The organism is Pelagibacterium flavum, assembly GCF_025854335.1.
Taxonomy (GTDB): Bacteria; Pseudomonadota; Alphaproteobacteria; order Rhizobiales; family Devosiaceae; genus Pelagibacterium; species Pelagibacterium flavum.
On record NZ_CP107716.1, the window covers coordinates 2162434 to 2220104 of the forward strand.

Annotated in this window: 56 protein-coding genes (2 of these 56 only partly in view); 20 read left to right on the forward strand and 36 right to left on the reverse strand. The window is 61.2% G+C overall.

The genetic code is table 11. The annotated features are described in order from the left end of the window. Both OF122_RS10785 and OF122_RS10790 read left to right on the forward strand, forming a co-directional pair. Positions 1-339, forward strand: partial view of a bifunctional 2-C-methyl-D-erythritol 4-phosphate cytidylyltransferase/2-C-methyl-D-erythritol 2,4-cyclodiphosphate synthase gene (locus OF122_RS10785; protein ID WP_264224257.1) — the final stretch only. It extends 846 nt beyond the left edge of the window; 339 of the gene's 1185 nt are visible here — the last part of the coding sequence; the start codon falls outside the window, past its left edge; its stop codon occupies positions 337-339. Then, positions 340-834, forward strand: coding sequence for a CinA family protein (locus OF122_RS10790; RefSeq protein ID WP_264224258.1), 495 nt, complete (start codon positions 340-342; stop codon positions 832-834). Here OF122_RS10790 and OF122_RS10795 read toward each other — a convergent pair. From OF122_RS10795 to tpiA, 15 genes are all read right to left on the reverse strand, one after another. Then, positions 822-1262, reverse strand: a complete 441-nt coding sequence (locus tag OF122_RS10795; protein WP_264224259.1) for a type II toxin-antitoxin system RatA family toxin — start codon at positions 1260-1262, stop codon at positions 822-824. The two genes, OF122_RS10790 and OF122_RS10795, sit on opposite strands and share 13 nt — an antisense overlap. Next, positions 1262-2221, reverse strand: coding sequence for a lipoyl synthase (gene lipA / locus OF122_RS10800; protein ID WP_264224260.1), 960 nt, complete (start codon positions 2219-2221; stop codon positions 1262-1264). The genes OF122_RS10795 and lipA overlap by 1 nt, the downstream gene beginning before the upstream one ends. A gap of 20 nt (positions 2222-2241) precedes the next feature. Continuing rightward, complete coding sequence (locus tag OF122_RS10805; RefSeq protein ID WP_264224261.1) at positions 2242-2499, reverse strand: hypothetical protein; 258 nt, start codon at positions 2497-2499, stop codon at positions 2242-2244. Between the two features lie 154 nt (positions 2500-2653). Next, positions 2654-4093: a dihydrolipoyl dehydrogenase gene (lpdA, locus tag OF122_RS10810; protein WP_264224262.1), complete on the reverse strand. Its 1440-nt coding sequence runs from the start codon at positions 4091-4093 to the stop codon at positions 2654-2656. 22 nt (positions 4094-4115) lie between these two features. Beyond that, on the reverse strand, positions 4116-4757 hold the full coding sequence (locus tag OF122_RS10815) for an SGNH/GDSL hydrolase family protein (RefSeq protein WP_264224263.1): 642 nt from the start codon (positions 4755-4757) through the stop codon (positions 4116-4118). A 13-nt stretch (positions 4758-4770) separates the two neighbouring features. Beyond that, positions 4771-6120, reverse strand: coding sequence for a pyruvate dehydrogenase complex dihydrolipoamide acetyltransferase (locus tag OF122_RS10820; protein WP_264224264.1), 1350 nt, complete (start codon positions 6118-6120; stop codon positions 4771-4773). Positions 6121-6134: 14 nt separating this feature from the next. Continuing rightward, on the reverse strand, positions 6135-7541 hold the full coding sequence (locus tag OF122_RS10825) for a pyruvate dehydrogenase complex E1 component subunit beta (protein ID WP_264224265.1): 1407 nt from the start codon (positions 7539-7541) through the stop codon (positions 6135-6137). A gap of 24 nt (positions 7542-7565) precedes the next feature. Further along, positions 7566-8642, reverse strand: a complete 1077-nt coding sequence (pdhA, locus tag OF122_RS10830; protein ID WP_408636223.1) for a pyruvate dehydrogenase (acetyl-transferring) E1 component subunit alpha — start codon at positions 8640-8642, stop codon at positions 7566-7568. Positions 8643-8778: 136 nt separating this feature from the next. Then, positions 8779-9099, reverse strand: coding sequence for an FtsB family cell division protein (locus tag OF122_RS10835; RefSeq protein ID WP_264224267.1), 321 nt, complete (start codon positions 9097-9099; stop codon positions 8779-8781). A gap of 125 nt (positions 9100-9224) precedes the next feature. Beyond that, a complete protein-coding gene (eno, locus tag OF122_RS10840; protein WP_264224268.1) occupies positions 9225-10502 on the reverse strand; it encodes a phosphopyruvate hydratase in 1278 nt (425 codons plus the stop codon). Between the two features lie 143 nt (positions 10503-10645). Beyond that, entirely contained in the window at positions 10646-11011 is a 366-nt protein-coding gene (locus tag OF122_RS10845) for a PRC-barrel domain-containing protein (RefSeq protein WP_264224269.1), read from the reverse strand. A gap of 66 nt (positions 11012-11077) precedes the next feature. Further along, positions 11078-11266: a DUF4169 family protein gene (locus OF122_RS10850; RefSeq protein WP_264224270.1), complete on the reverse strand. Its 189-nt coding sequence runs from the start codon at positions 11264-11266 to the stop codon at positions 11078-11080. Positions 11267-11282: 16 nt separating this feature from the next. Further along, entirely contained in the window at positions 11283-12908 is a 1626-nt protein-coding gene (locus OF122_RS10855) for a CTP synthase (protein ID WP_264224271.1), read from the reverse strand. A gap of 113 nt (positions 12909-13021) precedes the next feature. Next, a complete protein-coding gene (secG, locus tag OF122_RS10860; protein WP_264224272.1) occupies positions 13022-13552 on the reverse strand; it encodes a preprotein translocase subunit SecG in 531 nt (176 codons plus the stop codon). A 246-nt stretch (positions 13553-13798) separates the two neighbouring features. Then, positions 13799-14554, reverse strand: coding sequence for a triose-phosphate isomerase (gene tpiA / locus OF122_RS10865; RefSeq protein ID WP_264224273.1), 756 nt, complete (start codon positions 14552-14554; stop codon positions 13799-13801). Positions 14555-14721: 167 nt separating this feature from the next. Between tpiA and OF122_RS10870 the strand changes: the two genes are divergently transcribed. From OF122_RS10870 to OF122_RS10905, 8 genes are all read left to right on the forward strand, one after another. Further along, the gene (locus OF122_RS10870; RefSeq protein WP_264224274.1) at positions 14722-16590 is read left to right on the forward strand and encodes a SurA N-terminal domain-containing protein; all 1869 of its coding nucleotides are present in this window, start codon (positions 14722-14724) and stop codon (positions 16588-16590) included. Positions 16591-16597: 7 nt separating this feature from the next. Then, entirely contained in the window at positions 16598-18109 is a 1512-nt protein-coding gene (trpE, locus tag OF122_RS10875; RefSeq protein ID WP_264224275.1) for an anthranilate synthase component I, read from the forward strand. Then, positions 18110-18706 carry an anthranilate synthase component II gene (locus tag OF122_RS10880; protein ID WP_264224276.1) on the forward strand — a complete coding sequence of 199 codons (597 nt, stop codon included), beginning with the start codon at positions 18110-18112 and terminating at the stop codon, positions 18704-18706. 161 nt (positions 18707-18867) lie between these two features. Further along, positions 18868-19563 carry a DUF4386 domain-containing protein gene (locus OF122_RS10885; RefSeq protein WP_264224277.1) on the forward strand — a complete coding sequence of 232 codons (696 nt, stop codon included), beginning with the start codon at positions 18868-18870 and terminating at the stop codon, positions 19561-19563. Positions 19564-19672: 109 nt separating this feature from the next. Continuing rightward, positions 19673-20689: an anthranilate phosphoribosyltransferase gene (gene trpD / locus OF122_RS10890; protein WP_264227648.1), complete on the forward strand. Its 1017-nt coding sequence runs from the start codon at positions 19673-19675 to the stop codon at positions 20687-20689. Next, a complete protein-coding gene (trpC, locus tag OF122_RS10895; RefSeq protein WP_264224278.1) occupies positions 20686-21483 on the forward strand; it encodes an indole-3-glycerol phosphate synthase TrpC in 798 nt (265 codons plus the stop codon). The genes trpD and trpC overlap by 4 nt, the downstream gene beginning before the upstream one ends. 1 nt (position 21484) lies before the next feature. Then, the gene (gene moaC, locus OF122_RS10900) at positions 21485-21970 is read left to right on the forward strand and encodes a cyclic pyranopterin monophosphate synthase MoaC (RefSeq protein WP_264224279.1); all 486 of its coding nucleotides are present in this window, start codon (positions 21485-21487) and stop codon (positions 21968-21970) included. Then, positions 21967-23157: a molybdopterin molybdotransferase MoeA gene (locus OF122_RS10905; protein WP_264224280.1), complete on the forward strand. Its 1191-nt coding sequence runs from the start codon at positions 21967-21969 to the stop codon at positions 23155-23157. Before moaC ends, OF122_RS10905 begins: the two co-directional genes overlap by 4 nt. Here the strand turns inward: OF122_RS10905 and tcuB are convergent. From tcuB to OF122_RS10920, 3 genes are read right to left on the reverse strand one after another with little or no spacing between them, the layout of a single operon-like run. Continuing rightward, on the reverse strand, positions 23145-24302 hold the full coding sequence (tcuB, locus tag OF122_RS10910; RefSeq protein WP_264224281.1) for a tricarballylate utilization 4Fe-4S protein TcuB: 1158 nt from the start codon (positions 24300-24302) through the stop codon (positions 23145-23147). The two genes, OF122_RS10905 and tcuB, sit on opposite strands and share 13 nt — an antisense overlap. Continuing rightward, positions 24292-25704, reverse strand: a complete 1413-nt coding sequence (tcuA, locus tag OF122_RS10915; protein ID WP_264224282.1) for an FAD-dependent tricarballylate dehydrogenase TcuA — start codon at positions 25702-25704, stop codon at positions 24292-24294. Before tcuA ends, tcuB begins: the two co-directional genes overlap by 11 nt. Positions 25705-25707: 3 nt before the next feature. Beyond that, the gene (locus tag OF122_RS10920) at positions 25708-26385 is read right to left on the reverse strand and encodes a GntR family transcriptional regulator (protein ID WP_264224283.1); all 678 of its coding nucleotides are present in this window, start codon (positions 26383-26385) and stop codon (positions 25708-25710) included. A gap of 580 nt (positions 26386-26965) precedes the next feature. Between OF122_RS10920 and OF122_RS10925 the strand changes: the two genes are divergently transcribed. The 6 genes from OF122_RS10925 to rraA all read left to right on the forward strand — a co-directional run bounded on the left by OF122_RS10925 (position 26966) and on the right by rraA (position 31957). Further along, the gene (locus tag OF122_RS10925) at positions 26966-28063 is read left to right on the forward strand and encodes an AbrB family transcriptional regulator (protein WP_264224284.1); all 1098 of its coding nucleotides are present in this window, start codon (positions 26966-26968) and stop codon (positions 28061-28063) included. A 133-nt stretch (positions 28064-28196) separates the two neighbouring features. Next, positions 28197-28343, forward strand: coding sequence for a hypothetical protein (locus OF122_RS10930; protein ID WP_264224285.1), 147 nt, complete (start codon positions 28197-28199; stop codon positions 28341-28343). A 52-nt stretch (positions 28344-28395) separates the two neighbouring features. Beyond that, entirely contained in the window at positions 28396-29337 is a 942-nt protein-coding gene (locus tag OF122_RS10935) for a LysR family transcriptional regulator (protein WP_264224286.1), read from the forward strand. An 80-nt stretch (positions 29338-29417) separates the two neighbouring features. After that, positions 29418-30476 (forward strand): Ldh family oxidoreductase, encoded by a 1059-nt coding sequence (locus OF122_RS10940; RefSeq protein ID WP_264224287.1) that lies wholly within the window; start codon positions 29418-29420, stop codon positions 30474-30476. Between the two features lie 11 nt (positions 30477-30487). Then, positions 30488-31456, forward strand: coding sequence for a D-2-hydroxyacid dehydrogenase family protein (locus OF122_RS10945; RefSeq protein WP_264224288.1), 969 nt, complete (start codon positions 30488-30490; stop codon positions 31454-31456). Positions 31457-31474: 18 nt separating this feature from the next. After that, positions 31475-31957: a ribonuclease E activity regulator RraA gene (gene rraA, locus OF122_RS10950; RefSeq protein WP_264224289.1), complete on the forward strand. Its 483-nt coding sequence runs from the start codon at positions 31475-31477 to the stop codon at positions 31955-31957. A 62-nt stretch (positions 31958-32019) separates the two neighbouring features. Here the strand turns inward: rraA and OF122_RS10955 are convergent, their stop codons facing one another. The 6 genes from OF122_RS10955 to OF122_RS10980 all read right to left on the reverse strand — a co-directional run bounded on the left by OF122_RS10955 (position 32020) and on the right by OF122_RS10980 (position 39917). Then, the gene (locus OF122_RS10955; RefSeq protein ID WP_264224290.1) at positions 32020-33075 is read right to left on the reverse strand and encodes an isocitrate/isopropylmalate dehydrogenase family protein; all 1056 of its coding nucleotides are present in this window, start codon (positions 33073-33075) and stop codon (positions 32020-32022) included. A 10-nt stretch (positions 33076-33085) separates the two neighbouring features. Beyond that, positions 33086-34174: a 4-oxalomesaconate tautomerase gene (locus tag OF122_RS10960; RefSeq protein WP_408636224.1), complete on the reverse strand. Its 1089-nt coding sequence runs from the start codon at positions 34172-34174 to the stop codon at positions 33086-33088. Between the two features lie 201 nt (positions 34175-34375). Beyond that, a complete protein-coding gene (locus tag OF122_RS10965; RefSeq protein WP_264224292.1) occupies positions 34376-36364 on the reverse strand; it encodes a tripartite tricarboxylate transporter permease in 1989 nt (662 codons plus the stop codon). Between the two features lie 130 nt (positions 36365-36494). After that, on the reverse strand, positions 36495-37601 hold the full coding sequence (locus OF122_RS10970; RefSeq protein WP_264224293.1) for a Bug family tripartite tricarboxylate transporter substrate binding protein: 1107 nt from the start codon (positions 37599-37601) through the stop codon (positions 36495-36497). Between the two features lie 211 nt (positions 37602-37812). Continuing rightward, positions 37813-39246 (reverse strand): sensor histidine kinase, encoded by a 1434-nt coding sequence (locus tag OF122_RS10975; RefSeq protein ID WP_264224294.1) that lies wholly within the window; start codon positions 39244-39246, stop codon positions 37813-37815. After that, a complete protein-coding gene (locus OF122_RS10980) occupies positions 39243-39917 on the reverse strand; it encodes a response regulator transcription factor (protein ID WP_264224295.1) in 675 nt (224 codons plus the stop codon). Before OF122_RS10980 ends, OF122_RS10975 begins: the two co-directional genes overlap by 4 nt. Before the next feature lie 214 nt (positions 39918-40131). On the opposite strand from OF122_RS10980, the gene OF122_RS10985 reads away from it, so the two are divergent. Further along, the gene (locus OF122_RS10985) at positions 40132-41226 is read left to right on the forward strand and encodes a Bug family tripartite tricarboxylate transporter substrate binding protein (RefSeq protein WP_264224296.1); all 1095 of its coding nucleotides are present in this window, start codon (positions 40132-40134) and stop codon (positions 41224-41226) included. A 132-nt stretch (positions 41227-41358) separates the two neighbouring features. Further along, on the forward strand, positions 41359-42066 hold the full coding sequence (gene lexA / locus OF122_RS10990; RefSeq protein ID WP_014130523.1) for a transcriptional repressor LexA: 708 nt from the start codon (positions 41359-41361) through the stop codon (positions 42064-42066). Here lexA and OF122_RS10995 read toward each other — a convergent pair. Beyond that, positions 42060-44231: a ComEC/Rec2 family competence protein gene (locus OF122_RS10995; RefSeq protein ID WP_264224297.1), complete on the reverse strand. Its 2172-nt coding sequence runs from the start codon at positions 44229-44231 to the stop codon at positions 42060-42062. The two genes, lexA and OF122_RS10995, sit on opposite strands and share 7 nt — an antisense overlap. A gap of 31 nt (positions 44232-44262) precedes the next feature. Between OF122_RS10995 and gltX the strand changes: the two genes are divergently transcribed. Both gltX and gltA read left to right on the forward strand, forming a co-directional pair. Continuing rightward, on the forward strand, positions 44263-45699 hold the full coding sequence (gltX, locus tag OF122_RS11000) for a glutamate--tRNA ligase (protein ID WP_264224298.1): 1437 nt from the start codon (positions 44263-44265) through the stop codon (positions 45697-45699). A 189-nt stretch (positions 45700-45888) separates the two neighbouring features. Then, positions 45889-47178: a citrate synthase gene (gene gltA / locus OF122_RS11005; RefSeq protein WP_264224299.1), complete on the forward strand. Its 1290-nt coding sequence runs from the start codon at positions 45889-45891 to the stop codon at positions 47176-47178. On the opposite strand, the gene OF122_RS11010 is transcribed toward gltA, so the two are convergent. The 11 genes from OF122_RS11010 to pyrH all read right to left on the reverse strand — a co-directional run. Then, entirely contained in the window at positions 47175-48293 is a 1119-nt protein-coding gene (locus OF122_RS11010; RefSeq protein ID WP_264224300.1) for a lipid-A-disaccharide synthase, read from the reverse strand. The two genes, gltA and OF122_RS11010, sit on opposite strands and share 4 nt — an antisense overlap. Beyond that, entirely contained in the window at positions 48286-49113 is an 828-nt protein-coding gene (gene lpxI, locus OF122_RS11015; protein ID WP_264224301.1) for a UDP-2,3-diacylglucosamine diphosphatase LpxI domain-containing protein, read from the reverse strand. Before lpxI ends, OF122_RS11010 begins: the two co-directional genes overlap by 8 nt. Then, positions 49110-49919, reverse strand: a complete 810-nt coding sequence (gene lpxA, locus OF122_RS11020; RefSeq protein WP_264224302.1) for an acyl-ACP--UDP-N-acetylglucosamine O-acyltransferase — start codon at positions 49917-49919, stop codon at positions 49110-49112. Before lpxA ends, lpxI begins: the two co-directional genes overlap by 4 nt. After that, a complete protein-coding gene (gene fabZ, locus OF122_RS11025; RefSeq protein WP_264227649.1) occupies positions 49916-50353 on the reverse strand; it encodes a 3-hydroxyacyl-ACP dehydratase FabZ in 438 nt (145 codons plus the stop codon). Before fabZ ends, lpxA begins: the two co-directional genes overlap by 4 nt. A gap of 47 nt (positions 50354-50400) precedes the next feature. Next, the gene (gene lpxD / locus OF122_RS11030) at positions 50401-51423 is read right to left on the reverse strand and encodes a UDP-3-O-(3-hydroxymyristoyl)glucosamine N-acyltransferase (RefSeq protein WP_264224303.1); all 1023 of its coding nucleotides are present in this window, start codon (positions 51421-51423) and stop codon (positions 50401-50403) included. A 71-nt stretch (positions 51424-51494) separates the two neighbouring features. Further along, entirely contained in the window at positions 51495-53615 is a 2121-nt protein-coding gene (gene bamA, locus OF122_RS11035; RefSeq protein WP_264224304.1) for an outer membrane protein assembly factor BamA, read from the reverse strand. Between the two features lie 207 nt (positions 53616-53822). Then, positions 53823-54932: an RIP metalloprotease RseP gene (gene rseP / locus OF122_RS11040; RefSeq protein WP_264224305.1), complete on the reverse strand. Its 1110-nt coding sequence runs from the start codon at positions 54930-54932 to the stop codon at positions 53823-53825. Between the two features lie 72 nt (positions 54933-55004). Next, entirely contained in the window at positions 55005-55880 is an 876-nt protein-coding gene (locus OF122_RS11045; RefSeq protein ID WP_264224306.1) for a phosphatidate cytidylyltransferase, read from the reverse strand. Next, entirely contained in the window at positions 55877-56626 is a 750-nt protein-coding gene (locus OF122_RS11050; RefSeq protein ID WP_264224307.1) for an isoprenyl transferase, read from the reverse strand. The genes OF122_RS11045 and OF122_RS11050 overlap by 4 nt, the downstream gene beginning before the upstream one ends. A gap of 35 nt (positions 56627-56661) precedes the next feature. Then, positions 56662-57222: a ribosome recycling factor gene (gene frr, locus OF122_RS11055; RefSeq protein ID WP_264224308.1), complete on the reverse strand. Its 561-nt coding sequence runs from the start codon at positions 57220-57222 to the stop codon at positions 56662-56664. 98 nt (positions 57223-57320) lie between these two features. Continuing rightward, positions 57321-57671, reverse strand: the end of a protein-coding gene (gene pyrH / locus OF122_RS11060) for a UMP kinase (protein WP_264224309.1). It continues 363 nt past the right edge of the window; 351 of the gene's 714 nt are visible here — the last part of the coding sequence; its start codon lies beyond the right edge, outside the window — the gene reads right to left on this strand; it ends in the stop codon at positions 57321-57323.

Consider the following 57671-nt stretch of genomic DNA (forward strand, 5'->3'; position numbering starts at 1 on the left):
ATTTACGGCGCGCTGGCCGATGGAGATATCGGCAAGCACTTCCCGCCCAGCGAAATGGAATGGAAGGACGCAGACTCTTCGATTTTCCTCGAACATGCGGCAGGACTGGTGCGCCAGCGTGGCGGGCGACTGGTGCATATGGATGCGACCATCATCTGCGAATATCCCAAGATCAGGCCGCATGTGGAGGCCATGCGGGCGCGGATCGGGGAAATCGCGGGGGTCAGCGTGGATCGGGTTGCGGTCAAGGCAACGACCTCGGAACGGCTGGGCTTTACCGGCCGTGGAGAAGGCATTGCGGCGCAGGCCGTTGCCACAATCGAGCTGCCGCGGAGCTAGATGATGCTCGACAACGAGACATTGGCGCTGGCGAAAAAAGTCAATGACCGGCTGATCCTGGCCGGTCATATGATGGTGACCGCGGAGAGCTGCACGGGCGGGCTGATCGCAGGCGCGATCACCTCAGTATCGGGTTCCTCCGCCATGCTCTATGGCGGGTTTGTCACCTATTCCAACAAAGCCAAGACCGCGATGATCGATGTGCCTGAACCGTTGATCGACAAGCACGGTGCCGTTTCCGAGCCGGTGGCGCAAGCCATGGCCAAAGGAGCGTTGCACAGAGCCGGAGTGGATTTGGCGATTTCGGTGACCGGAATTGCCGGACCGGGCGGCGGGTCGGATGAAAAGCCGATCGGGCTGGTGCATTTCGGGCTGGCGACGCGGGAAAGGGCGATTCATCGCGAAGAGCGGTTCGGCGATCTTGGCCGCGACATGGTGCGACAGGCGACGGTACGCGTGGCGCTGGAGATGATCCTTGAGGCTTACGCGCCGTAGCGGCGGCGCGCCTCTGCCACAAACGCATCCATGATCTCTTCCTGCTTGGCAGCGAAGGCCGGTTCGGCGACAGAGCGGATCAGCGGGTTGGCGATCTTGAAGTCGATGTCGAAGGCAATGGCAGTCCCCTCCCCGTCCTCGGTAAAGCGCCAGGTGCTGTCGAGATGGCTGAACAGCCCATCGACCGCTTTGGCCCGCAATGTCATGGCGCTTCGATCAACCACGATCCGGCTGGTATAGGACTGGCTGATCGGGCCGAAGCGGATGTGCATGCGGGCGTCGAACTTGTCATTCGGATTCGCCACATCACGGCGAACGTCCATGCGCTCGCAGTGGGGGATGAACTGGGGATAAGTATCGACGTCCGCCACCAGCGCAAGCATTTGCGCGGCCGAATGCGGCACATGCCGCTCGAAATGCCTTTGCATCACGCCAGTCCGAGTTTTTCCTGCCGCGCCTTGCGCAGGGCCGCGAAATCCTCGCCCGCGTGGTGCGAGGAGCGGGTGAGCGGGCTGGACGATACCAGAAGGAATCCCTTGGTCTTGGCGACCGTGGCAAAGGATTTGAATTCCTCGGGTGTCACGAACCGTTCGACCTTGTGGTGCTTGCGAGTCGGCTGGAGGTACTGGCCGATAGTCAGGAAATCGACGTCGGCGATGCGCAAATCGTCCATGAGCTGGAGCACTTCGTTACGCTCTTCGCCGAGCCCCACCATGATGCCCGACTTGGTGAACATCTGCGGATCGAGTTCCTTGACCCGCTGCAACAGCCGGATCGAGTGAAAATAGCGAGCGCCGGGGCGGACCTTCAGATATTTGGACGGCACGGTTTCGAGATTGTGGTTGAAGACGTCGGGCTTTGCGGCGACGACGATCTCAAGGGCGCCATCCTTGCGCAGGAAATCCGGCGTCAGAATTTCAATGGTCGTCTTGGGATTGCGGGCCCGGATGGCAAGGATCACGTCGGCAAAGTGCCGGGCTCCGCCGTCGGCGAGGTCGTCGCGATCGACCGAAGTGATGACCACGTGCTCAAGACCGAGTTTTTCAACGGCCTTGGCGACGTTCTCGGGTTCATGGGGATCGAGCGCGGTCGGCAGGCCGGTGCGCACATTGCAGAAGGCGCAGGCGCGGGTGCAGATTTCGCCCATGATCATCATGGTGGCGTGCTTCTTGCTCCAGCACTCGCCAATGTTGGGGCAGCCGGCTTCCTCGCAAACGGTGACGAGATTGTTCTCGCGCACGATCTGCCGAGTTTCGCGGTAAACGGCGGAACCGGGTGCCTTGACGCGGATCCAATCAGGCTTGCGTAGCATCTCGGTGTCGGGACGCTTTGCCTTTTCAGGGTGTCTTGGTGACTTGGTGCCTACGGTATCGAGGAGAGTGACCATTGTGTCCTTTTCCGAACCCGTCAGGCTGATGTGTCCACCACCCTGACAAAGGTTACGACGAATACGGCCCCAGCGGCTGCCACGCTGAGCTGGCGTACGAGCCAGTTTGCTATCGGTACGTCAATACCAAAATAAGCAATTGCGAAGCTGATTGCCACCGCTCCAGCCACGCCTGCGGCCAGATAACGCCAGATCAGCTCTGTCCCGAACAGAAATGCGCCGACCAGCCCAATGGCCAGCCCGACCAGCACCCAGTACATCAATAGCTCTTGAGCCATGACGAACCTCAATATGGACGGTTTCAGACAAATATCCGCTCCATATTTACCATGAACGGGTTCTTTCCTGCGGGAACATTGGATGAATTGCTTACCGAACTATCAACCTTGAATTTACTTTATGAGCGATCGGGCCGCAAAGCCCTGTCGCATTTCATATGTTGAGTGCCTGACCGTATGCGTCAAGCACGCTTTCCTTCATCGTTTCCGACAGGGTCGGGTGCGGGAAGATGGTGTGTATCAGCTCTTCCTCGGTGGTTTCGAGGTTCATTGCCACCACAAAGCCCTGGATCAGCTCGGTCACTTCGGCGCCGACCATGTGCGCGCCGAGCAGTTCACCGGTCTTTTTGTCGAAGATGGTCTTGACCAGACCGTCCGGTTCACCGAGTGCGATGGCCTTGCCATTGCCCACGAAGGGGAAGCGGCCGACGCGGATCTCCCGCCCGGCTTCCTTGGCCTTGGCTTCGGTCAGCCCGACGCTGGCCACCTGCGGTTCGCAATAGGTGCAGCCGGGGATTTTGGACTTGTCCAGGCCATGCACCTTCTTGCCGGCTATGGTTTCAACGGCGAGCACCGCCTCGTGCTCGGCCTTGTGGGCCAGCATGGGTGGGCCGGCGACGTCGCCGATGGCCCAGATGCCATCGACATTGGTGCGCCCATGGCCATCAACGACAATGACGCCGCGGTCGATCTTGACACCGGCCTTTTCCAGCCCCAGATTTTCCGAATTGGCCTGAACGCCAACCGCGGAAATCAAAACGTCAGCCTTGATTTCTTTCTTGTCGCCGTTCTTGAGTTCCACATGAGCGGTGATGCCGTCCTTGCTCTTGTCGACCTTGGAAACCTTGGCATCGGTCAGGATCGAGATACCGCGCTTTTCAAAGCGTTTGCGGGCCAGGCCGGCAATTTCAGCGTCTTCGACCGGCATGATCTGCGGCAGAAGTTCGATGACGGTCACGTCGGCGCCGAGCGAACGATAGAAGGATGCAAACTCGATCCCGATGGCGCCCGAGCCCATCACGGCCACCGATTTGGGCATTTTGGCAGGTTTGAGGGCCTCGAAATAGGTCCAGATCTTATCGCCGTCCGGTTCGATGCCGGGCAGGACGCGTGGGCGGGCACCGGTGGCGACGATAATGTTCTTGGCCTTGTAGGTCCCCTCGCCCAGTGTTGTCTTCGGCTTTGGATGCTGAGGTTCGACTGCCTTCTTTTTGGTCGCCTCGACCTTGATTTCACCGGGCTTGGTGATGGTAGCCTCACCCCAGATGATATCGACCTTGTTCTTTTTCATCAGGAACTGGACGCCGTCATTCATGCGGCCGGCAATGCCGCGTGAGCGCTTGACGATGGCCTCGATATCGAACCCGAACTTATCGGCAGTCAGTCCGTAATCCTTCGCGTGGTCCATGTGCCCGTAGATTTCGGCCGAGCGCAGCAGCGCCTTGGTCGGGATACAGCCCCAGTTCGAGCAGATGCCCGCCATGTGCTCACGCTCCACGATTGCGGCCTTCAGGCCCAGCTGGGACGCGCGGATGGCTGCGACATAGCCGCCGGGGCCGGCACCGATCACGATGATATCGTATTGATCTGCCATGGCTTTCCTCTTGGTTTTCGGGCTAAAGCCCAAGCATGTCTTTGACGAGCGGCGCCAGGGCGTCGCCTATTGCGCGGGTGTTTCCCGCATCGAGATGGACACCGTCGGCCGGGTCGGCCCGCGCGACAGTGGCAGCATCGAAAAACCCGCATTCCAGTTCTGCCGCAATCCGCTTGTAATGACCGGACAGCAATTTCGATTCCTTGACGCCAGTCTTGAACATGGGGTCCAGATCGCGATGCTCCGTATCCACGCAATGTGGCGGTGACACCAGCACCACTTTGGGAATCGAAGCGCCTTGTGGCCAGGGATGTGTACGGACGATCTCCACCAACCGTTTCATGCCCATTGCAGCACCAAGAGCACTGCCACAGATATAGGTCTTCATGTCGTTGGTGCCGAGCATGATAACCACAGCATCAAGCGGTGCATGACTCGAGAGCAGTGTGGGCAGGACACGGGCGCCATTGCGATCAGAAGGTGACGAAAAGTCGTCGAACACGGTGGTCCGCCCGCCAAGCCCTTCCGCAATCACACGTGCCTTGCCATCAAGCCCGGCCTCAAGCCTGCTTGGCCACCGATCCTCATAGTCGTGGCGCTTGCCCATAATTATGGGATCGGTGCCGTAGGTCAGGCTGTCTCCGAAAGCGAGGATGGTTTTCATCGCTGCCACAGGATCAGGCCAGCATCATCACAGGCGTTTCGATCAGCTTCTTGAACGCGGCAAGCAGTTCGGCACCCAGCGCGCCATCAACGGCCCGGTGATCGCAAGACAACGTTACGGTCATGAAGCTGCCCGTCTTGATCTGTCCCTTTTCCGCATAGACGCGCTCTTCGCCTGCACCCACGGCAAGTATGGTGCCGTGCGGCGGGTTGATGACGGCGCCGAAATGCTTGATGCCGTACATGCCCAGATTGGAGACCGAGGACGCGCCGCCCTGATATTCATGGGGAGCGAGCTTTTTTGAGCGCGCACGGGTGGCCAGATCTTTGACCTCTTCGGAAATCTGCCGAAGGCTCTTGGTGTCGCAGGATTTGACGACCGGCGTGAACAGCCCACCGGGCACCGCGACCGCGACGGCGACGTCCGAGCGATGATGATAGAGTATTGAATCCCCGGCCCAAGTCGCGTTGGCCTGAGGAACCTGCTGGAGCGCTATGGCCCAGGCCTTCATGACAAAGTCATTCACCGAGAGTTTGTATCCGGGCTTGCCGTCCTTGTCCTTTGGGGCAGCCGCGTTGATTTCCTCGCGCGCCTTCATAAGCGCATCGATATTGCAATCGAGCGTGAGATAGAAATGCGGCACGGTCTGCTTGGATTCGGTGAGGCGGGCGGCAACGGTCTTGCGCATGCCGTCATTGGGCACGATGTCGTAATTGCCCTCCTCGTACATGGCGAGAACCTGGTTCTTGCCCATGCCGGCGGCCAGCGGAGCACCGGCGGCGGGCGCAGCGGCGGGCTTGGCGGAAACGCCATCCTTTTTGGCCTTCTCGATGTCGGCCTTGACCACGCGCCCCTTGGGACCCGAGCCGGAAACAGCGGAGAGATCGATGCCGGCGTCCTTGGCGAGACGGCGGGCCAGTGGCGAGGCGAACACGCGCTTGCCGTCAGACTTGGGCGCGGGAAGCGGTTCGGGCGTGGGCTTGGCATCGGCACTCGATGACGGCACCTTTGGCTCGTCCTTCGGCTTTTGATCGGCCTTGGACTCCTCGGCCTTCGGCTCCTCTTTTGGTGCCTTGGTCTGGGGTGCGGGGGCCGCGTCGCCGATATCGGAGGTGCTTTCGCCCTCTTCGAGCAGGACTGCGATCACGGCATTGACCTTGACGTTCTCACTGCCTTCGGAAACCAGGATCTTGCCGATCGTACCTTCATCGACGGCTTCCACTTCCATGGTCGCCTTGTCGGTCTCGATCTCGGCGATCACGTCACCGGAAGAGACGCTGTCGCCTTCCTTGACGTGCCATTTGGCCAGCGTGCCCTCTTCCATGGTGGGCGACAGGGCGGGCATCGTGATGTTGATAGGCATCGCAAGAGCCTCCCTTAGCTGCGGTAGGTGACGGCGTTGACCGCGGCGATGACCTCGTCAACGCTGGGCAACGCCAGTTTTTCGAGGTTAGCGGCATAGGGCATCGGAACATCCTTGCCAGTTACGCGGGTCACGGGCGCGTCGAGGTAATCGAAGGCACGTTCCATGAGGCGGGCAGAGATTTCCGAACCGATGCCGCCCTGCGGCCAGCCTTCTTCCACGGTCACCACGCGTCCGGTCTTTTTGACCGATTCGATAACCGTATCGATGTCGAGCGGGCGCAGGGTGCGCAGGTCAATCAGTTCCACATCGACGCCCGCAGCGACCAGTTTTTCGGTAGCCTGGGTGGCGTAACGCATGCCCATGGAGAATGACACGATGGTGACATCCTTGCCTTCACGCGCGACGCGCGCCTTGCCGATGGGCAGGACGAAATCGTCCATCTTGGGGACTTCACCCGTAGTGCCGTAGAGAAGCTCGTTCTCGAGGAAGACAACCGGGTTGGGTGAGCGGATGGCAGCCTTCAGGAGACCCTTGGCATCGGCAGCGGTATAAGGCGCGATGACCGTAAGCCCGGGTACATGGCTGTACCAGGCGGAATAATCCTGGCTGTGCTGGGCACCAACGCGCGAGGCGACGCCATTGGGGCCGCGGAACACCATGGGGGCCGTTACCTGCCCGCCCGACATATAGAGCTGCTTGGCGGCGGAATTGATGATCTGGTCAATGGCCTGCATGCCGAAGTTCCAGGTCATGAACTCGACAATGGGCTTGAGGCCGGCAAAAGCCGCACCAACGCCAAGACCGGCAAAGCCATGCTCGGTGATCGGGGTGTCGATAACACGCTCGGCGCCAAATTCCTGCAGCAGCCCCTGGGTGACCTTATAGGCGCCCTGATATTCGGCCACTTCCTCGCCCATGACGAAGACGTCCTTGTCGGCGCGCATTTCCTCTGCCATGGCGTCGCGCAGCGCTTCACGGACGGTGATGGTGACCATTTCGACATCGTCGGGGATATCGGGGTCGTCCTGCGGCTTGAACTGCGGTGCTGCAGGGGCGTCCTTGGCCTTTGTGGTGGGCTCGGACTTCTCCGCTACCTCGGTGTCGGGGCCCGGCTTTTCGGATTCCTTTGGCTCGTCGGAGCCGATTTCGGGTGTAGCGACATCGTCTGCGCTTTCGCCCTCGCCCAGCAGCGCGGCAATCGGGGTGTTGACCTTTACGCCCTCAGTGCCCTCGGCGACGAAGATCTTACCGATCACGCCTTCATCCACGGCCTCGACTTCCATCGTGGCCTTGTCGGTTTCGATCTCGGCCAGGACATCGCCGGGGCCGACCTTGTCGCCTTCCTTGACGATCCATTTGGCAAGAGTGCCCTCTTCCATGGTGGGCGAGAGCGCGGGCATAAGAATATCGGTTGGCATATCGTGAGGTCTCCCTGCCGGCGCTTATACGGTAATGTCGGTATAGAGCTCGGACGGATCGGGCTCGGGATCGTTGGTGGCAAAATCGGCAGCTTCGGTGACGATGGCACGAATATCCTTTTCGATATCCTTGAGCTCGTCCTCGCTGGCAAATTTCTGTTCGAGAATGCGCTTTCTGACCTGCTCGATCGGATCACGCTCGGACCGCATGGTGGTCACTTCGTCCTTGGAGCGGTACTTTGCCGGATCGGACATGGAGTGACCGCGATAGCGGTAGGTCAGCATTTCAAGAATGTAGGGACCTTTACCCGACCGCGCGTGCTCAATGGCCCGCTCTGCGGCTTCCTTGACCATGCGAACGTCCATGCCGTCCACCTGCTCGCCCTGGATACCGAAGGAAACACCGCGCTGTGAAAGGTCGGTGGTCGAGGCGGAGCGCTCGACCGAGGTGCCCATGGCGTATTTGTTATTCTCGATCACATAGACAACGGGCAGCTTCCAGAGCTTGGCCATGTTGAAGCTCTCATAGACCTGGCCCTGATTGGCAGCGCCATCACCGAAATAGGTGATCGAGACCGATCCGTCGCCGCGGTATTTCGAGGCGAAGGCGAGGCCCGTGCCCAGCGATGCCTGGGCGCCCACGATGCCGTTTCCGCCGTAAAAACGGTGCTCGTTCGAGAACATGTGCATCGAGCCGCCCTTGCCTTTGGACAGCCCGCCCTTGCGGCCGGTCAACTCGGCCATGACGCCCTTGGGGTCCAGACCCATGACGAGCATGTGGCCGTGGTCGCGATAGCCGGTGATCTGGGCGTCTTCGCCTTTTTTCGACGCCATGGTGATGCCGGTAACGACGGCTTCCTGACCGATATAAAGGTGACAGAACCCGCCGATCAGCCCCATGCCATACATCTGCCCGGCTTTTTCTTCAAAGCGCCGGATGAGTAGCATTTCGCGGAAAGCGTGGAGTTCCTCGTCCTTTGTGAATTCGGGGGCATTGGATTTGGCCTTGGCGGCCGTCGCTTTACGCGCCATGCGATATCTCCGGAAAGAACTTAATCGCTGCCACAACCCTTTTGGGGCACGGCGGGATGCTGGATGCATTGATGCACAATAGTCCGAAGGACGCCAGCCTCCAAGCGATCAGATCAAGCCGCTTCTTGTCGTATCACATTGATATCGTAGACTTAAATGAAATTAATCGGATATCGGTTAAATTTCAAGATTAACGGAAATGCGATTAACTTTGATCGTCGGGGACGATGATGATGTCGTCAGGGTGGACCAGTCCGAGGAGCGCGCGAGCCCGCTCTGTGAGGATGTCCGGATCGAGCCGGCGAGGGTCGAACAGGGCGATCCGGTGCTCGTAGGATTCGATCTCGGTTTCAAGAGCCGCCCGGCGGGCCTCCAATACCTTGATTTCTTCCAGCATTTCGCGCTGGCTCTCAATGCCGAATGTTCCTGTCACGACATGGTAGCCCAGATATCCCTGAAACGCGAGCAAGCTCGCGGTGATGCCGAGCTTGACGAGAATGGAGGGACGTTTGACGCGGGTTGGCATGGGACAGACGATACGCAGGACCTGGAGAGCTTGCTTATCGCATGGCTATGCTTAAGGACAGGTTTCCGGCGACGGGCGCTTTGTGACTGCAGAGAAAAAAGGGGCGCCGAAGCGCCCCTGCTCTTTTACTGACCCTTGAGGATCGAGCGGCCGGCGTAGCGGCCGGAGGTGCCAAGAAATTCCTCGATGCGGATCAACTGGTTGTACTTGGCCAACCGGTCGGAACGGGCCAGAGAGCCGGTCTTGATCTGCCCGCAATTGAGCGCGACCGCGAGATCGGCGATTGTCGAATCCTCGGTTTCGCCCGAACGGTGCGACATGACCGAGGTATAGGACGCCTTGTGCGCCATCTCGACGGCTTCCAAAGTTTCCGACAGCGAGCCGATCTGGTTGACCTTGACGAGGATGGAGTTGGCGACGCCCATCTTGATGCCCGAATTCAGGCGTTCGGTGTTGGTGACGAACAGATCGTCGCCGACGAGTTGAACCTTGGAGCCGACGGCCTCGGTCAGCGCCTTCCAGCCGTCCCAGTCGTCTTCGGCCATGCCATCTTCGATCGAGATGATCGGGAAGCGGCTGGTCAGGTCCTCGAGGTAGCGGGCCATCTCGTCCGATCCGAGCGACTTGCCTTCGCCCTTGAGGTCGTACCTGCCATCCTTGTAGAATTCGGTCGAAGCGCAATCGAGGGCGAGATAAACGTCCTCGCCCGGGGCATAGCCAGCCTTTTCAATGGACTTCATGATGAAGCCCAGCGCGTCTTCTGTGGAGTTGAGGTTCGGCGCAAAGCCGCCCTCGTCACCAACGCTGGTGTTATGTCCTTCTGCTGCCAGACCCTTTTTAAGAGTATGGAAGATTTCCGAGCCGATCCGGACGGCATCGGCGATCGAATCCGCGCCAACGGGCATGATCATGAATTCCTGGATATCGATCGGGTTGTCGGCGTGCTCGCCGCCATTGATGATGTTCATCATGGGGACAGGCAGCAGGCGAGCGTTCGGGCCGCCGACATAGCGCCATAAGGGGAGAGCGCTCGATTCGGCGGCAGCGCGGGCCACGGCAAGCGATACGCCGAGAATGGCGTTCGCGCCGAGCTTGGCCTTGTTGGGGGTTCCATCAAGTTCGATCATCGCCTGATCGACTGCGATCTGATCGAGAGCGTCGAGGCCTTCGATCTCGCTGGCGATCAGGGTGTTGACGTTGTCGACGGCGTTGAGCACACCCTTGCCGAGATAGGCTTCGCCGCCATCGCGGAGCTCGACTGCTTCGTGCGCACCGGTGGAAGCGCCCGAAGGCACAGCGGCACGGCCGAAGCTGCCGTCATCGAGAACCACGTCGACTTCGACGGTCGGATTGCCGCGGCTGTCAAAGATCTGACGGCCGATGACGTCAACAATTGCAGACATAGATGCGCCCTTTGTTTTGTAGGAATGCCGATTGCAGCCCTTCTAATAAAGGCGACCCGGCTTAGGAAGGGCTTGGCACAAAAATAATGCTGCCCGATGACGACGCATAGGGCAGCATAGATAGTCGCTTATATGAGCCAGGGCTAATGCCAGTACGGATCGACCTTGTAATAGGAATAGGCTTCCTGGCGGGCGTGGAGCCCGTCATCCTTGGTCAGCTCAGTAATGGTGTCCGCAGGCCCGGCCTCAAGCTCGTCGCGGGTGAAGGGCACGACGTAGCCCTCCTGATCCTGATCGTAATCGAGCGTTGCCCAGGGAAGGGCGTGGTATTTTTCGCCCATTCCAAGGAAACCGCCGAAACCGACAACGGCAAACATGATGGAATTGTCCGTCTTGTCGAGAACGATGTCCTCGACCTTGCCGATCTTCTTGCCATCGAGATTATAGACGTCAGTACCGACAGCGCGTGTCGCGCGGATGGCCGTGGTGTGTCCAGATGCAGTAGGCATGAGCAACCTCCGTTTTTGGGGTCTTTTGTTATGCGCGTGCACAACGCCCCTGAACGGATCGGGTTCCTACTCGCTGTCTTCCGATTGACGTTTGTGAAAATCGAGACGCTTTGCGTCAAGCTCGGCCTGTTTTTCCGACTTTTCGCGCTCGGCTTTGGTGCGACCGAACCTAGCGCGATTGGTGTCTGCTGCGCGCTCTTTTTCAGCGCGCAGCTTGTTCTTGCGAGCCTGACGGAGATTGACGATCTCGGCCATTGCCCGCTCCCCTGCCCTAAACCAGCCGGCTTTGTTCGACCGCCGCCGCGATGAAGGAGCGGAACAAGGGGTGCGGTTCGAACGGACGGGATTTCAGTTCGGGATGATACTGGACGCCGATGAACCAGGGGTGGTCGGTGCGCTCGACGATTTCCGGCAACATCCCGTCCGGCGAAAGGCCGGAGAACAGGAGGCCGTTGGCCTCCAGTACCTTGCGGTAGGTCATGTTCACTTCGTAGCGGTGCCTGTGGCGCTCGGAAATCCGGTTGGTGCCGTATATGTCGGCCACACGGCTGCCACGGACGAGCTGGGCAGGATAGGCGCCCAAGCGCATGGTACCGCCAAGATCCTTGTCAGAGCCGGAGCGCTTTTCATTGTCCTTGACCCATTCGGTCATCAGCCCAACGACGGCTTCCTTGGTCGGCCCGAATTCGGTCGATGACGCTTTGGGTATGTGAGCGGTGTTGCGGGCGGCTTCGATACAGGCCATCTGCATGCCGAAACATATTCCGAAATAGGGAACGTCGCGGATACGGGCGAACCGCGCCGCATTTATCTTGCCTTCCGAACCGCGCTCGCCAAAGCCGCCCGGCACGAGAATGCCATGGATGCCTTCGAGATAGGGTGCGGGATCGTCACGCTCGAACACCTCGGAATCGATCCATTCGAGGTTGACCTTGACGTTGTTGGCGATGCCGCCATGCGCCAGCGCTTCGGACAGCGACTTATAGGCATCCTTGAGGCCGGTGTACTTGCCTACAATGGCTATGTTGACGGTGCCTTCGGGATTGTGGACGCGGCGTGAAATTTCGCGCCAACCGTCGAGTTGAGGCACCGGCGCGTCCTTTATGCCAAAGGCAGCTAGAACTTCGTCGTCCAGCCCTTCTTCATGGTAGGCAATCGGAACGTCATAGATCGACGCAACATCAAGCGCCTGGATGACCGCCGAGGGGCGCACGTTGCAGAACAGGGAAAGCTTGCGCTTCTCGCCTTCCGGTATCGGCCGGTCACAGCGGATCAGGAGAATGTCGGGTTGAATGCCGATCGAACGCAGTTCCTTGACCGAGTGCTGGGTCGGCTTGGTCTTGAGCTCTCCCGCGCTGGGGATGAAGGGCATCAGGGTCAGATGCACGAAGACCGCATCGCCGCGCGGCAGTTCATTGCCCAACTGCCGGATGGCTTCGAGGAACGGCATGGCTTCAATGTCGCCAACCGTGCCGCCGATCTCGCACAAAACGAAATCGAAATCGTCATTGTCGGAGGTCACGAAGGATTTAATTTCGTCGGTGACGTGCGGGATCACCTGAACGGTCGCGCCGAGATAGTCGCCGCGGCGCTCCTTGGCCAGTATGTCGGAATAAATCCGGCCGGTGGTCACATTGTCCTGCTGATTGGCCGAACGCCCGGTGAAACGCTCGTAGTGGCCCAGATCGAGATCGGTTTCCGCCCCGTCATCGGTCACGAACACTTCGCCGTGCTGATAGGGCGACATCGTGCCCGGATCGACATTGAGATAGGGGTCGAGCTTGCGAAGCCGAACCTTGTATCCACGCGCCTGCAGCACGGCGCCGAGCGCCGCCGAAGCAAGACCTTTTCCGAGCGAGGAGACCACGCCACCGGTGATAAAAACGTACCGAGCCATGGAGCTTTACCTTACATAAGCCACGTTAGATTCGAAGGGCGAAAATGATCGCGCCCACACAAAAAAGAAGGGGATGTTGCCATCCCCGTCTTTCGTACCCTGTTCAAGCGCCGTTAGTTGGGCGCCGTTTCCTCCGCCGGTGTCTCGTCGCCGGCGGGTTCGGGCGCCATTGTCGACATCATCGACGCACCGGGATCGATCACTTCGGACTGGTCGGCCGCAGCCGGCTCCTCGGTCTCGGCCGGAGCGGTTTCCTCGGGCGCCGCCGGCACGACAAGATCGTCATTTGTGGCGGCGGGCTGCGAAGGAACGGTCAGATCGTCGTTTTCGGTTCCGAGGGCGTCCAGAGCGTCAAGAACGGTCGCCGGGGTCCCATCGGCGTTCTGCGCAGCCTGATCGAGGATCGAGGTGGAGCTCCGATCGGTCTGGCTGATGATGGTGAGGCCAATGGCTGTCACCATGAACAGTGTGCCCAGAATTGCAGTCGTGCGGGTGAGCAGGTTGGCCGAGCCACGCGAGGACATGAAATTGCCGCCGCCGCCTCCGCCCATCCCAAGGCCGCCGCCTTCGGAGCGCTGGAGCAGGATCACCACGATCATGGCGATCACGATCAACAGATAGGCGACAATGAGTACTGTGGCCATTTAACGGTTCGTCCTTCAAATGCTCTCGCGCTCAAGCCGGGACATATGGGGAGCAAAGCCCGGCAACGCAATATCTTCCAGATGCGCGTGGATCGTTGGTGCCCGGTAGGGCTTTAACGGCTCAAGCCCTGCCCCGACCGTCCGGGCGGGAAGCAAGGCTCTGCACAGGCATCGCGTTGGCGGGCGTTCTACACGCAAAGATCGGCATTGGCCAGCCCTCCGGCGCGACACTTTCCCGTTCGCGTTTCAGGCCGCCACAATGATGGAAAAGAAGTCGTCTGCCAGAAGGCTCGCGCCGCCGACCAGGGCCCCGTTGACATTGGCTGTCCGCAGGATTTCTTCGGCATTGGAAGGCTTTACTGAGCCTCCATAGAGCAACAGCGCCGTTTCCCCTGCCCCACCGAAATGCGCTACCAAAAGCGCGCGCATGTGCGCATGCATCTGTGCAATGTCCTCTATCGTTGGCGTTCGACCGGTACCGATGGCCCAAACTGGCTCATAGGCCACAATGATCGTCGTTTCCCCGAAGGTGTCCGGCAGTGAAAAATCGATCTGGTCGCCGACGACCTGATTCGCGGTTCCTGCCAGGCGCTCGGCCTCGGTCTCACCGACGCAAATGATCGGGACAAGTCCGGCAGCAAGTGCGGCCTCGGCCTTTGCTCTGACGGTTTGGCTGGTTTCGCCATGGTCGGCGCGGCGCTCGGAATGGCCCACGATAACGTGAGAAGCGCCAGCGTCGAGCAGCATGGACGCGCTGATATCGCCTGTATGGGCGCCACTCGGGTCTGCGTGGCAGTCCTGACCGCCGATATGTATGGGGCTGCCCTCAGCCCCCTGTGCGGCCCGATGAAGCAGCGTCGCCGGTGGGCAAACAAGAACCTCACTGTCGATATCGCCGGCTTCTTCAAGAAGAGTCCTGAGGCGGGCAATCTGTTCCAGTGCCGCGCCGGTTCCGTTCATCTTCCAGTTTCCGGCAATCAATGGCCGCAATCGCTCCTGCATCCCTACCCCAACAACACCTTGCACGCACACGGAGAATGGCTTAACCGGGCGTCCTGTGTGTGCCTTGCAGGGCCCGATACACCCTGTCTATTATGCGCGCGCTTCGAATGCCATAGGGTGAGCCTACGACAAAAGGCTAGAACTCGCCCTCAACCGATCGGTACTAAATGCTCGACAATCTTCGCAATTTCGGCCGCAGCTGGGTCGCCAAAGTCTTCCTGGGTGTTTTGATCATCGCGGTCGCCGGTTTCGGCATTCCGAGCGTTTTTCTCGATCTCAACGCCAATACGGTGGCCCGGGTCGGGGACCAGAACATTTCAGTGCGCGATTTCGACCGGGTCTATCGCGCTCAGGTCAACCAGTTCGCCGCGCAGACCGGGATGGCGCCGACCGCGCAGCAGGCGGTGAGTTTCGGAATTCCCAATTCGGCCATAGCCCGGCTGGCCAATGATGCGTCGATTGAAATCCTGGCTCGCGACCTGGGCCTTGGTGCTTCAGACGCAAAGCTGGCCGAACTCGTGCGGCAGGATCCCAACTTCGCCGGCGCACTGGGTCTTTTCGATGCCAGCGAGTTCGTGGCCATGTTGCGCCAGTCCGGTTACACCGAAACCGAATATCTCAACCTCCAGCGCAGCGCGGCGGCCCGCGAGCAGATCGGAACGATTTTCGAGGGCGCCAGCGTTCCCCAGGTTGCTCTCGATATTGCGCGGTCCTATGACGGCGATCAGCGCACCATCGAATATGTCGAGCTCAACCCGGTGCTGTTTTCGGTGACGGAGGAGCCGACCGACGAGGAGTTGCAGCAGTTCTTTGCAGAAAACCAGACCCGATTCCGCACTGTTGAGACCCGTTCGGTGAATCTGTTGCCGTTGACGGTTGATGCGCTGGCGCAGGGCGTTGAGGTCACCGAAGAGGAAATTGCCGCCGAGTATGACCGGATTTCGGGGCAGTTTATCGCGCCTGAGCGCCGGGCCATCAGCCAACTCGTCCTGTCCGATGCCGAAGCCGCTCAGCCGTTTGTCGATGGTGCCGAGAGCGGAGCGAGCTTTGCGAGCGTGGTTTCCGAAGCCGGTCTGCAGACCGAAGTGACCTCCTTGGGGACGCTGGCGGAAAGCCAGATCACCGATGCCAACCTGGCGCAGGCCGCGTTCGGGCTGGAAGAGAACGGCTATGTGGTGCTTGAAGGCAGCAATAGCTATCGGGTCATCTGGGTGAGTTCGATCGAGGAAGGCGGGCAGCAGCCGCTTGAGGCTGTGCGCGATCAGGTCGAGCAGTCGGTTGCGCAACGCAAGGCCCAGGACATGCTGTTCGACGTCTATGACGAGATCGAAGAAGCCCGGGCCGCTTTCCAGCCGATCTCGGAGGTTGCCGAGCGGTATGGACTCGAAATCCACGATCTGGACCTGACTGCTGACGGAGCGCAACTGGCTGATATCACTACGCTTCCGCAGGGTTCGACCCAGACCATTACCGATGCGGTGTTTGCGGCCTCGCCCGATGCGCGGGTGACGCCGGCGATCAGCCTTGGCTCGAATCGCACTGTTTTCTTCGAGCTTTCCGAGGTTCAGCCGGCGCGTGACCAGACGCTCGAAGAAGTGCGGGACGAGGCCGTTGCGGCGTGGCAGGAACTGCAGACCGATATGGAAATGACCCGTACCGCCGAAGATATCGTGGCGGCGATCGATGGGGGCAGCGATATCTTTACGGTCGCGGCCGAACGGGGCCAAATCCCCCAGAGTTCCGCGCCTTTTTCGCGCGACAGCGCCGGTGCGGCGATCGATCCTGACGTGGCCCAGGCGGCGTTCCAGGGGGGTGAGGGGTATGCAAATTATGTCTCGACCCAGGATGGTGATGTCGTTGTTTTTCAGGTGACCGACGTGACGCCGGCCACTGCGGATACGCCCTCGCAGGTTGCTCAGGCGCTGGAAGTCGATTTCCCCGATCTGATCTTTGCCAATTTCGTCGAAGGACTGCGCTCCGACGTCGGAATCAGGATCAACGAGGAAGCCCTCAACCGCGTGATCGGGCTCGAATAGGTTCTCCATGTCGGACGGCTACGACTTTGTTTCCTTTGCGAAAATCTACGAGGCGGGCAAGGGGCAGGTTCTCTACAAGCGCATCGTGGCCGACCTCGAAACGCCGATCGGCACCTACCTGAAACTGGCCGAGGGGCGGCGTTACAGCTTCCTTCTCGAATCGGTTGAGGGTGGTGCGGTGCGCGGGCGCTACTCGATGATCGGGCTCGAACCGGACCTGTTGTGGAGGGTCCGCGACGGGGTTGCGGAGATCAACCGCACGGCACAAACGGCTTCTGACGCCTATTGTACACTCGGTGCACTTCCCCTCGACGCCCTAAGGACACTGATCGCCGAAAGCCAGATCGACATGCCAAAGGAACTGCCCGCCAACTCGGCGGGTGTGTTCGGATATCTCGGTTACGACATGGTGCGGTTCATGGAAGAACTGCCCGACACAAATCCCGATACGATCGGGGTGCCGGACGCCATCATGATGCGGCCCTCGATGCTTGCCGTGTTCGACACGCTCAAGGACGAATTGTTTCTGACCGCACCGGTTTATCCCCGCGAGGGCGTTACGGCCCGGCAGGCGTTTGAAGCGGCCAATGAACGGATCGAGGATGCGATCGCGCGGCTGGAAAAGCCCCTGCCCCGCATGAGCGAAATTCCCGATCTGGCAAAGATCGAGATTAGCTCAAACACCTCGCGCGAGGACTATTTTGCGATGGTGCGCAAGGCGCAGGATTACATCGCGGCGGGCGACATCTTTCAGGTGGTGCTCAGCCAGCGGTTTTCCGCCGATTTCACCTTGCCGCCAACGGCCCTGTATCGCGCGCTGCGGCGCACCAATCCCTCGCCCTACATGTATTTCCTCGATTTCGGCGATTTCGCCGTGGCGGGATCGAGCCCGGAAATTCTGGTCCGCGTCGATGAGGGCGAAGTCACGATCCGCCCGATTGCCGGAACGCGCAAGCGCGGCGCGACGCCCGAACAGGACAAGGAGATGGCCGAGGAGTTGCTGGCCGACCCCAAGGAGCTATCGGAACATCTAATGCTGCTCGATCTCGGCCGCAACGATGTGGGGCGGGTATCGCAGATCGGGACGGTCAAGGTCACCGACAAATATTTTCTCGAGTATTATTCCCACGTCATGCACATCGTTTCCAATGTGGTGGGCAAGCTCGATCCCAAATACGACAATATCGATGCGCTGGCCGCCGGGTTTCCGGCGGGTACGGTTTCGGGCGCGCCAAAAGTGCGGGCCATGGAAATCATCGACGAGCTCGAAGTGGCGCGGCGCGGGGTTTACGCCGGATGCGTGGGCTATTTCGGGGCTGACGGGCGCATGGATACGTGCATCGTTTTGCGCACGGCGATCCTGAAAGACAACAAGCTCTATGTGCAGGCCGGCGCGGGGATCGTCGCCGATTCCAAGCCCGAACTCGAGCAGCTCGAATGCGAGAACAAGGCAAAGGCTCTTTTCAGCGCCGCCGAGGAAGCGCTACGCTATGCCGGCCAGGCCAAGGTGGGTCAGTAGATGCGCGTCCTGATGATCGATAATTACGACAGCTTCACCTACAATCTCGTCCATTATATCGGCGAGTTGGGGGCCGAGGTCGATGTGGTGCGCAATGACAAGATCACGCTCGACGAGATCGCCGAGAAGGCGCCGGACGCAATCGTTATTTCGCCCGGTCCCTGCACGCCCAATGAAGCGGGAATATGCCTGCCGCTGATCTCACGCTTCGCGGGTGAAATTCCTCTGTTTGGGGTTTGTCTGGGGCTGCAATCGATGGGACAGGCCTTCGGTGGCGAGGTGGTGCGTGCGCCGCGTCCCATGCATGGCAAGGTTTCCACCATTACCCATGACGGGCGCGGCGTGTTTCGCGGGCTCAACAAGCAGTTCGAGGCCACGCGCTATCACTCGCTGGTGGTGCGCGATGAAACGCTACCCGGTGAATTGACGGTGACGGCGCGCTCCGATGACGGGCAGATCATGGGGCTCCAGCATCGCGTGCTGCCGGTGCATGGGGTGCAGTTCCATCCCGAGAGCATTTCCTCGGAAAACGGGCATGCCATTCTGCAGAATTTCTTGAATATCGCGCGCGATTTCAACGCCGATCGCGCCGCGTAAGCGGCCCTCCTCCACCGACATATACGTATTTCAGCAAAGGCTTATGCGGCTATCGGCGTTGTCGATCGGCCTAAGGAATGGCACAGGGGTAACAGCCGTTTGGCGCCTTATGAATGGCACGCGGTCATAAAAACAGGGAACACCGACACCAGGAGATTGCTGTGGAAACCGATAGACGTACCGCCATCATCTTAGGCGGTCTGCTCATTGCAGCGATCGTTTGCGGAATTTTCAGCTCGGTTCTCGAGATCGAGGAGCCCGATTATCTTGAACGCCTGGTTGCCGCTGAGTCCCGAATCCTGCTCGCTGTGTTGGCGCAAGCGATGATGGCAGTGTTTTACGTTGCCATTGCCGCGGTAACCTATCCGATAGTCGAGGCGCACAACCGAGTTCTTGGCGTGGCGTATCTGATGCTTCGGACAATTGGCGCCAGCTTCCTGTTCGTCGGGATCGTGACGCTTTTGCTTTTTCTGCCTCTAGGACGGAGTTTTGCGGAAACAGGCGGCGATGGCGTGGCCACGCTTGAAATTCTGGGGCATTTTTTACGCCTGGCCCGCGATTGGCTTAACCACATTGGCATGGTTCTCCCCTGGAGCCTGGGGGCGGTTCTGCTCTATCTCGTGTTCCTGCGGACATCGATCGTTCCGCTCTGGCTCGCGGCATGGGGACTGGCAGGATCTGCCCTGACACTGGTGGCCACGATCCTTTATATGATGGATTTGATAGCGGTGGTGACCACTGCCTATATCATGCTCAACGCGCCCACCGCTGTTTTCGAGATCGTTCTGGCGGTCTATCTGATTGCAAAGGGCTTTCGTCGGCCCGTATCGGCTCAAGTGTCCCCTGCACTTTCCTGATTCAGTTCGCCCTGAGCTGAATGTCGATTGGTTCTGGCGCTTGCAGACGATTTGCGTCTGGGCTACTCCGATTGTCATCGGACCGGTCGCAAGCAATGGGGAAAACGAGATAATGGACATCAAGGGCGCGCTGAACCGTATTGCCGATGGCAAGGATTTGACCGGCACGGAAATGCGCCAGGTGATGGACATCATCATGAGCGGGGAAGCGACGGCGTCGCAGATCGGCGCGTTCCTGATGGGGATGCGGGTCAAGGGCGAGACGGTGGGTGAGATCGCGGCGGCCGTTTCGATCATGCGCAACAAGATGGTGCCCGTCGAAGCGCCTGCCGATGCCATTGATATCGTGGGGACCGGCGGGGATGGCGCGGGAACGCTCAACATTTCGACCGGCGCATCCATCGTGGTGGCCGCTGCCGGGGTGCCGGTGGCAAAGCATGGCAACCGGGCGCTGTCGTCGAAATCGGGTTCGGCCGAAGCGCTGCAAAAGCTGAGCATCAGTCTCGAGCTGACGCCCGAACAGATTTCGGCCTGCATACGCGAAGCGGGCATCGGGTTCATGTTCGCGCCCAATCACCATCCCGCCATGCGCCATGTGGGCCCTACCCGGGCGGAAATGGGCGTGCGGACCATGTTCAACCTGCTCGGGCCGCAGTCCAACCCGGCCGGGGTGAAGCGCTACCTGCTGGGCGTGTTCGACAATGAATGGGTGGAACCGGTAGCCGCCGCGCTGTTGGCCAATCAGGCGCAAGCAGCCTGGGTCGTTCATGGGGACAGCGGGTTGGACGAGCTTTCGACAACCGGGCCGTCCTTTGTTTCCCAGATCAAGAACGGCAATCTGACCTCCTTTGAGGTGACGCCGGAGGATGCGGGGCTGCCGCGCGCCAAGCTCGAAGATATCGTCGGGGGCGACCCTGAACACAATGCCGGCGAGCTGCGCAAGCTGCTCGAGGGCGCCAAGGGAGCGTATCGCGATATCGTGCTGCTCAACGCGGCAGCGGCGTTCATCATCGCCGACAAGGTGCAAACGCTGCCCGAAGGCGTGGCGATGGGCGCCGAGGCAATCGATAGCGGCAAGGCCAGGGCAACGCTCGATAAACTCGTTGCCGTTTCGGGGGCGCAATGACCGATATTCTTCGAAAGATCGAGGCCTACAAGCGCGAGGAAATCGCGGCGGCCAAATCGGCTGTGCCACTGGCCGAGTTGACCGCAATGGCGCGGGAGCAGGATGCGCCGCGTGGATTTGCCGCCGCGTTGAAGGCCAAGCGGGCCGCCGGGAAATACGGGCTGATTGCCGAGGTCAAAAAGGCCAGTCCATCAAAAGGATTGATCCGGCCCGATTTCGATCCGCCGGTTTTGGCCAAAGCCTATGAGGACGGTGGCGCGGCATGCCTTTCGGTTCTGACCGACACGCCATCGTTTCAGGGGCGGCCGGACTTTTTGGGCGCGGCGCGGTCGGCGACGGGACTTCCGGCGCTGCGCAAGGATTTTCTGTTCGAGCCCTATCAGGTGGTGGAAGCGCGCGCCTGGGGGGCGGACTGCATTCTGATCATCATGGCGTCGGTCGACGATGTTGCCGCTCGGAATTTGCTCGAAAGCGCTGCCGAGTGGGGCATGGACGCGCTCGTGGAAGTCCACGACGCTGAAGAGACCGAGCGTGCGCTGGCGCTGGGCGCCGATTTCATCGGCATCAACAATCGCAATCTGCGGACCTTCGATGTGACGCTGGCGACGACTGTCGCCCTGGCGAAACTGGTGCCGGGTGACAAACTTCTGGTGTCGGAAAGCGGTGTCTTCACCCATGACGATATCAAGTATCTCGAAGCCGAGGCCGGCGTTGGGTGCTTCCTGGTCGGGGAAAGCCTGATGCGGCAGGCCAATGTGGCGGCGGCGACCCGTACGCTGTTGACGGGCGCCTGAGATGGTGCGCGAACTGACCCATCTCGACGAGACGGGCGCGGCGCGGATCGTCGATATATCGGGCAAGGACGAAACCGTGCGGCGTGCCGTGGCCGGTGCCGTGCTGCACGCCACGGCCGAGATCGTCGAGGCGATTTTCGGGGGCACGCTCAAGAAGGGCGATGCCATTGCCGTGGCGCGGGTGGCCGGGATCATGGCGGCCAAGAAAACCTCCGAGCTGATCCCGCTCTGCCACCCCATTCCGGTGACGAAAATCGGCGTGGAGATCGAGCGCGGCGAGGCACCCGGCACGATTGCAGTTTCAGCGACTGTCGAGACCGTGGGGCGGACCGGGGTTGAGATGGAAGCGCTGACCGCGGCGTCAGTGGCCGCGCTCACGCTTTATGACATGGCCAAGGCGCTGGACAAATCCATGACCATTTCCGGTGTGCAACTGATCGAAAAGAGTGGCGGCAAGTCCGGCGATTTCAGGCGGGTGCCAGGTTGATTTCGGTCGATGAGGCGCTGGAGCGGATTGTTGGCGCCGTAGGGCCGCTTGGAAGCGAACGGGTTGCTCTCGCCGAGGCGGCGGGACGCGTGCTGGCCGAAGACCTCCGCGCGAAGCTGTTCAACCCCGCATTCGATGTCAGCGCCATGGATGGGTATGCTGTGCGGGCTCAAGACGTGCGGCCGGGCGTAACCCTGAGGATGATCGGCGCATCGCAGGCAGGGGCCGGATTTGACGGGACTGTCGGGCCGGGCCAATGCGCGCGGATCTTTACCGGTGCGCCTGTCCCCGCCGGGGCCGACGCCGTCATCATGCAGGAGGAAACGCGCGCGGAGGGTGACGCGATAACCTTTGAGCGCGACGTGGCGGCGGGGCGCAGCATACGGTTTCGCGGCGAGGATTTTGGCCAGGGCGATGTGCTGATTGCGGCGGGGGCTGTGCTCGATCCGCGCAAGATCGCGTTGGTGGCGGCGGGCAATGTCGCCGAGCTTGCCGTTTCGGTGCGGCCGCGTGTGGCGCTTCTGGCGACCGGGGATGAACTGGTGGCGCCGGGGGGCGTGGTTGGGCCCGATCAGATCGTCGCGTCCAATTCAGTGGGATTGGGCGCGTTCTTTGCCGGGAACGGGGCGCAGGTGCGCGATCTGGGAATCGTTGCCGACGACAGGGATGTGTTGGGCGATGCGTTGGCTGGGGCGCTGGCCGATGAGCCCGATATTTTGCTCACCACCGGCGGAGCCAGCGTGGGCGAGCATGATTTCGTGCAGGACATGCTGAAAGCCAACGGGGTCGATATCGATTTCTGGCGTATTGCCATGCGGCCGGGCAAGCCGCTGATGTTCGGGCGCAAGGGCAAGACGGTGGTGTTCGGTTTGCCGGGCAATCCGGTTTCGGCGCTTGTGACGGCGCGGATTTTCGTTTTGCCGGCAGTGCTCAAGATGATGGGCGGCGCCCTGCCCGCTCCACTTTATCTGCCGCTGGCGGACGCGTTGCCGCCCAACGGGCCGCGCCGGCATTTCATGCGCGGGCGGCTGGTGAGCGAAAGGGAACGCGGGACGATGGTCGAGCCAATCCGGCAGACCGACAGCGGGCATTTATCCTCGCTGGCGGCCGCCGATGTGCTGATTGTTCAGAGTGAGAATTGCACGGGCAAGGCGCGCGGCGAGATCGTCGCCACTCACGCTCTCTGATTTGCCGCGATGGTTTTGCTCGGTGAGGGCCGTTTGGTCTGGGCGTCGCGGATCAGGGCGGCCAGACGGAACGGGACGTGGACCATCTTGGTGTAAGGCAGCGTCAGATAGAGCGCGAAGACGGCGCCCAGATGGGTGATGAGCAGCGGGCGCACGCCGGGGGTGCCGGTGGCCCAATAGAGCGCCAGGCCGGTGGCGGCGGTTGCGGTGAGCAGCACCACGAAAGCCATCTCCCCGCCCCAGACCGCGGGAGCGCCGAGGTTCTTTTCGGCGCGCAGCTTGAGGGCGATGAGCCCGATGCCGCCAAGGGTCATGAGGATGCCACCGGGAACGCCGAACAGTTTGGGCAGCGAGAACGGGCCATAGGGCGCTTCCATGCCGAAGCCGTAGTGCAGGACCGTACCGGACGCGGTTGCGGCAAAGCAGAGAACGAAGCCCCACATGACCGCCTGATGTGCCCAGCGGCGGGCCATGGTGTAGCGGTCTTCGTTTTCGTAATTGCAGCCTTCAGCAGCACCGCCTGAGAGGTTTTTCAGCTTGCCGGCGTCGACCAGAGCGTCGTGGAGGTGCCTGATGGTGACGCGCTCGCCGCCGACATGGCGCCAGTAGCGCCAGACGCCGACGGCAATCAGGGCCAGCGGGAGAAACGAGGTGACGGTGAAGAGCGTCGCCATGACGGTGTGGGAGATGACGGCGTAAAAGCCCTCGCCGCTTTCGGGGCGGATTGCGTAGGCGATCATCAGGATAAAGGCGATGCCCGCGGCCAGGGCGCCAGCCAGGGCCATGCCGCTTTTCTGAAAAAGTGCCGCCAAGCCATTGGGCCAGATGAATTTTTCCCAGCTTTCGACGCGCACCTCGGCGAGGGCGCGGGGAAGGTTGAGGTTGAACTCGTGGGGTTCGGTGTATTGGCAGGCGTAATAGCAGCCGCGGCAGTTGTGGCACAGATTGGCCAGTTGGGTGACCTCGCCGTCGGAAAAGGCGCGGTGCAGGGTCATGGCCGGAAAGACCGAGCAATAGCCTTCGCAATAGCGGCAGGCATTGCAGATTTCGAGCTGGCGCCGGGCCTCGTTGATGGCGGCGTCCTCGCCGGTGTCGTAATCGACGGCAGTGCGGTCAGAAAGGGTTCCGAGGGCATCAATTGACATGAGCGGCGGCCTCCTTGCCGGCTGTGCGTCCGAAGACGGTTCCAATGGTCATGCCGAAACCGGCGAGATAGCCCTGCCCGAGGATCGAGCCGGCCATGATTTCGCCGGCGGCCCAGACATTGGCGTAGCGGCCATTGGCGCCGCTGACGCGAGCGGTGTCATCGACCTTGAGGCCGAGATAGGTGAAGGTGACGCCGGGGCGGAGCGAGTAGCCGTAATAGGGCGGCGTATCGAGCGGGCGGGCCCAATTGGTCTTGGCGGGCTCAAGGCCCTCCGTGGCCAGACCGTCGAGTTCGGTGGGGTGGAATTTGCCCGGACGGCAGGCGGCGTTGAATTCGGCGACCGTTTTTTCGACAGCCTCGACCGGCAGCTCCATTTTTTGGGCGAGTTCGCCGATGGAATCGGCCTTGATGGCCGGGAAGACCGAGGGCATGAACAGTTTGGAGCTCTTGGCATCGATCAGAGCGTAGGCGACCTGTTCGGGCTGGGCGGCGACGAGCCGCCCCCAGATCGCGTAACGCTTGGGCCACACGTCCTCGCCCTCGTTGTAGAAGCGCTGACCATCCTTGTTGACGACGACCGAGAACGGCACGCAATCGAGCCGGGTGACGATACCGCCATCATATTTGGGGGCGCGGCCATCGATGGCGACGGCGTGACATTGGGTGGGGTCGCCGACGCTCTGGGCACCGGCGTCGAGCATATCCTTGAGCACTTCGCCGCGATTGTAGGGTGTGCCACGAATGAGGAAGTTCTTGGCCGCAGGCCCCCAGGCGCGGGCCAGCCATTCGAGATCGGCCTGAAAACCGCCCGAAGCAAGGACCACCGCCCTGCCCGCGATTTCGAGGTCCTTGCCGTCGATGGTGACGCGCAGCGATTCGAATGTGTCGTTCTCGATGGTGATGTGGGAGACCTTGGCCTCATAGAGGATGGTGACGCCCAGATCGGCGGCGGTGTTATAATAGGCGTTGACCAAAGCCTTGCCGCCGCCGAGGAAAAAAGCGTTGGTGCGCGAGAGCGAGAGCGTGCCCGACAGCGAGGGCTGGAAGCGTACGCCGTGCCTTTCCATCCATGGCAGGCAGGTCTCTGAGGTGCGGATGGCCATGCGCGCCAGATGCTCATCGGTCTTGCCCTTGGTGACCAGCATCAGATCGTTGAAATACTCGTCCTCTTCATAGGCGTCGGTCAGGACGGACATTGGCCCCTGATGCATGCAACGGAAGTTGCGGGTGTGGCGCGAATTGCCGCCGCGATAGGGTTTGGGGGCGCCTTCGAGCAACAGAACGCGGGCGCCGGTTTCGGCTGCCTCGATCGAAGCGCAAAGCGCGGCATTTCCGCCTCCGACCACGATCACGTCCCATAGTGTCCCGGTCAGCGTGGCCTGTGAGGCAGCCTCGCCCATAGTCTATTCCTCCTCGTTATGGGTCGGTCGTTCACGAAACTGGCGCAGGCGCGAGCGGTGCGCGGCGAGCATATGCTCGCGCATTGCCGCCTCGGCTCCCGCCTCGTCGCGGTTGCGCATCGCGACAAGCAGATTGGTGTGCTCTTCGATGGCCTGAGCGGCGCGGCCCGTCTCCTCCATGGTGGAGGGGCCGAGAATGAGCATGGTTTTTTGCAGCGCGCGCATGGAATGGCCCAGATAGCGGTTGCGGGCTGCATCAAAGATCACGCGATGAAACTGGCGGTTAAGCTCGTAAAGGCGCGCGCCATCGGCCCGCGCATCACCCATCTCAGCGTTGATGGCCTCCATTTCGGAAAGTTCGACCTCCGAGGCCGTACGGGCTGCCAGACGAGCGGCGGTCGTTTCAAGCACGACGCGCATTTCGTAGAGTTCGGTGACTTCCGAGTAGTCCAGCTTGCGGATGGCTGCGCCCGAGCGCGGCACATGGCTGACCAGGCCGTCGGCCTCAAGGCGTCGTATGGCTTCGCGGACCGGGGTGCGCGAAATGCCGAGTCGAGTGGCGAGCTCGGTTTCGAGCAGGCGATCGCCCGGCTGTAAGGATCCCGCGCGAATCTCGGCAATCAGGCGCTGATAGGCGTCCTGACCCTGTGGAATTTCGACACGACGTTCCGAAGTTGCCATTTCCGCTCCTTTGTATCCAGTTGCATACAATAAGCTTGCAGCACCGCGCAAGCCCCGGCGCCGAACCGATGTTGAGGCAGTAGTACCAGAAATTGGGGCTGCTGATTGGGCAATGCTGCTGGACCCCCGGAACAGGTCCTGGAGTGACAATTGTCGGGCCCGGCGCAGCGTGGGGAGAGGAAACGGCCGGACACTCCGGCTCTGAGTGTACTGGGTCCCGGGTCTTCGCCCGGGATGACAATGGTGGGTGGGCCGGTACTGGGGGAGCGGAGAGGGGCGGATGTGGGAACGCAGTGGAAAGGATCTCTGGTGTTCCCGGGTACTGAATCCGGGGTTGGACCCCAGGAGGACAACGTGCGTGGGCCGGAGTTCGGGGAGCGGTAGAGGGACGTGCGCGGGAGTGCTGCTAAAGGATTTCTGGCGTTCCCGGATAAGGGGTCCTGAGTCTTTGCCGAGGATGACGGAATTGGCACGGGCCAGACCGCTCTGACCGCGCGCCTTCGTGGCTCGCGATGGCCCTATCGCGGCTGGGCAATTGTCAGCGGCGGCCCGATTGGTAGGCAGTGGACGTCCGCGCACATTGCCCGATGACCTCAAGGCCCGGACCGACACCACCATGCACCAAATTTTTCTCTATGCCCGCACTTTGATTATCGGCGCCCTTGGCGGCCTTGTGGGCTATCTGCTGAATTTCCCGCTCGGCTGGCTGGTGGGCGCGATGCTTTCGACGATTCCATGCGCGATGGTTGGCGTTCGGGTGCCGACCCATTGGGGCCTGCGCTCGGTGATGATTGGCACGATCGGATTGATGGCCGGGGCGGCCTTTACGCCCGCCATCGTCAACAGGGCCGGTGAATGGGCCTTTTCGCTGGCCGGGGTCGCGCTCTATTGCGTTATCATCACCGCGATGGGGCTCTTTATCTGTCTCAGGCTGGGTAAGCTCGACCGTCCGACAGCCGCCTTTTCGGCAGCGCCCGGCGGGCTATCGGAGATTCTGGTGCTGGGGCCGGCCTATGGCGCAGATGTGCGGGCATTGTCGCTGGTTCACGGCATGCGGCTCGCCGTGATTCTTATCATAGTTCCGCTGGTCATTGTCTGGGTGGGGACCGGTAACGGTCCGATCACGATGAACAGGACCATCGATTTCACGCTGTCCATGCCGCTCAGAGATTACGCGATCCTTGGAGCCTGCCTGGTGGTCGGCATTATTGGCGGACGCAATATAAGGCTGCCGGGAGCGCATCTGACCGGGCCGCTGCTGTTGTCGGCCGTCGTCCACTATTTCGGGCTTACAGCCAGCAGCCCACCGCAGCTGTTCGTCATTGTCGCCCAGATCGTTATCGGCACCTCGGTTGCCCAGTTCTTTGCCAACACCACGATCCGGCAGGTCCTGGGAGGGCTGATGGTCGGGGGTGGCCTGACGGTCGTCAATCTGGGCATTGCTTCGATTTTCGCACTGGCCTTCCAGACCTGGCTGGACATTCCGTTTGCAGCCGGGCTGCTGGCCCTGGTGCCAGGCGGGTTGCCGGAAATGAGCCTGATTTCGATTGCCCTTGGGCTCGATGCGGCCTTCGTCAGCCTGCACCATCTGTTCCGTGTGGTGATGGTTCTGATGTTTTTGCCGATTCTCGTTCCGCTGTGGGTACCCAAGCCTGAAAGCGTTCCGCAACCGCATTAGGGGCCGACTGGCCCCAGTCGGGACGCCCATGGCGCCTTGCCGTGGTGCGATAGCCCCTCTCACCAAAGGGCGATGGCGGGATACGGGCGCGCGGCCTATCTCAATGGCAACAGTCTCGCAAAGGAGAGATGCCATGAAGGTGCTGCCCAAGTTCAAGTCCGCCATATCGGCCATCGGCGAGCAGATGGATCGCATCAGGCTTTATCAGAGCTTTGTGCTCCACAACGATGTTCATACGCTTTCGCCAGCCGCACGCCGCTGGCTCGGCCTGAGCGAATAGATTTTTTGCACTGGACCAAAGGCTTGGTCGCAAGGAGGGAGAAATTGCTATAGTGAGCCAAACCGAAAACCGGGACTGGTTCATGCAGCATTTCGACCCCATTACGGCCCGCCTCGTCCTCGCGCTTGCGCGTGACGGGTCCATCGCCAAAACGGCCGAACGCGAGAGCATCGCGCCTTCGGCCGTCAGCCGCCGTATCGCCGACCTTGAGGCCCGCATGGGAATTGTTCTGTTCGACCGCTCGGCCAGCGGGGTATCGCTTACCTCGGCGGGAACGCGCTATGCGGAAGGCTGCCGTCGGATTTTCAGGGAAATCAGCGATCTCCACACCGCCATGGGCGATTTTGCTACAGGCGACGCCGGGCAATTGCGCATTGCTTCTTCGAGTTCGGCGCTCTCGGGGCGCCTGCCCGAATTGCTGGCCTCCTATGCAAAGCAACATCCCGGCGTGCGACTCGATATTCGCGAAATGGCGGGGCGAGCCACATTGACGGCGCTGGAAGACGCGCAGGTCGATCTGGCGATATTTGCCGACAATTACGACTATTCGGCCTTTGATGCGGAAGTGTTCGAAGATGACGATGTGGGGGTCATCGCCTCACCCGATCATCCGCTCGCTGCCCAGATTCTGGCTGGCGGCCCGATCACGTTCGAGATGGCGGTGAGCCACGAAGTGGTGGGGGTTCACCACATGGGAGCGCTCGACAGGCTCATAAACGACGCGGCGCGCCGGGCCGGACGCACATTGGGCGAGCGGGTCAACGTGGAAAGCTTTCCCTCGCTGGTGCGCATGGTCGAGGCGGGCTTCGGGATCGGGTTCCTGCGCAATTCATCAATCCATCTGCTGGCCGGCACCGACCTGGTCCACGCGCCGCTGGCCGAGAGCTGGGCAGCGCGCAAGCTGATGATCGCCCGGCGCCCGCGCATGGCGATTGCCGCGTCGGTCACCAGCTTTCTCGAACTGGCGCGCGCGGGATACCGGCGCGAGAGCTGACACGAACCGGGTGGCGATTCCGCACGCCCGACAGCACAGGTACAGCGTCCGGAGATCGGACCAAATGGAGGACATGCGCAATGAATTCAGCGACCCCTGCCCGCACCGTCGATGCACAAAGGCTGCAGACGCTCATCGGGGAGATTTTCAGCGCCGAGGGCGTGCCTGCAGCCGATGCGGCGCGCATTGCCGAGTGTCTGGTGCTTGCCGATTTGCGAGGCGTTGCCTCACATGGGGTGTCGCGGCTTTCGATCTATCTGGAACGCTTGAGGCGCGGCATGGTGGAACGCGTGCCGGAGTATCGCGTGAGCGAGCCCACTCCCGTCGCGGCGCTGCTGGACGGCGGCAACGGGTTGGGGTTTCTGACGGCGACCAGGGCCATGGACATGGCGGCAGAGCGGGCCGGGCAATTCGGGATCGGCATGGTGGGGGTCAAGAACTCAAACCATTTCGGGATGGCGGCCTGCTATCTGCTGCAGGCGGTCGAGGCGGGATATGCCGCGCTGGTGTTTACCAATGCATCGCCTGCCATGCCAGTGTGGGGCGGGCGTGAGCCGTTTCTGGGGACGAGCCCGTTCGCGTTCGGCGCGCCCGGGACACCTCCGATCATTCTGGACATGGCCACATCGGTGGTGGCGCGTGGCAAGATACGGCGGGCGGCGGCGGCGGGCGAACCGATCCCCGAGGGCTGGGCGCTGGACAAGGACGGCAACCCCACGACCGATGCGCAGGCGGGTTATGACGGGCTGATCCTGCCGCTGGGCGGACCGAAGGGATCGGGGCTGTCGCTGATGATGGAGGTGATGGCCGGGGTGATGACCGGGGCGGCGTTCGGCGGCGAAGTGCGCAACCAGTACGAGAGATTCGATGCCCCACAGAATGTCGGGCACATGATGGTGGCGTTCAAGCCGGGCGTGTTCATGGGTGCCGACTATCGCGAGAGGATGGGCGAACTCGTTTCACGCGCCAAAGCCTCGACGCCGGTTCATGCCGACCAGCCGGTGCTGATGCCGGGTGAGCCCGAAGCCCTGCGGGCAGAGGAGCGGCGGAGGAGCGGGATTTCGCTTGGAGCGGCCGATCTCGAGATGATTGCCAACGAGGCGCGTACTGTCGGCGTTGACGCGTCGGCCTATATTTGAGGAAAATTGGCATGACACTCAGGATTGCCATTCTCGATGATTATCAGAATGTGGCGCTCAAGCTGGCTGATTGGAGCAAGCTGGGGCCGGACGTGGACATCAAGGTCTTCGACGAAAACCTGGGCAGCGAAGACGAGGCAGCCAAGGCTCTGGCCGGGTTCGACGTGATCTGTCTGATGCGCGAGCGGATGGCGCTGCCGGCCTCGCTGATCGCCAGATTGCCCGATCTCAAGCTGGTCAACGTGACGGGCGCACGGGTGCGGGTGATCGATTTCGACGCGGCCGTGGCGCAAGGAATCACGGTCTGCCACACCTATGCGGGCGATTCAAAGAACGCCACGCCCGAAATGGCGTGGGGGCTCATCCTGGCCAGTGCGCGGCACTTGGCCGACGAGCATCAGCGGGTGCGTGAGGGCGGGTGGCAGACCACCATCGGCACCAAGCTGGGCGGCAAGACGCTGGGGATTGTCGGGCTGGGCAAGCTGGGCAGCCGAATGGCGAAAATAGCCCAGGCGTTCGAGATGGACGTGATCGCATGGAGTCAGCATTTGACCGACGAGCGGGCCCAGGAGTGCGGGGCGCGACGGGTGGACAAAGAAACGCTGTTCCGCGAGGCGGACGTTGTGAGCCTGCATCTGATCCTTTCGGATCGCTCACGCCATGTCGTGGGGCGGCAGGAAATCGAATCCATGAAAGAGGGCGCGATCCTGGTCAACACCTCGCGCGGGCCGCTGATCGACGAGGCGGCGCTGATCGACGCACTTGTGGCAGGACGCATCAGAGCCGGGCTGGACGTTTATGATGTCGAGCCCCTGCCCCAGGGTCATGCGCTGCGCAGCGCGCCGAATGTGACGCTGAGCCCGCATCTGGGCTATGTGACGCAAGAGGCTTACGAATTTTTCTACCGCGATATTGTGGACAACATCATCGCGTGGCGCGAGGGGGCGCCGGTGCGGGTGCTCGCCGCGCCGGAAAAATGACAAAAGGAGACTTATCGCGTGGCTATTAAAAAAACCGCTGATCTCGTTGACGGGTATGATGAAAAGCTCACTTTCTGTAATTATCCGCTGATCAAGTTCGGGCAGGCTGAGGGGTTTGAGGGCGAGATCGTGACGCTCAAGACGTTCGAGGATAACGCGCTGCTGCGTGAGATTCTCGAACAGCAGGGTCATGGACGGGTGCTGGTGGTCGATGGCGGCGGGTCGACCCGCGTGGCGATCGTGGGCGACCAGATCGCGGCGCTGGCCATGACCAATGGCTGGGCCGGGCTGGTGCTTAACGGGTCGGTTCGGGACAGCGTTGATATCGACGCTATGGATTACGCCGTGTTTGCTGTGGGAACTTCGCCCAAGAAATCGACCAAGACGCGGGCAGGCTTCAAGGACGTGCCTGTGACGTTCGGAGACGTGACGTTTACGCCCGGGCATTATCTTTATGCCGATGCGGACGGGGTGCTGGTTTCGGAAAAGCCGGTGGAATAGAGCAAAAGGGCTGCTGGAGCAGTCCTTTTGCCGGTCCGATGAACGCGATGACGGCCGGCGCTTTAAAGTAGCGCGACGACAGCTTTTGTGAAGTCCCTGGTGCCTAGCGATCCTCCGAGATCGCCGGTACGGGTATCGGGGTTTTCCAAGGTCCTGTCGATAGCCTGTTCGATTGCCGCGCTGGCGGAGGTAAAGGCGTCCTTGCCCGATTTGCGGCCGTACCAATCGAGCAGCATGGCGCAGGAGAGGATCATCGAGGTTGGGTTCGCCTTGTCCTGACCGGCGATATCGGGGGCAGAACCGTGCTGGGCCTGAGCGGCGGCATGGACGTCTCCGGCGTTGAGCGAACCGGCAAGGCCCAGACTGCCCGAAAGCTCGGAGGCGAGATCGGAGAGCGTATCGCCGTAGAAGTTGGTGGTACAGATGACGTCATAACGGGATGCGTCGCGGACCAGCAGGGCGGCCATGGCGTCGATGAGGACATCGTCGAGTTCGACATCGGGGAAGTCCCTGGCCACGTCGCGAACGGTCTTGAGGAACAGGCCATCGGTGACCTGAAAGGCATTTGCCTTGTGGACGGCGGTGACCTTGCTGCGGCGCTTGCGGGCCAACTCGAACGAGCGGCGGGCAATTCTTTCGCACGCAACCGCCGTTATCTTGCGCATTGAAATCGCAACGCCTTCGACCGGCATGAACTCGCCCGGGCCGGAAAACATGTTGCGGTCTGGGTACATGCCCTCGGTGTTTTCGCGCATGATGACCAGATCCATGTCCGTCCCGCGATGCGGCAGGCTGGGCCGCGTGCGGGCGGGCCGGACATTGGCGTAAAGATCGAGCCCGATGCGGAAGGCCGCGGAATAGTTGATGCCGCCCTTGTCGCGCGGGGGATAATCAAGATTGGACATCGGGCCGAGCAGGACGCCGTCGAGCGTTCTGGCCAGAGGCAGGATGTCGTCGGGCAGGCTGGTGCCGTGGGTCTTGAGCGCGGCAAGGCCCACGTCGCGGTGCGTGTAGTCGAGAGCAAGGCCGAATTTGGCATCGGCGGCGGCCAGGATCTCGAGGCTTGCGGCCATGATTTCAGGCCCGATGCCATCGCCGGGGAGAACGAGAAGTTTCATAAGATCAGCCTTATCCGAGCAGATCGGCGGGAACGTAGAGTTCACCGGCCATCAGCTTGCGGGCGGTACGGATGGCGCCGCCGCTGATTACCTCAAGATTGGCGCCCGAACCTTTTGTCTTCAGCGCCACGTCGAGCAGGCCGGAGGGGTGTTCGATGAGAACAAGGCGGTCGTCGCCCTCGGGCCGCCTGGCCAGGCCATCGGAAACCGAACCTTCGAGCATGGCGCATGTGGATACGCACAGCCCACCGGTGACGGCAAAGGCGGCATGGGTGTTCTGGGGCACGAAATAGCGGGCGGAGATATGCCCCTCGCCCTTTGGTTCGGACAACATCGCGACCTTGGGGATGACCTTGCCGGTGACGTCGCCGAGACCCATACGCTCGCCGGCGATCATGCGCATGGCTTCCATACGGGCAAAGAAATCGGCGTCGGCATCGAGTTCGGCCGGTGTTTCGTAGCCCGTCTTGCCCAGGTCGGCGGCGCGGAAGATCATCATGGGGACGGACACATCGATCAGAGTGACAACGACGCCGTTGATCTGCTCGATAAGGTTGCCGGTGGGCAAAAGCTTGCCTGTCTTGGATCCGACGATATCCATGAAATTGAGGCGCACAGGTGCCGCTGTGCCGGGCACACCGGCGATTTCGGTATCGCCAGCATAGACCACGCCATCAGCATCGGTTTTGACAATGGCTTCGATGCGGCTGTTGGTATTGACGTTGAAGATGGTGACGGCGGTTTCTTCTCCGGTGATTTCGACCATGCCACGCTCAATGGCGAAAGGGCCGACTCCCGAGAGGATATTGCCGCAGGACGGCGCGGTGTCCACGAAGGCTTCGGTGATCGAAACCTGGGCGAATAGATAATCGACATCGACGCCTTCACGGGTCGAGGGCTGCACCATGGCGACCTTGGAGGTCAGCGTGGTGGCGCCCCCTACCCCATCGATCTGGCGTGCATCGGGAGACCCCATGGCTGCCAGAAGAACCTTGTCGCGGGTTTCGACATCGGCCGGAAGGTCGGTGGTTACGAAATACGGGCCCTTGGATGTCCCGCCGCGCATGAGAATGCAGGGAATGGCAGCTTGCTTTGTCATCGTCATCTTCACAGTTGTGTCCGTTCCCCTTGGGGTCGGACGAACTCGGTTCGATACTGGACGCGCTTTAGCAGAACGGCGCTCGTCAAAGGATTGAGCAATGGTGTTGCCCGGCATCGCGGTTTGGCAATGAAGGGCGGTGAACAGATATGCCCCCGCCCTTCAGCAGGATAAGTGGCGCGCACCTATCCTGGAAACGCTCTAGCGGAACGGCCAGGGCAGACGGAACTGACCCTGCAGGAACCCGGCCGGCATGACAAGGTTGAGCGAGCGGGCCAGGACCATCATGAAAATCGCCGCAGCGAGGGTCAGCAGTATCGTCTTGAGCCAGCTCGCCTTGGCCATGGTCCTGAGGAAGGTCACAAAGAAGACCAGCAATGCTGCAAAATAGCCCGCAATGGCGACGAGGCCGACAAACAGGGCAAGCCAGGCCAGCATGGCCCATGCACCGCCGCGGACGTCGTGTTCACGCGGGGTGACCTCGGTGTCGAAATTGGCCGTCGATTCGAGCTTGCCCATGACCAGTGGCACCATGGCCACCAGAGTTGCGGCGACGCCTACAACGGCCACCCAGGTCGGGAAGATGCCGCCCAGCTGGGTCAATCCGAACGATTCCCAGAATACGAAGACAAAGCCGGCCAACACCGCAGCGCCGAACAGGATTTGCGGCCAGGCCTGACCTGGCTGAGCGAGCTCGGTGGAGCCTTCTGTGCTGACCTTGGCAGCTTCTTCGCCCGGACGCGTGCGGGCGCCGAGCCAGACCGAGACGACCGTGAGCACGATGATGCCGATGACCAGCGGCCGGGTGAGGAAACCCCAGCCCGAGAACTGGACTGCCTGGTAGAGGTAACGTTCCGCCTGGGTGGCAAGAACAAAGCCGATCAGGAAGCCGGGACGCGGCCAGCCGAAGCGCTTGAGCAATACCCCGATGGCGCCGACGATCAGCAAGGCGACAAGGTCATTGAGCGAGCGCGTAGCCTGGAAGGACGCAAACGTTATGACCATGATCATGAATGGCGCGATCAGCGTGTAGCGGATCGTGGTCAGACGGGCGATGCCGGGTGCGGCGACGATGCACAACAGTGTGCCGATGACATTGGCCAGGGCCAGCGACCACACGATGGTGTAGGTCACGTCAAGATTGCGGTCCGCCATGGCGGGGCCGGGCTGAATGCCGAGCAGGATGAGACCGGCGAGGAACACCGCCATCGACCCCGACCCGGGAATGCCGAACAAAAGCGTGGGGATCAGCCCGCCGCCTTCCTTGGCATTGTTGGCCGATTCCGGCGCGATAACGCCGCGAATGTCGCCCTTGCCGTACTGCGAGCGGTCCCTGGAGGTCTGGACCACATGGCCATAGGCGATCCAATCGACCACCGAACCGCCGAGACCGGGGATGGCGCCGATGATGGCACCAAGGCCCGAACAGCGCAGAGCGAGCCATTTATAAGTCCAGGTGTCCTTGAGCCCCTGCAACCAGCCGTGGCCCAAAGAGGAGGACTTGCTGGCGATTGAGGAGCCGCCGCGCAGCAGGTCGACGATTTCGGGGACGGCGAACAGGCCCAGCGCCACGATGACCAGCGGAATGCCGGTCGAGAGATAGAGCAGCCCGAAATCCATACGATATTCGCCAGTGGCCGGTGCTGCGCCGACGGCGCCGAAGGCCAACCCCAAAGCAGCGGCGGCGACGCCCTTGGCAAGGTTGTTACCCGAAAGGACGCCGACCATCGAGAGGCCGAAAAGGGTCAGAGCGAACAACTCGGCCGAGGAAAAACTCAGGATGAGCGGGCGCGCGATGACCACGAAGCCGGTCAGGATCAGAGCGCCGAACAGACCGCCCATGAGTGAGGCCGAAAAGGCCGCCGAAAGCGCGCGGGCCGCCTGCCCCTTCTTGGCCAGTGGAAATCCATCGAGAACGGTTGCCTGACTGGCGGTCGAGCCAGGAATACCCATCAGCACCGACGCAAAGGTGTCGGAGGTGGGAATGATGGCGACGAGGCCGATGAGCATGGCGAGCGCGGACGTCTGGTCCATGCCGTAAAGGAACGGCAGGAGCAGCGACAAACCAACGATGCCGCCCAGACCGGGCAGAATGCCGATGACGAGACCCAACAGCACGCCGAGAGTCAGGAACATCATGTGGTGAGGGGTCAGCAGTTCAACAAGTGCTGAAAAAAGTACGTCGAGCATATTGGTTACTCGTGAGTTTTGCCGAACACTGGCTCGGGTTCAGGCGCGGTGTTGCTTGCAGAGCAAAGCGCGCATCAGGAACGATACAGCGCCGCGACTCGCTGGAGCCGCGGCGCCGTCAAGGACAAGCTTAGTCCAGGGTGACCTGGTAGTTCTCGGACAGGAACTGGCGCACCCAGTCGCGTGCCACGGGGTCGATCGTGGTCGCGGCGGTGTAAACGCCCGCCACTTCGTCACCCACTGCCTGGTCGTACTCGCCCAGCACTTCGACCTTTGCAGCCTGAAGCTCAGGATCATTGACCGCGTCGATGAACGCCTGACGATAAGCCGCTACGATTTCGGGCGGGGTTCCGTTGGGAAGCATGGCCGGCTTCTGTGCGGCAAAGCCCGAACCGAAGAAGGCGAGATAGGCCTGCAGTTCGATGCCAGCGGCACCCATTTCGCCATGAACCATTTCATAGGCCTCAAGGAAATGGGGCAGATCGGGGAAGGTCGGGTCGCGCTGGACATTTCCTTCTCCGTCGAGCACGCCCCAGGAAAAGAGCGGCACGGCGTCGCCGGCTTCGACAAGCGGAACCACGTTGGTCAGATAGGCCGACGAGGTCTGGTAATCGATTGTGGCTTCGCCACGCTCGAAGGCCAGACGACCATCGCCACGGCCGGTCATGCCGAAGACGTGACGAACGTTGAGGCCGAGCACCTCAAAGGCGAGCAGCGGAACGAGATCGAGCGAGGTCGCGCCCTGGCTGGCATAAACCAGTTCGGTGTCCATGATCTCGCCGAGCTGGGACGCGTCCGAAATGCCGAGGCTGGCCGGGACGTACACCACGCCGCCGGTCGGAGAGACCAGAACGGGCTGAAGTTCGGCATAGTCGTACTGAACGCGGCTATCGCCGAGCAGGAACGGGAACTGGGTGGAACCGGACGTGCCGAGCAAGGAGAGCCCATCGGGCTCGGCCCGGGCAACGAACTCGTTGGCACCGGTGATCGAACCACCGCCAGGAACGTTGCGAACGATCACGTTGGGCTGTCCGGGCAGGTATTTGGACAGATAAGGCGCGTAAAAACGTGCCCAGACGTCGGACCCGCCACCTTCGGAGAACGGAATCCACCACTCGACGGTCTGGCCGGAGAAATCGACCTCCTGAGCCTGAACGGAAACCGGCGCGATGGCAATCGAGGCCGCCGCAACAGCGGACGCGGCCAAACCCCGCGCGAAGCGAAGTGCATTTTTCATATAGGATCCTCCCATAGAGTTGGCAGCCAGACCTCCGCATTGCCCCCGCGCCGTGCCTCCCCAGCCGGCCTTCGGTCCATCCGAGCGTTGCTCCGTGATGTTCTCCGGCCTTTGCCAGGCATGGCAAGGAAATGCGGAAACAACGGATGTCTGCTGACGGCCATCATGGACCACCAAGCTGTCGAGAAGCTGTCCGGTGCAAAACCGATCCTTATTCAGCAGCTATGCTGCCGATTCCGGGCTTTTGACGGTTCTCCTGCGCCTGGGCGATGGGCAGTTTCAGGCGAATCGTGCAGCCCTTTTCGGCAGGGACAATGCCGACATCGCCACCTGCCCTTTGCGCAATGGCGCGGACGATCGAAAGGCCGAGACCGCACCCTCCATCACTGTCATCGGACAGCCGCACGAACCTGTCGAACACCTCCTCGCTGGCTTCGGGCGGGATGCCAGGCCCTTCATCGGCCACGGTGAGCGCGGCCATGTTTCCGATGCGCTCCACAAGAAGCGAAAGCCGTCCGCCCCTGGCGCAGCCATATTTCAGGCCGTTGTCGATGAGATTGTCGATTGCTTCCTCGAGCATCACGCGATTGCCGGCAACTGGCAGGGGCTCGGTGGCAGGTTCGAGCTCAATATCGACATGAGCTGCCAGGGCACGGGGTACGTGGCGGCGAGCGACATCGGCCACGAGCTCGGTCAGGTCCGAAGGCGGCTGCAAATCATCGCCCCTGCCTTCATTGGCTATATCGAAATTGAGCAATTGGTGGCTCATGCGCGAAAGCTGGCGCGCGGCCTGGGACAGATCCTCGAGGCGGGCGGTGCGGCCGCTGTCACTGCTCGCGGTCAGCGCGGATTCAGCCTGGGCCTGAATGGCCGCGACGGGATTGCGCAACTGATGAGCAGCGTTGCCGATAAAGGCGTTGCGCCGGTCCAGTTCCTCCCTGAGCCGGGCGAACAGGCTGTTGATGGTTTCGACCAGCGGCGCGACCTCGTGTGGAACGGGCCGGCGGATAGGGCGCAGATCGCTGGCTGAACGCAGACCCACGGCGCTGCGCAAATCGGTAAGCGGGGCCAAGCCCCAATTAATGCCGAACCAGAACAGGATCGCGGCCGAACCCACGATGAGCAGGAGATTGAAAACGGACTGGCCGACGAGCGACAGGCTGAGCGCCTGACGCTGGGTGACCGTTTGCCAGACCTGCACGGTGGTCCACCCGTCGAAATCGATATCAGCTATGAATTCGCGCAGGATGACGACCCGAACCGGGCGATCATGATAGAAACTGTCGAAAAAAACCGGCGTGCCACCCGGAACGTCGAGACCGGCGGACGGGATCGGAGCATCGGAATGGCCGGTGACAAAGCGGCCATCGGCGGCGCGAACCTGATAGAAGATGGGATCGCCCAGGGCGCCGACCAGGGAATCGAGCAAGGCATCGGCAACGAGATCGCCCTTGGTCAGCACCACCTCGCGGGCGACGGCGTGAGCGACGACCTTCAGCGTGTCGTCATAAAGATTCTTGGACATGTCCTGCGCCGACCAATAGCGCACGGCGCTCGACGCCAGGGCGATAAACACCAGCGGCACGACCAGCAGCACGAAGAGCCGGGCGCGGAGGCTGGGGGTGCGGACGGAAGCGACATTCATTGGACAACGACCGGGCGAAGCACATAACCGAGCCCGCGAATGGCCCTTATGGTTATGCCGAAAGGTTCGATCTTGCGGCGCAGCCGGGAAACGAGGAGTTCGACCGCGTTGACCTCGATATCGGCTCCCGTTCCGTAGATGCTGTCGCACAGCGCATCCTTGGACACCACGCGCTCGGCATGGTCGAACAGGATCTCCCAGAGCGCGAGCTCGCGGCGTGGAAGGACGATCGGGCCGTCCGGGCTCGATATCTGGCGGCCGAGCCTATCGTAGCTGAGCTGGCCCAGAGTCTCGATATTGTGGACCCGCTGCCCCCTGCGGCGCCCAAGGGCGCGGACGCGCGCGTTGAGTTCGGCCATTTCGAATGGCTTGGTCATGTAATCGTCGGCGCCGGCATCGAGACCCACGATACGGTCCTGGAGACTGTCGCGGGCCGTGAGGACAAGCACGGGTATGTCGTTGCGCTCGGTGCCGAGGATGCGAATGACGTCCAGGCCGCTGCGTTTGGGCAGGTTTATATCGACAATGGCCAGATCGGCGCCCTCGGTGGACAGAAACTGCGAACCGTCATCGCCATTTGCCAACCAATCAACGGCGTGCCCCTCGTCCTGCAGGGATTGAATGACGGCACGCGCCAGCATTGTGTTGTCTTCGATCAGAACGATGCGCAAGCGCTTGTCCCTCCCCCGGGTCCTGTGATCGTCTCCTTTGGGGTCTCGTATTGCGAATGCCCCATTCTGCTCCTGGCAATGTGACCCCGGAGGGGCTTGGCTGGCAAGCAAATTTCCGTGAGGGGTGGCCTCGGCAGGGAACTGCGGTTAGACATTGGCCGGGCCGGTCGCGCTGGGAGGGTCACCGGTTCAGCCCAGTCGTTGGAGGAGGATCATGCACGGACTGCTGCGTTGGGCACGAAGCGTTGGCGCCGGGCTCGGGCTGCTGGCGATGGCAGCAGCGCCAGCCCTTGGACAGGTCAGTTTTGCGGGAAAAACTATAGAATGGATCGTTCCCTTCAGCCAAGGCGGAGGGTCTGACACATGGGCGCGGTTCAATGCGCCATTTCTGTCGCGGCACCTGCCCGGCAATCCGGAAATCGAAATCGTCAACGAACCCGGTGGTGGCGGGACGCGCGGCCCCAACACCTTCGCCAGCCAGGCCCGCCCGGATGGGCTGACTGTTCTGGGGACTTCGGGCTCGACGCAGTTTCCTTACCTGCTGGGTGATCTGCGCGTGCGGTACGACTACAAGGACTGGGAAGTTGCCATGGTCGCCCCGACCGGAGGCGTGATCTACGTATCGCCTCAAACAGGAGTCGACGGACCGGCGACAATCGAAAGGCTCCGGGATCAAACCCTGGTGTTTGCCAGTCAGGGGCCGACGTCGCTTGACCTGGTACCCATGCTGGCCTTCCGGCTGCTTGGCCTCGATGTCAGCTATGTATTCGGCTACACGGGCCGTGGCGATGGCCTGATCGCCATGGAACGGGGCGAGGTGAGCATCGATTACCAAACGACCGCATCCTACTTGCGCAATGTCTTGCCCATGGTCGAGGCCGGCGAGGCCGTGCCGCTGATGAGTTGGGGAGTCCTTGACGAGAATGGTGAGATGCAACGCGACCCGACATTTCCAGATCTTCCCATTGTGGAGGAAGTTTATGAAATGCTGTACGGGGCGCCCCCTTCGGGAGCGGACTACGAGGCTTATCGCGCGTTCAATATTGCTGGATTTGCCGCGCAGAAAATGGTGATCTTGCCCCAGAACACGCCGCCCGAGATTGTCGAAACCTGGCGGCAGGCATGGCGTGATGTATTTGAAGATCCCGAATATCGCGCCAATGTCGGGGCCGTTCTGGGGGCTTATGAACAGGTTACGGGACGCGCGGCCGAGGCGTTGTTCATCGAGGGAACAACGATTGATCCGACGGCGCGCCAGCGCATATTGGACATGCTCGCAAACGAATATGCAGTGCGATTAAGCGACTAATAACGGCCCCAACTCATCAATCGGCATATGGCTTGCCTCCCGCTTTCTACAGTGGGAGCTTGCGGAACATTTACGGAACATGTATAAAAGTTCAATATTTGTTCCGATTCGACGCCGCCGAGGGATCCGCCAATGTTGACGCGCAAACAGCACGAACTTCTGATGTTCATCCATGAGCGGATGAAAGAGAGCGGCATTCCGCCTTCTTTTGACGAGATGAAGGAAGCGCTGGATCTGAAATCGAAATCGGGCATTCACCGGCTGATCACGGCGCTGGAGGAGCGCGGGTTCATCCGTAGGCTGCCGAACCGGGCCCGGGCGCTCGAAGTCGTGAAGCTGCCGGACTCAATGAACCCTTCGCTCGGCGGACGCAAGGCGCGGTTCGAGCCTTCGGTCATCGAGGGCACGCTGGGCAAGGTTCCGGCAAAGACCATGGCACCCAAGCAGGACAATGGCGGATCTGTTGCCATTCCGGTGATGGGGCGCATTGCTGCGGGCGTGCCGATCGAGGCGATCCAGACCCATTCTCATTCCATCGCGGTTCCGCCCGAAATGCTGGGTTCCGGCGAGCATTTTGCGCTGGAAGTGCGCGGGGATTCGATGATCGATGCCGGGATCTTCGACGGCGATACGGTTTTGATCCGCAAGCAGGATGCGGCGGGCAATGGCGAGATCGTGGTGGCACTGGTGGACGACGAGGAAGCGACCCTCAAGCGTTTGCGCAAAAAGGGCAATGCGGTGGCGCTCGAAGCGGCAAACCCAGCTTACGAGACCCGCATTTTCGGCCCCGACCGCGTCAAGGTTCAGGGGCGGCTCGTGGGGTTGCTGCGGCGCTACTGAGTCTGGATGCGCCAGCGGCGGCTGGGACCGTCGATGGCGGTGCGGATCGTGGGTGGCAGATCGGGACCATTCCAATCGATCATATGGGCGCCGTGGCGTGCAAGATCGGACGCATTGATGACCAGTGTAGCGGCCACGGCGCATTGGGGTGGCGCGGTCAGACGCGTGACGACGATGTCGGCGATGCGGCAATCTTCATCAAAGGCGTCGCGGGATTTGACCAGGGCGATTGTGTAGCCATCCTCGGTTGTCAGTATGCAGCCACGGCTATCGCATCCCGCGGCAGGATGAGCGTCTTCGATCACAGTGATATAGCGTTCCGACCAGATTGTTGTGGCGAAGGTGTTGTTGCGGCCGGCGATCAAGGCGACGCGGTCTCCGCTGCGGACGGCCAGTGCCTGACTTTGATCGGCAATGAAGATGTCGGGCGCCTGCTCAAGGCAGAAAAAGGCGATCAGCGGAACGGCGGCAATCGGGCCAATGACGCGCATGCGGGTTCGGAAATAGGCCAGCCAGGCCAGGGCGAGCAGGGCCACGCCGAGCGCGAGCGGCGACAGGATGGGGCTGGGATCGAAGCCGCCGCTTAAATCGCGCACGAAGCCAGCGCACCAGAGCATTGCCTCGATACTCCAGCCGAGCGCAGCATATGGCAGGGCTTCGAGGCCGATCGGGAGCAACAGGGTTCCGAGCAGCGCGGCGGGCATCATCACAAAGGTCACGATCGGCATGACCATGAGATTGCCCAGGACACCGAAAGGCGCGGTCTGCTGAAAGTGGTATGCGCTGAACACCAGGGTCGCCAGCCCGGCGATGACACTGGTGGTCGCGATGTCGAGCATGAGGGCCAGCGCCCTGCCCCGCTGGGGGTGTTCCCGATCTTCCCGATGCCGACGGGCCAGTTCAAAAGCTGAGATCAGAGCAATGACGGCGGCGAAAGAGAGCTGGAAAGAGGCCCGGAATACGCTGGTCGGCTCGAACACAATGATGGCGAGCCCGGCAATGGCGACATTGCGCATGGTCAGCGCCTGCCGGCCGGCAATTATGGCCGCAAAGATCAGTGCCAGCATGATGGTGGAGCGCACCGCTGGAATGACCATGCCCGAAATCACCATATAAGCCAGTGCTGTGGCGATGCCGGCGCCAGCGGCGATCTTTTTGATGGGAAAGCGCTGGGCCAGGCCATGGCTCAGCGAGAGCAGGAAGCGTACGCAGGCAAACATGGTGCCAGCGACCAGCGTCAAGTGCAGACCGGAAATGGCGATGACATGGGCAATGCCGGCCGAGGCCATCAGTTCGCGGTCCTCCTCGGTGATCCGGCTCTGATCGCCGGTCACGAGCGCCGCGGCGATACCGCCGATCCTTTCACCCAATTGAGCGACGATGCGTGCGGTGATCGTGGCACGGACATCCTTGACGATGCGTGCGAGCCCACCCTCTCCGCCTTGTTCTATTTCGATGTCGCCGAACGCAGTCCCGTAGGCGCCAATGCCGTCGAAATGACTTATGAACTGCGAGTCGTAGCCGCCGGGAACGGCAGGCGGCGGAACCGGATAGAAGCGGATGCGAGCGGTGAGGGTGTCGCCGGGCGAGACAGTATATGACCCCGGTACCGTGACGCGAGCCATGCGGATTTCGGGCACCGTCCAATCAGGGGTGCCCGCAATATCGGAGAGTATCCAGCGTTGCTGGCTGCCATCGTCATAAGTGACCGCTTCGATGCGCGCCGTGTAGGTTCCGTAGCGCGGCGCTTCGAGCATTGGCGTACCGAAAAGCGCGGCATGAACGGGCAGAAGAACCATTCCGACAGCAAACATGGCGGCAAGGAGGGCGGTTTCGCGCACAAGAGCACGATCACGGCCGGTCCATGCGGCAACGAGAGCAATACCGAGCAGGACTGCAAGGGACGTGAGGGCCGGCTCATCGGGAAGCACCCGATAGGCAATGAGCCCGGCGATCATGGCAAAGGGGAACAGAATGAAGTTGCGACGCTGGGTCACGGCATCGACGATTGCCGCCCTCAAGCCGGCGTAAAGAGCAGCTGCCCGCGCCACGAGCCAGGCGAGCGGACCTGCGGCCCGCCCCTGCCCCGGATTTTTGGCGACGGGAAAGTCGACCATCTTGGCGCGCCCCCAACCCTTGCGCTCGTTGGGCGCTATGGTACACACGGGCCAAACATTTCTCCAAGCGGTAAGCCTTATGTCCAAACCCGTCGTCACGCGTTTTGCGCCTTCTCCCACTGGTTTCCTGCACATCGGGGGCGCACGCACAGCTCTTTTCAACTGGGTGTTCGCGCGCAAGATGGGCGGCAAGATGCTGCTGCGCATCGAAGACACCGACCGGGAACGCTCGACCGAGGCCGCCGTGGCGGCGATTCTGGATGGGATGAGCTGGCTGGGGCTCGATTGGGATGGAAGCCCGATCAGCCAGTTTGCACGTGCCGACCGGCATGCCGAGATCGCGCTGCAACTGCTCGAGAGCGGCAACGCCTATAAATGCTACTGCACCCGGCAAGAGTTGACCGAGATGCGCGAAAAGGCCCGCGCCGAAGGCCGCCCGCCGCGCTATGACGGCCGCTGGCGCGACCGCGATGCGTCCGAGGCGCCAGAGGGCGTCAAGCCCGTCGTCCGGATCAAGGCGCCTCAGTCCGGCGACATCGTGGTCAAGGATCGCGTGCAAGGCGAAGTGGTGTTCAAGGCCGAGAACCTCGATGATTTCATCATCCTGCGTTCCGATGGCACGCCGACTTACATGCACGCCGTGGTTGTGGACGATCACGACATGGGCGTTACCCACATTATCCGGGGTGACGATCATCTGACCAATGCGGCTCGGCAGATCATCATTTATCAGGCCATGGGCTGGGACGTACCTGAAATGGCGCATATTCCGCTGATCCACGGACCCGATGGGGCAAAGCTGTCCAAGCGCCATGGTGCCATGGGGGTCGAAGCCTATCGGCAGATGGGATATCTGCCTGAAGCCTTGCGCAACTATCTGGCCAGGCTGGGCTGGGCGCATGGCGACGACGAGATCTTTTCAACCGAGCAGATGATCGAGTGGTTCTCGCTCGAGGCGCTCAACAAAGGTGCGTCGCGGTTCGATTTCGTCAAGCTCGACAATCTCAACGGTCATTATATCCGTTCGGCCGATCCAGAGCGGCTCTATGACGTCATGGTCGAGACGGCGTCGGAAACCGGGCGCAATGCCGATTATGCCGGGCTGGTTTCCAACCGCGATACAGTGCTGGCCGCGATCCCCGAATTGCAGCCGCGCGCCAAGACGGTGCTGGAACTGATCGATCTGGCACAGTTCATCTATGCCGAGCGCCCGCTGGCCATAGAAGAAAAGGCAGCGCAGTTGCTCAATGAAGAGAGCGTTGCGCATCTGGCTGCACTCACGGCGGCGTTTTCAACGCTGGATGGCTGGTCGGTCGAAAAGCTGGATGGGACGGTGCGGGCCTATGCCGAAACCGTCGGGCTGAAGCTGGGAAAGGTTGCACAACCCTTGCGCGCTGCCTTGACGGGACGAACGATATCACCGGGCATTTTCGAAGTGATGGTGCTGATCGGACGCGAAGAGAGCCTGGCGCGGCTTTCCGACGTCGTGGGCGTTGGCGCCGGGGCTCATTCCTAGCGCCATCTGCTGCGCCTGGGGCCTACGACTTTCGTTTTACCTATACGTCAAGAGCTATGACGTAGTTGCATGGCCGTAGGATTTCGGATACCCAAGCGAAGCATTTTTCAAAGACGTCAATGTGCGTGCTCAGAGCCGGCGGGCCCAGTGCTTGCGGCAGAGCTGAGCCGAAACCCCGGAGGCACATGAATGAGCGAACAATCGGCAAAACTTACTCTGGGCGATGAGACCTACGAGTTCCCGGTGCTCAGCGGCACGGTGGGGCCCGATGTTATCGACATTCGCTCACTGTACGCCAAGACCGGCATGTTTACATACGATCCCGGCTTCACATCGACGGCAGCGTGTGACAGCGCCATCACCTATATCGACGGCGACAAGGGCGAGTTGCTCTATCGCGGCTATCCCATCGACCAGCTTGCCGACAAAAGCTCGTATATCGAGGTCTGTTATCTGCTGCTCTATGGCGAATTGCCTTCGAAAGCCGAACTGAAAGATTTTGAGAACCGGGTGACCCGCCACACCATGGTGCATGAGCAGATGCACTATTTCTATCGCGGGTTCCGCCGTGATGCGCACCCGATGGCGATTGTGACCGGCGTTGTTGGCGCCATGGCCGCCTTCTATCACGACTCCACCGATATTTCGGACCCCGAACAGCGCGAAATCGCTTCGATCCGGATGATCGCCAAGCTGCCGACGATTGCCGCGATGGCTTACAAATATTCGGTGGGCCAGCCCTTCGTTTATCCGCGCAACGACCTCGACTACGCCTCGAACTTCCTGCACATGTGCTTTGCCGTGCCGGCCGAGGAATACAAGGTCGATCCGGTGGTCGCCAAGGCGATGGACCGCATCTTTACGCTTCATGCCGATCACGAGCAGAACGCCTCGACTTCGACGGTGCGTCTGTCGGGCTCGTCCGACGCAAACCCGTTTGCCTGTATCGCTGCCGGTGTGGCGTGCCTTTGGGGCCCGGCACATGGCGGAGCGAACGAAGCCGCGCTCAACATGCTGCGTCAGATCGGGACGGTGGACCGCATCCCCGAGTTCATCGAGCGGGCCAAGGACAAGAACGATCCGTTCCGCCTGATGGGTTTTGGGCACCGGGTCTACAAGAACTACGATCCGCGGGCTGCGGTGATGCAGGAATCAGCGCGCGAAGTGCTTGGGCTGCTCGGTGTTGAAAACAACCCGACGCTGCAGGTTGCTCAGGAACTCGAAAAGATCGCGCTCGAAGATCCCTATTTCGTCGATCGCAAGCTGTATCCGAACGTGGACTTCTATTCGGGCATCATTCTCGATGCGATCGGCTTCCCCACGTCGATGTTCACCGCAATCTTTGCGCTCTCGCGCACGGTGGGCTGGATTGCCCAGTGGAAGGAAATGATCGGCGACCCGCAGAAGAAGATCGGGCGCCCGCGTCAGCTCTACAACGGCGCGACGATGCGCGATTACGTGGATATCTCGGGCCGCTAGGTGTAAGCGAGAATCCTTAGAACAGGATCTTGAAGGGGCGCTTCCGGCGCCCCTTTTTCCATGAGGGCACGGATCTTGTGAAAGTCGTCTGCCTGGGCAGCCAGCGCCTGTGGTGCATCGACCAGAGCCAAAGCGGCGTCGGCCAGTTTGCCCGGTTCGCCCTTGTGAGCGAACAGGATTTCGGGGACCACCTCTTTTCCGGCGATGATATTGGGCAGACCGATAAAGGGCGTTGTTGCCTTTTTGAACATTGCCACCTGAGCGCCTTCGGCGACATAGGTCAGGATGTGGGGCACTCCGGCGAGGGCGAGTTCGAGCGTGACGGTGCCGCTGACGGCAACCGCGGCGACGGCTTGCGCGATGGCGGACTGACGATCCTCAGGGGTGAGAACAACCGAGATCGGCATTGGCCATTGCGCGACCATGCGCGAAATGCGGGTGGCTTGCGAGCGGGTGGCGAGAATAATGAAACCGGTCACGGACGGGTGGGCCGACAGACGCTGCGCCACTTCGGCCATCATGGGAAGGTGGCGGATAATCTCGCCCCTGCGGCTGCCGGGCAGCAGCAGGATGGGACCGGCGGCCGGTTGGAGTGGCCGCATGGGATATCGTTCGAGCGCCGGGTGCCCGACATAGGCCGTTTGCGGCCCGCCGAGCTCACGCATGGCACTGGGCTCGAACGGCAGGACGCTGAGCACCTCATCGAAGATCCCGGACAGCTTCCGGGCGCGTTCAGCTCCCCAGGCCCAGACGGCCGGGGCAACGTAGAGGATGATGGCGCCCTGATATCCGCGTTTACGCAGAGAGCGCGCCACGACCTTGGAGAAGACCTGCGCGTCGATCAGCACCACGGCGGCCGGTTGTTGCCGCAGGACGGCAGAAACGACCTGGCGGGCCCGCCACAGCAGCAGGGGAAGCCGCATAATGACGTCGCGATAGCCCATGACCGCCAGATCGTCGATGGGAAAGAGCGAGGAGAGCCCCTCGCCTTCCATGGCATCGCCACCGACGCCGGAGATGGACAGATCGGGACGCGCGCGGCGCAGGCCGACGATCAGATTGGCGCCAATGCGATCGCCCGAGGCCTCGCCGGCGAGGATGAAAACGTCAGTCATCGCGTGCGATCATGCCAACAAGCGCGATGCCAGCGGCATCGGCAGCGGAAATGAGTTCGGGGCGCCCGATCAGCAGGGTGCGGCCCGTCTCGACGACAATGGCCTCGACACCGGCCTTTTGGGCGAGCTTGACCGTGTCTTTCCCGATAGCGGGAAGATCGACGTGCAAGGGTTGGCCCGGCTTTGAGGTTTTGGCCAGAACCAGGTGACCGCGACCGTTGCCGATCAGACCCCGCTCGCGATAGACAGCGCACCGCATAAGGAGTTCGTCGGTCCCACCGATATCCTCGGTGGCGACAATTCGCGCTCCAGCAACAACAAGCGCCTGCCCCAGATCGAGCGTTCCGGCCTTGCGGGCGGCGGCAAAGGCGAATTCGGCGGTGCGGAGAAGCTCGCCGGGGGCTGGGACTGCGCCCATCTGGCCTTCGGGTGCGAGTAGGTCGGAAACGATCTCGTGGACGCCGATGAAGGGCAGGCCCAACATCTTGAGCAGGGTCGCGCCCAGTTGGGAGAGCTTGCTGTCACCCTTGGAGGTGGCGTCCTTGTCGCCCGCAAATTCAGCGAAGGTTTCGCGCTCGCGGTCGGACATGTGCATGCCGCCGACGGCGCAGACGTGGGTGGCCTTGAATCGGCGGATTTCGCGCAGGACCTGATCGGGACGGGAGACCTTGATCTGGAAGGGATCCTCGTCCTCCAGATCAGCGCGTGGATGGAGCGCAAGAACGCGGATTTCCCACCCGGCGTCCCGCGCGGCCGCAATGGCCTGGGGTACAAGATCGCCCGATCCGGCGACCAGCGCCAATCGGCCGGGAGCGGTCATTGCTCGGCTGGCGTGCCGTTGCGAGGCATGCAGAGCGCGCGCTCGGACGGCTTGCGGATGAATTCGATCACTTCCTCAACGAGCGCTTCGCCCTCGAATATTTCGGCGGCGTCCTCAATGCGCTCGCGCAGAGTGCCCTCGCTCGAAAAGATCATGCGATAGGCGGCCCGCAGGGCGTGGATCGATTCCCGGTCGAACTTGCGGCGCTTGAGCCCGACCAGGTTCAAGCCACCGAGATAGGCACGATTGCCAAGCACCGAACCGTAGGGAATTACGTCGTTTTCGACAAATGACATGGCGCCGACAAAGGCATGAGCGCCGATGCGGACGAATTGATGAACGCCGCAGATGCCGCCGAACCGAACGTAGTCGTCGACCACGCAATGGCCCGCCAGGGACGCCTGATTGGCCATGACCACGTGGTTGCCGACGCGGCAATCGTGGGCGATGTGGACGCCGACCATAAGCAGGCAATTGTTGCCAACCCTGGTTTCCATGCCGCCGCCGGCGGTGCCGGGATTGATGGTCACATACTCGCGCAGCACGCAATCGTCACCGATCGAAACCGTGCTCGGCTCGCCCTCGAACTTGAGGTCCTGCGGCGGATGCCCGATGGACGAAAAGGGATAGATCGTCGTTCGGGCGCCGACTGCAGTACGGCCGTCGATGGACACATGGGAGACCAGCTTGGCGCCGTCACCGATGGAGACATCGCCGCCCACAATGCAATAGGGACCGATTTCGACGTTCTCGCCCAGCTTTGCCGTGTCGCTGACGATAGCTGTGGGATGGATGGATGAGGTCACGCTTGTTCCTTGACGATCATCGCACCGATTTCGGCCTCGGCAACGACGACGCCGTTCACGATGGCCTTTGCTTCATAGCGTCCGACCGTCTTGCGGCGATGAATTTTCTTGATGTGATATTCAAGCTTGTCGCCAGGCTTGGCGGGCTTGCGGAACTTCACGGCGTCGATCGTCAAAAGGTAGACGATGTGCTTGTCACCGGACTTGTTCTCGAGATTGATCACGATGGCGCCAGCGGTCTGTGCCATTCCCTCGATGATCAGTACGCCGGGGAAAATAGGCTCGCCGGGGAAGTGCCCCTGGAACTGCGGCTCATTGAACGTGACGTTCTTGATGCCGATGGCCGAATCGTCGCCGTCGATTTCGATGATGCGGTCGATCATCAAAAATGGGTAACGGTGCGGAAGAGCATTGAGGACGGCGTCGATCTCCATAGTGGAGAGTTCGGTGGCCTGCTTGGCCGTATCAGTACTGAGGGTACTCAAGTCTTATCCCCTTTTGATAACCGTCTTATTGCTACGATTTCCCGCTTCCACATCTTTACATCCTGCGCAGGCGCCCCGGCAATATTGGAGCCAGAGGGAAAGCTGTGGGTAACGCCGGAACGGGCAAGAACCAGCGTGTTGGCGCCCAGCCGCAGATGCCCCGCGGTGCCCGCGCCGCCCCCCATAACGACCCCATCTTCAAGGATGGTCGAACCGGACAAGCCACACATGCCTGAAATGACGCAATTGCGACCGATGCGACAGTTGTGGCCTACCTGGACGAGATTGTCGATCTTGGAGCCCTCACCGATGACCGTATCGCCAAGCGTCCCGCGATCCACGGTGGTGTTGGCACCGAGTTCCACACGGTCCTGAATGATGACGCGTCCGAGCTGGGGGATCTTACGATGCCGGTCCGAGCGCAACTGGAACCCGAATCCTTCCGCGCCGATGACCACGCCAGGCTGAATGACGACTTCATTGCCCAGATGGGCGCACTCGATCGAAACGTTGGAGCCGATGACGCAATTTCGGCCGATGGTTACGCCCGCGCCGATCGAGGTGTTGGCGCCGATGACGGTGCCCGTGCCGATCTGAGCCCCGGCGCCGACGGCAACGTTGGCGGCGAGCGTCACGCCGGGCTCAATAAGGGGGACGGGCTCGGCGCGCATTGAGGCGCGGATTATAGCTGCGCTGTCGTCGGGGTAGAAGACGTTGAGGATGTCCACGAAGACATCGTAGGGCTTGTCGCAGACGATTGCCGTGGCATGGCCCGCCACAGACGCTTCGAGCTCGGGCGTGACCAGAACGGCCCCTGCCCCACTGCGAGCCAACTGGTCGGAATAGGATTTGCTGGCGGCAAACGAAATGCTCGAAGCACTGGCGTCGGCCAGGTCGCTGGCCCCTTCGATCGTTGGGTCCGTGGCCAAATTGCCTGCCAACGCGGGATGACCAGCGGCACTGAGCAGGTCGGACAGACGTAGCGGGCCAGTGCACTCGTGAAATCGGGGATCGATCATTGCTGCGCCTGAAAAAGAAACCGCGGCTCTGATACGCCGCGGTTTCCGTTTTTTCAATAAGGGCGGACGATTTAGAACAGAGTCGAAAGCGTCAGCTGGAACACCTGAGTGCGATCGAAAGTGTCGGGCTCGATCACATGGGCAAAGTCACCCCGCAGCGGCCCCAGCGGCGATTCCCAGATCAGCGAGCCGCCGACCGAGGACTTGAGCGGGTTGCCGATGCCGGCAGCTGTTTCGTATCCGCCAGCCGGAATGCCATCGATCCAGCCAACATCACCCCAGACCGCGCCACGCAGGCCCCAGTTTTCGGGCAGGAACGGCAGCGGGAAGTCGATCTCAGCGGACAGCCCGGCATAGGAGAGAACACCCAGCGCATCACCGGTTCCGGCTGCACGAGCACCCATGCCACCGAAGCGATAGCCACGGACAAGGTTGGGGCCCAGCTGGAAGGTGTCGGTGGGGTGGATACCGCTGCCACCAAGATCAGTGATCGTGCCGGCCTGGCCACGCAAGCTGCCAACGACGCCCATTTCTTCCCAGAGCGGGTAGTAAACGCGCGCCCTGACTTCGGTCTTGAGGAAGTCGGCGGTGAGCGTCGTGTAATCCTGCGAGAAGGAGAGAATCATGCCCTCGGTAGGACGCTGCTGATTGTCGAGCGTGTCGTAAGTCAGCGTGTAACCAAGCGTCAGACGATCGCGCGTTCCGCCAATGTAGCCTGGGGCAAAAGGAGCGTCATCATCGGTGAATGTCACCTGCTCAAGACCGAGACGCGTGGTGAGCGTCAGGTCCTGGGCGACCGGCAGACCGAAGCGGAGCTGACCGCCAGTGGTTTCGGTGCCATAGGAGAAGGTCGAACCTTCAACCGTCACGCGCCGATAGGCATCTACACCAGCGGAGATACGCAGACCCATGAACCGCGGCTCGGTGAAGCTGAAGTCATAGGTTTCGCCATTTTCCGAACGACCCAGGGCAATGCGAAGATACTGACCACGTCCGAGGAAGTTGCGCTCGGTGAGCGAAATCTCGCCGAAAATACCATCGCGTGTGGAATAGCCCGCACCGACACCATAATCACCCGTGCTGCGTTCAACAACCGAAACGTTGAGAATGACGCGGTCCGGAGCGCTGCCGGGGGCGGAAGTGACCTGCACCGAGGAGAAGAAGCCCAGAGCCTCGATATTGGCACGACCCTTGGTCACCAGCGCGCGGTTGAACGGATCGCCTTCGGCGAAATCGAATTCACGACGAATGACAAAGTCACGGGTCTTGGTGTTGCCGGTGATATTGATGCGCTCGACGTAAACACGCGGTCCTTCATCGACCAGATAGGTGACGTTGAAGATGTTGTTGTTGATATCGCGATCGATGCGCGGGCGAACCTCGGCAAAGGGATAACCCTGATTGGTCGCACGCACCGCAAGCTCGGACGTGGACTCACTGAGGTCAGACAGCGAATAACGGCTACCCGAGCCGGTGCTGATGCCGCCGCGCAGGGCGTCTGCATCGAGGCCCGGAATCGAGGTTTCGATGGCGATGTTGCCGAAGTCGTAGCGCTGGCCTTCTTCAACAGTGAAGTTGATGAAGTAGGCGTTGCGGTCAGCGTCAAACTCGGCGACCGAGGACAGCACGCGCGCATCGGGGAAACCACGATTGGCGTAATAGAGCCGGATACGCTCGCGATCGACGGCAAGGCGATCCTCGCTGTAGAGATCGTCACGGAACAGCCAGCTGAAAATGTGGGTTTCCTTGGTGGTAACGACGCCCTTGAGCACCATCGAGCTGATGGAATTGTTGCCGGTGAAATTGATCGCTGCAATGCCTGCGCGATCACCTTCGTTGACCTGGAAGAAAACACGAACCCGACCATCATCGGTCGGCTCGGTGCTCGAGGTCACAGTGACGTTGGAATAGCCAGCCTGGGTATAGGCGGCCTGGATGGTCTGGATGTCGTTGGCAATGCCGGCCTGTGTGTACACCCGGCGCGCAGCCACATCGACCATAGCCGAAAGCTGATTGTCATTGAAACGGCTGTTGCCGTCAAACCCGATCGCGGAGACTTCGGTTCCTTCAGCGACCTGGGCGTGTGCAGGCGAAACACTCAGAACCAGCGCAGCACTTCCGATGAAAGGCGCAAAGGTGAAAAGCGCCATGGCGAGGAGGACGCTGTGCAAAAGCTTGGCTGATTTCATCATGATTGTTCTTGCTTGCCCTTTGAGACTTGGACCGGGAATCGTCTCAAGACGTGGATTCCCCCATACTCCGATGACAGGTTTTACCTGTTTTTACTCGACGAGCAAGGTGAAACCCCCTGCCCTGCGGCCAAAAGATGGCCACTCATGTATTCGTGCAACACTTGCTAACCCCTTGATACCACGTGCTGGCCGGCCGCTGGCCCTGCTTCAGACCAGATCGTTGATCAGCGTGAAAACCATCAGCGTACACACCAGGGCAAAGCCTATGCGGTACCCGATTTCCTGAACGCGCTGGCTCAGGGGGCGGCCGCGCACAGCCTCGTAGAGGTAGTACATCAGGTGACCACCATCCAACATCGGGACTGGGAACAGGTTAATTATGCCGATATTTAGCGATAAAAGTGCCGTAAGGTTAACCAATGCTAACAGGCCCAGGGTGGCGACCTCCCCGGAGACCTGAGCCATGCCGACCGGTCCGGCCACCTGATCGAGATCGGCGCGACCGATGAAAATATCACCGAGGAAATTGAGCGTCCGGTCGATGATGAAAGAGATTTCCTCGAACGTCATGCCGACCGCTTCCAGCGGCCCGGGGCGGTAGAGCACGATGTCGCCCTCGCCAACATCGCGTGTGACACCCATGCGACCCACCTTGAGCTCGCGGCCGAAGCGGGTGGTGGTGGTTTCGCTGCGCGGGATCAGAGACAGGCTCACCTGCTCCCCATCGCGCTCGATGACCATGGGCACAGTGCGTTCGGGCGCGGTCGAGACGATTCTCTGGACGTCCTCGAAGCCGCGAATGTCGTAGCCATCAACCGAAAGGAAGCGGTCGCCCGATTGAAGGCCTGCCATGGCCGCCGGCGAATCGGCGATGACGTCGCCCACCACCGGATCGAGCGTCAGCCGCCCGTAACCGAGCAGCATGGCGTAGAGAATCAGGAAGGTGAGCAAGAAATTTGCCACAGGTCCGGCGACCACGACGGCCATGCGCTGGAAGACCGACTTGTTGGCGAACAGGTGGGGCCGGATGGCCGGATCGAATTTTTCGGCATCGGGGTCGGGCATGCTGGCGGCATTCATATCGCCGGTGAACTTGACGTAGCCGCCGAGCGGAAAGGCCGCGATGCGCCATCTCGTGCCGCGCTTGTCGTTCCAGCCGAACAGTTCGGGACCGAAGCCGATCGAAAAGGCATCGATCGCCACTCCATTCCAGCGCGCCACGAGGTAGTGGCCCATCTCATGGACGAAGACGATGACCGTCAGAACGGCAAGGAAGGGTATGATGTAGTTCAGGAAGAACGGAAGTTCACTGATCATCGAAATCCCTTTAGAACGATGCCATCTCAGGCGATGGCGGGCTATGGCTGCCCAATGTGTCGAACTGGCGTTCTACCAGAACAGGATGCCTTGTGGTACCGCACCGAGCCCGCGATTGGCCAACCCGATGCACCACAGTACGATGCCGGCCGATGTCAGGCTGTCGATACGGTCCATAAGGCCGCCGTGGCCGGGGATAATGTCACCGCTGTCCTTGACGGCGAAGCGACGCTTTACCGCACTTTCGGCCAGATCGCCCAACTGGCCGGAAATCGAGACGACGACGGAAATCAGCAGGCCGATGGCGAAAGGCGAGGGCGTATCGAGCATCCAGCCGGCGAGAAACCAGACAGCGATGCCGCTCAGCGTACCCGCACACAACCCGCCGGCCGCGCCTGACCAGGTCTTGGACGGTGAGACGTCCGGGGACAGTTTGGTTCCGCCAACGATGCGGCCGATGAAATAGGCGCCGATGTCAGTCATCCAGACGATCGATACAAGGAAGACGCCCGCCCAGATGCCGACTGCGGAACTGCCCCGAATGGCGAGAAAGGCGACCGTGGCGAAGCCGAAAAAGACGATTCCGCTGATGCGCCAATGACGATTGGGCGCCTTGATGAAAAGGGCAAGAACGATGGCGATGCCGAAAACGATGGCACTGGTCCACGCCCCGTTCATGGGATGGCCGATTGCGGCAATCGCGATCAGCCCCATGAAGAATACGGCGGGCCAGGCTGACTGCCGCCCGGTGATCATGGCTTCCCATTCGCGATAGGCGCCGGCCATGACCAGTGCAATCAGGAGCGCGAAGGGTATCCAGCCGGCAACAAGCGCAATGGCGGTGAGGGGAATAAGGACGATGGCCGAGAGCAGACGCGGAAGAAGATCCGGTCCGAAAGGCCAAAGCTTTGCGTAAATTGCCGTCGCCCTACCCTTTTTTTCCGTCACGTCCTGATACCGCCAAACCGTCTGTCGCGCTCAGTGTAGGACTTGAGCGCGCGGACGAAAACCGATTCGTCGAAATCGGGCCAGTTCTCCTCGACAAAGACGAGTTCGGCATAGGCGGATTGCCAGAGCAGGAAATTGGACAGCCTCATCTCGCCGCTGGTGCGCAGGATGAGATCCGGATCGGGCAGCCCGGAGGTGTCGAGATGACGGTCGATGGTCGCCTCATCGATTTCGTCTGGCCTGAGTTCACCGGCGGCCACCTTGCGCGCAATAGCCCGCGTGGCGTTTACGATCTCGACCTTGGCGCCGTAGTTGAAGGCGATGATCAGGTCGAGCCCGGTATTGCCGAGTGTGCGCGCTTCGACGTCGTCGATGATGCTGCGCAGGCCGCGGTCCAGTCCTTCACGATCGCCAATGATGCGAATACGCACATTCTGCGTGTGGAGGGTTTCGAGGTCAGAGGCCACGAACCGGCGCAAAAGCCCGAAGATGAAGCGCACTTCATCGGGCGGGCGGCGCCAGTTTTCTGCCGAGAACGAGAAAAGGGTCAGGCATTGGACGTTGTAATCGATGGCCAGGGCCACGATACGGCGCACGGCTTCTACGCCTGCCTTGTGGCCTTCGGAGCGGCCCAGACCGCGCTGTTTCGCCCAGCGGCCGTTGCCATCCATGATCACGCCGATATGGCGCGGAATCTTGAGATCCCGCTGAGGCTCTATCGATACTGTTGCCGGATGTGTAGACATCGGTTTCCTCAGACCGGAGCCAATCCGGCGCCCGCCTAAACGTGCATGATTTCCTGTTCCTTGGCGGCCACGAGCTGATCGATCTCAGCAATCGCTTCGTCGGTCGCCTTCTGAACCTTGTCGGTTTCCGCGCGCGCTTCGTCCTGGCCCATATCGCCATCCTTTTCGAGCTTGCGCAGCAGCTCGATGCCATCGCGGCGTACGTGACGGACGGCCACGCGCGCCTGCTCGGCATATTGATGGGCAACTTTGGAGAGTTCGCGGCGACGCTCTTCGTTCAACTCGGGCAGCGGCACGCGGATAATCTGGCCCTCGGCCATGGGATTGAGGCCCAGCGAGGATTCGCGGATTGCCTTGTCAACGGCTGAAGCCATCGAACGGTCCCAGACCTGGACCGACAGCATGCGGGGTTCGGGCACGGAAACCGTGGCAACCTGATTGAGCGGCATCATCGAGCCATAGGCATCGACCATGATCGGTTCGAGCAGGCTGGCGCTGGCCCGCCCGGTCCGCAAGCCGGCGAGATCGCTCTTCATCGATTCGATGGACTTTTTCATCCGCGTGCGGAGGCTTTCGAGTGAGAACGCTTCGGACATCAAGTTTTCTCCCGGTCGTCTGCTGGGCGGTTCGGCCCGCAGTCGTCTGACCAATCGGTCAAACGATCATGTCATTTTTACAATCAAAGCGCGCGGCGTCAGCCGACACGCGTGCTCGGTGTCCGTCCATCCAGAACGCCCACCAGACCTTCCTTGTCCGACAAGGCATAGACGATTATCGGCAAGCCATTGTCGCGCGCAAGAGCAAATGCGGCCGTATCCATGACCCGAAGGTCCTGGGCAATCGCCTCCTCATGGGAGATGGCGTCAAACCTTGTGGCGGAGGGGTCTTTTTCAGGATCGGCGGAATACACACCGTCGACCTTGGTGCCCTTCAAAAGCACATCGCAGCGCAATTCGATGGCCTTGAGCGCGGCGGCGGTATCGGTGGTGAAAAACGGATTGCCCGTACCACCGGCGCAAATCACGGTAGCGCCGCCCTCAAGCGC

What these genes read in the sequence shown, in the direction of transcription:
- OF122_RS10790 (WP_264224258.1), top strand. Translation starts at nt 340, where the DNA reads ATGATGCTCGACAACGAGACATTGGCGCTGGCGAAAAAAGTCAATGAC.
- OF122_RS10795 (WP_264224259.1), bottom strand. Translation starts at nt 1,262, where the DNA reads ATGCAAAGGCATTTCGAGCGGCATGTGCCGCATTCGGCCGCGCAAATG.
- lipA (WP_264224260.1), bottom strand. Translation starts at nt 2,221, where the DNA reads ATGGTCACTCTCCTCGATACCGTAGGCACCAAGTCACCAAGACACCCT.
- OF122_RS10805 (WP_264224261.1), bottom strand. Translation starts at nt 2,499, where the DNA reads ATGGCTCAAGAGCTATTGATGTACTGGGTGCTGGTCGGGCTGGCCATT.
- lpdA (WP_264224262.1), bottom strand. Translation starts at nt 4,093, where the DNA reads ATGGCAGATCAATACGATATCATCGTGATCGGTGCCGGCCCCGGCGGC.
- OF122_RS10815 (WP_264224263.1), bottom strand. Translation starts at nt 4,757, where the DNA reads ATGAAAACCATCCTCGCTTTCGGAGACAGCCTGACCTACGGCACCGAT.
- OF122_RS10820 (WP_264224264.1), bottom strand. Translation starts at nt 6,120, where the DNA reads ATGCCTATCAACATCACGATGCCCGCCCTGTCGCCCACCATGGAAGAG.
- OF122_RS10825 (WP_264224265.1), bottom strand. Translation starts at nt 7,541, where the DNA reads ATGCCAACCGATATTCTTATGCCCGCGCTCTCGCCCACCATGGAAGAG.
- pdhA (WP_408636223.1), bottom strand. Translation starts at nt 8,642, where the DNA reads ATGCATCCAGCATCCCGCCGTGCCCCAAAAGGGTTGTGGCAGCGATTA.
- OF122_RS10835 (WP_264224267.1), bottom strand. Translation starts at nt 9,099, where the DNA reads ATGCCAACCCGCGTCAAACGTCCCTCCATTCTCGTCAAGCTCGGCATC.
- eno (WP_264224268.1), bottom strand. Translation starts at nt 10,502, where the DNA reads ATGTCTGCAATTGTTGACGTCATCGGCCGTCAGATCTTTGACAGCCGC.
- OF122_RS10845 (WP_264224269.1), bottom strand. Translation starts at nt 11,011, where the DNA reads ATGCCTACTGCATCTGGACACACCACGGCCATCCGCGCGACACGCGCT.
- OF122_RS10850 (WP_264224270.1), bottom strand. Translation starts at nt 11,266, where the DNA reads ATGGCCGAGATCGTCAATCTCCGTCAGGCTCGCAAGAACAAGCTGCGC.
- OF122_RS10855 (WP_264224271.1), bottom strand. Translation starts at nt 12,908, where the DNA reads ATGGCTCGGTACGTTTTTATCACCGGTGGCGTGGTCTCCTCGCTCGGA.
- secG (WP_264224272.1), bottom strand. Translation starts at nt 13,552, where the DNA reads ATGGCCACAGTACTCATTGTCGCCTATCTGTTGATCGTGATCGCCATG.
- tpiA (WP_264224273.1), bottom strand. Translation starts at nt 14,554, where the DNA reads ATGCAGGAGCGATTGCGGCCATTGATTGCCGGAAACTGGAAGATGAAC.
- OF122_RS10870 (WP_264224274.1), top strand. Translation starts at nt 14,722, where the DNA reads ATGCTCGACAATCTTCGCAATTTCGGCCGCAGCTGGGTCGCCAAAGTC.
- trpE (WP_264224275.1), top strand. Translation starts at nt 16,598, where the DNA reads ATGTCGGACGGCTACGACTTTGTTTCCTTTGCGAAAATCTACGAGGCG.
- OF122_RS10880 (WP_264224276.1), top strand. Translation starts at nt 18,110, where the DNA reads ATGCGCGTCCTGATGATCGATAATTACGACAGCTTCACCTACAATCTC.
- trpC (WP_264224278.1), top strand. Translation starts at nt 20,686, where the DNA reads ATGACCGATATTCTTCGAAAGATCGAGGCCTACAAGCGCGAGGAAATC.
- moaC (WP_264224279.1), top strand. Translation starts at nt 21,485, where the DNA reads ATGGTGCGCGAACTGACCCATCTCGACGAGACGGGCGCGGCGCGGATC.
- tcuB (WP_264224281.1), bottom strand. Translation starts at nt 24,302, where the DNA reads ATGTCAATTGATGCCCTCGGAACCCTTTCTGACCGCACTGCCGTCGAT.
- tcuA (WP_264224282.1), bottom strand. Translation starts at nt 25,704, where the DNA reads ATGGGCGAGGCTGCCTCACAGGCCACGCTGACCGGGACACTATGGGAC.
- OF122_RS10920 (WP_264224283.1), bottom strand. Translation starts at nt 26,385, where the DNA reads ATGGCAACTTCGGAACGTCGTGTCGAAATTCCACAGGGTCAGGACGCC.
- OF122_RS10930 (WP_264224285.1), top strand. Translation starts at nt 28,197, where the DNA reads ATGAAGGTGCTGCCCAAGTTCAAGTCCGCCATATCGGCCATCGGCGAG.
- OF122_RS10940 (WP_264224287.1), top strand. Translation starts at nt 29,418, where the DNA reads ATGAATTCAGCGACCCCTGCCCGCACCGTCGATGCACAAAGGCTGCAG.
- OF122_RS10945 (WP_264224288.1), top strand. Translation starts at nt 30,488, where the DNA reads ATGACACTCAGGATTGCCATTCTCGATGATTATCAGAATGTGGCGCTC.
- OF122_RS10955 (WP_264224290.1), bottom strand. Translation starts at nt 33,075, where the DNA reads ATGAAACTTCTCGTTCTCCCCGGCGATGGCATCGGGCCTGAAATCATG.
- OF122_RS10960 (WP_408636224.1), bottom strand. Translation starts at nt 34,174, where the DNA reads ATGACAAAGCAAGCTGCCATTCCCTGCATTCTCATGCGCGGCGGGACA.
- OF122_RS10965 (WP_264224292.1), bottom strand. Translation starts at nt 36,364, where the DNA reads ATGCTCGACGTACTTTTTTCAGCACTTGTTGAACTGCTGACCCCTCAC.
- OF122_RS10970 (WP_264224293.1), bottom strand. Translation starts at nt 37,601, where the DNA reads ATGAAAAATGCACTTCGCTTCGCGCGGGGTTTGGCCGCGTCCGCTGTT.
- OF122_RS10975 (WP_264224294.1), bottom strand. Translation starts at nt 39,246, where the DNA reads ATGAATGTCGCTTCCGTCCGCACCCCCAGCCTCCGCGCCCGGCTCTTC.
- OF122_RS10985 (WP_264224296.1), top strand. Translation starts at nt 40,132, where the DNA reads ATGCACGGACTGCTGCGTTGGGCACGAAGCGTTGGCGCCGGGCTCGGG.
- lexA (WP_014130523.1), top strand. Translation starts at nt 41,359, where the DNA reads ATGTTGACGCGCAAACAGCACGAACTTCTGATGTTCATCCATGAGCGG.
- gltX (WP_264224298.1), top strand. Translation starts at nt 44,263, where the DNA reads ATGTCCAAACCCGTCGTCACGCGTTTTGCGCCTTCTCCCACTGGTTTC.
- gltA (WP_264224299.1), top strand. Translation starts at nt 45,889, where the DNA reads ATGAGCGAACAATCGGCAAAACTTACTCTGGGCGATGAGACCTACGAG.
- OF122_RS11010 (WP_264224300.1), bottom strand. Translation starts at nt 48,293, where the DNA reads ATGACTGACGTTTTCATCCTCGCCGGCGAGGCCTCGGGCGATCGCATT.
- lpxI (WP_264224301.1), bottom strand. Translation starts at nt 49,113, where the DNA reads ATGACCGCTCCCGGCCGATTGGCGCTGGTCGCCGGATCGGGCGATCTT.
- fabZ (WP_264227649.1), bottom strand. Translation starts at nt 50,353, where the DNA reads ATGGAGATCGACGCCGTCCTCAATGCTCTTCCGCACCGTTACCCATTT.
- lpxD (WP_264224303.1), bottom strand. Translation starts at nt 51,423, where the DNA reads ATGATCGATCCCCGATTTCACGAGTGCACTGGCCCGCTACGTCTGTCC.
- bamA (WP_264224304.1), bottom strand. Translation starts at nt 53,615, where the DNA reads ATGATGAAATCAGCCAAGCTTTTGCACAGCGTCCTCCTCGCCATGGCG.
- rseP (WP_264224305.1), bottom strand. Translation starts at nt 54,932, where the DNA reads ATGATCAGTGAACTTCCGTTCTTCCTGAACTACATCATACCCTTCCTT.
- OF122_RS11050 (WP_264224307.1), bottom strand. Translation starts at nt 56,626, where the DNA reads ATGTCTACACATCCGGCAACAGTATCGATAGAGCCTCAGCGGGATCTC.
- frr (WP_264224308.1), bottom strand. Translation starts at nt 57,222, where the DNA reads ATGTCCGAAGCGTTCTCACTCGAAAGCCTCCGCACGCGGATGAAAAAG.